This window comes from Mucilaginibacter pedocola, from assembly GCF_002013915.1.
Classification (GTDB): domain Bacteria; phylum Bacteroidota; class Bacteroidia; order Sphingobacteriales; family Sphingobacteriaceae; genus Mucilaginibacter; species Mucilaginibacter pedocola.
The window spans coordinates 230685-287405 of the sequence record NZ_MBTF01000036.1 but is presented as its reverse complement, the minus strand read 5'-3'; the positions used below and the strand labels follow the sequence as shown (position 1 = coordinate 287405).

Here is a 56721-nt window from a genome sequence, read left to right as displayed (position 1 = left end):
AAGCGATGAGAAGATACCTTAGAAAAATTCCTTGGGGCTAATTTCCAATGCTTCAGCAAGCGCGAGGATTGTCATGAGCTTAGGGTTGGTTTTCCCTAACTCGATTCTGCTCACTGCTATCCTTTCCAAATCTGCGATGTTGGCTAATTGCTCGATTGTAAGACCTTTGCTTTTCCTTTGCTCGCGCAATTTTTGCCCGAAATGAAGCAGTTTCCTATGAGCATCATCTATCATTCTCAAAAATGATGTGATAGAGAAAATAATTGCGAGTACCATAGTACTCGTTTTGGTATTGTTTCGTATATTTGAGTATTAACAATTAATACTTACACTATGGCAAACACTACTGAAAACGACATCCTGTTTGATGATGTTGCGACATTGGCATCAGCTCTTGAAGATGGTTACACTGTAAACCAATCTGCAAAAACAGATTGCGATTGTTCAAGCTAAACTTGATGAGCAATGAAACCGGGCTTAATTCCACAAAAGGCACCAGGACTGCTTTGTAAGCTAATAGGTGCAGATCATGCCTATGCTGTAAATTGTTCGTATCCGAATTCTTTTCGGGTACTGAACAAAGCCCAATACACCATTCTAGATGCCATTAACGGAACGGATACCATTAATGAAATTTCCGGTCGATTGGAGATACAAGAGGCGGTACTTGAACGTTTCTTTACCTTACTTAGCAAAACTGAACTTGTCAGATTCGACAACGGCTTTAGCGTACCTCAACGACCTGAAAAGCCTCAAACGTTAAATTTCTGGATACATACAACAAACGCCTGCAACCTGGGCTGCAATTACTGCTATATTTCCACGCTAAACACTGGCAAAGGAATGATGGCAATTGTAAGAAACCAATTGATCTACAAATTGGTTGAAGCTGCAACGAAGCACAATATCAAGAATATCAAATTACGCCTGGCCGGTGGTGAACCGTTAAGCCAATTCAACTCGTGGAAATTATTTACTCCTGAGGCTGTTGAAGCTTTAGCACAAGTTGGTTGTAAACTTGAGATCGCATTTATCACTAATCTAACTCTCCTAAACGCAGAGATCATATCGTTTGCCAAACAATACAAAATTAGCTTTGGCGTATCCTTGGACGGCGTAGCAGAGGTCCACGACGCTACCCGACAGTTCAGGTCGGGATCGGGTACGTTTGAGATAGTCGATGGTAATTTACGTACGCTAATTGCAGAAGGCATAGCGGTAAGCGTGAATACTGTCGTCAATAATTTTAACCTGGTTGGGTTGCCTGAACTCACAAGGTACTTAATCGAATTGAATATACCATTTCGCTACTCAATCGTAAAAGGCGAAGCGATACATGGCGAATTGTTAGAAGATAACCTGTTAGCTTCTTATGCTATTATGCAGGAAGCAATTAACGAGGGGTGGCAGTTTTCTAAGCGCTACCAATTCTGTGATTTAAAGCCAAATGACCTGGGCTTTCAAACCTGTGCTTCGGGTTTCTCGGGCGGTGCGATCTATGTTGACGGCTCGTTTAAGTACTGCCATGTTCAATTTGGCAAAGAGGCTAAGACAGAAATATCAATCTTCAGTGAGGGCTTAGACCTTGTAGAAATGATTGAATCAGGAGAACACTTGGAGGATAAAAAATCGGAAGACTGTAAACAGTGCCGTTATCGTGCAGTTTGTACCAGCGGCTGCCCTGTTTATCGTATTAAAGATAAAGACCCTCAGTGCTCGCTATACCACCGCTTCATACCAAAGTATTACGAACTGCAAGCTAAGGAGCGATTGCACCTATTGCAAAAATGTGCAATATTACCATCGTAAAATACAAACTTTTCAGGATGGTGTTTCTTGGACATTTTAGATTCTTCCTCTATCGTAATTTCCGTTAGTGCATTATTGGCAACGTTTTATCAAGCATATCAACAACGTGTTCATAACGTAAAGTCCGTCAAGCCTTTGCCTCAAATTGATTGCACGGATCGGGGTAGAATATTATTTGTGCGCGTTCAAAATAATGGTGTTGGTCCCTTGATAATTCAAAAGTTAACATTCTACAAAAACGGTCAAGCATATTACAACATACAGGATAGTTTGGAAATAAACCCAAAGTCATACGATGGTATTCCAATTACTCCCACTACCCATAAAGTCTTAATACCTGGTAGATATTTGGATGTATTTTCAAAAGAATTTGATGAAAGCTACACGGATGAACAAATGATATTTTACCGTAAACAATTATCATTACTGCACTTAAAAGTCGAGGGCAGGGATGTTTACGACAACCGTGTCGTTATTGAGAGAAACTTACATTGGTTTGCGCGGCATATTAAAAATGATTGAACTAGGTTTCCAATAAAATTTAATACTTAACTTACAGCTTCTATTACTGGTGGCGTCCGCCACTATTGTGATAAGGTTTAGGTTAAAGCCCCCAAGCAGCGAGTGTTAGGGGGCTTTGTTTGATGAATAGTTAGTGCGAATAGCGCTGATTGACGGCAAGACAATAGCGAATATTATTTAGAACAGTAAAATATTATTAGCGGGCTTGTTTTCGTATTATTAATTCTTTATCTTTAGAGCATAACCTAAACACCATGAGCAATATACATTCTTGTTTTAAAGGCACCTATTCTGATTGTGCATCTTTTTTAAAACTTCCCGATTTAATATTTCAAATCACTTTCTCGGGTTTTAAGTAAATTAATTTCTAATCTGGAAATAGCATCTTGTTATGCGAATACAACATGTCTCGACGGGGCAAAATGGGAGGAATGTACGTAATTATTCAAATAGTAATATAAAGATGAGCTCATCAAAAGAAACCGAAGGTCAAACAGAAAAAGACCAAAGCCAACGTTCAAAAAAGCGCAACAAATTATTGGATTTTCTAGGAATTCCTTCTAAAGATGGGTGGATAGAATTCCTGAGATTACTGTTTAAAATGAGATTTTTGTTCGTGGTATATTTATTAGTTCTCGCGTTATATCTCTGGATTTTTAAAGGTCATAAAGACTACTGGCTTTCCGCGTTATCAAATTACTTTGGAGAAGGTTTTGGGGTTTCTTTTTCTGCTTCTGCTTTTGAAGATTTAATGATGTTTATGTTTCTGACATTAGCAATCTCAATTATCTCGATTAAACTTTCCACCAAAAATCCCGAGGATCACGAATTTGACAGTAGAATTAAAGCAATAATGAATAGCCAACACGTTAAAAATAATTTCCACGTATTTGATTTTTTGAAGGGGAAAATTTCGATATTATTAGCTTACAATAAAGCGGTACATTACGATGTCCACATTATTGATTATTTTGAAGAAACACGCATCTTTCACATTATTGTAAAACGTATACAGGTTATGACGAACATGTGCAAGGACAGGGATTTCGAATCCCCTAATCGAGCTATAACAATCTTGCCGGATAAGGTCGTAAATGGAAGTTTTGGCAAAGTCATATCTTTGAAAAAAATTGATCCATCCGATTTTCAACACACACTTGAAACTAAGATAACTGCTACAGATAACTATCAATTGGTGGATGGGTTAAATCCTATAAATTTTAATTATTTAATCAATCAAGATTCCGAGTTAGGCATTGAGCTAACTTATGAGGTATATGCAGCTGAGACGGACATCGACAAATTAGAGAATTGGTCATATTGCGAAGTCTCTAGATTTACTTCCTCTCTAAATTTTACCATTCATAATCAATTAAAAGGAGAAAACATAAATCTCAAAGTTCAAAAAATGTCATCAGAAGGATTGGCTGGCCCTATAATAGATTATGTAATAAGTCCAGGAAATCCTTATAATTCTAAAGAAAAACATCTATTGCCAAATGAAAAAATACTGTATTATACTGAAGTATCAAAAACCCTTTTATTAGAAAAATAGTTTAAAACTAAACGATTCCGATTAAAAATTGTCAACATACAAAGGAGGATAAAATGTCAAAAATTAATTGTGGAACTGGCTCATCAGGCTAATGTTAATAATTTAAAGTTGTGAATTACTGATTTATCTAATTACTTTTGCAAGCTAAAATAATAGAATATGACATATCTAAAATTGGACGGAACTGGGAGCACTGGCTATAAGAAAAGAGCACTATAATAGTGCTCTTTTCAGTAAATGACTGCCGTTATAGATGGCAGAAGATACCCGCCACCCTTGAACTTTTCTCTAAAGCATCAGGATACCTATGCACTTGTCGCATTATGCTATCGCATCAGGATTTGTCATTTGGAACAAATTGCAGTTATTCTTGAAACTCAATTTCGTTAATTCGTCCACAAGCAAGATACTAAGCAGTTGCGCCCAACTTGATAACATTGTTCCCATAGCTTCGAATCGGATTTGTATTTTATTTGATAATCTTCTGGGAACCATTCTATTGCGCTAACTTTTTCAGGCTGTGCCTCCAATTGGCCTTTATAAAAATAGTCGCCCGCTACCGTCCAAGCCGGCACTTTTGATTCTTTAGGAAGATAGGTGAATGGGAAATCTTTTGAATATAATTTCCAGCAGACCGTCGCATCTTTCATGAATATAACCATTGCTGGATATTCACCCAAAGTCACGTACCTTATAAAGGTAGCGAGCAAAGAGGTCCCAAAATATCCTGCTACGTCATGGATTAAGTTTGTACTTAATTTTTGCCGAACGACTTTAGCTTTAAATAATTCCTCAGGCATTAAAAACTCGGATGCAAAAGTATTTGCCTCTTGTTCATGTATTCCTTTTTTATACCATTCAGACAATGTAAGTTCCGTGTCGGAAAATAGCGCTGAAATATTTTTGTGAAGTAGGAAATGCCCGATTTCATGTGTCAAAATGAAGTTTCTCCTTTCATAGCGTGTGATGGCACTGTTAATTGTAATTATCGCGGTTTTTCCTTTGATTAAAATACGACCATCAGAACCTTCTATGGGTGCATCTTTTACAAGAATACCTAGTGAGCTAGCAATCTCGTCTACGGTAAAATCTTTAGGATTCGTCCATCCCAAGTATTCATGCAAAGCCCTTGCCGCGCTGGCCGGATTACTGTGAGGGACTATCATCGATTTTGTCTTTAATCAATTCAATTAATTGCAATAATTCCTGGTCGGCTAAAATGTTTGCTTCGTCTTGTTTGGTTAGCTCTTGAAACCGGTTGAATAAAGGAATTAATTTAGATTGCTCTAGCGGGGGCAACAACTTTTCCAGTTCCTCAATTCCTTTTTCTTTTAATTTCCTAAGCATCTCCACCGCATTCTCAAAGCGTGACTTGTTTTGGTTAGCCTTTATTTTTGCAGAAAGTTGTTTAATCTTAAGCAAGTGCTTTTCTAATTGAGGCTCTGAGCTTTTTAAATCTTCTAAAACTTCCTCATCGGGGCGATGATAGTTTATCTCCATCATCAGGCCATAAAGATTGCTTAGGATTTGTTTTGCATTTGGGGGTGCCATATCATTTATTTGACTGCTGAGTCTTAATTCGTCTTATTAGTTTTTCCCTTAGTTTATCCAATTGCCGGACACCAATATTTAATAGATCTGCCAACTCTGATCTCTTCTTACCTTCTTTCAGGCCTTCGACCATAAACTCTAATTGTTCATCGCCGGCTACCGCATTTTCTATCATTAATAATCGGTTTTCCATGTCTTGGTGTTCCTCATCATCGATAGGTGGTGCGGCAAGATCGTAAAACTCCTGTTCGACATCGGTATAGACCACTTTAAACGCATTTGCTTTAGCCGATGTTGCTTTTTCAATTTCTTTGCTTATATAACTATCAGCAATTCGAATCATCTGCTGACCCAAGGTGTGTTCATCTTTCCATTCCCAAGCACCGGTCAAAAGTTTTTCGTAAGAAATCCCCAAATAATAATCCACAGGGTCTTCTCCTAGGTTGGCCGAAGTGTGCACACCTGATAGTGTTTTTTGCCGCAATCTCCATCTTATATGTTCTCTACATTTAGCTAACGCTGCCTTCCATCCAACTTGACTGACGAGTTGGATTTTTTGATGATTAGCGATGAAATACTTGCCAGTTTCCATGATAATAATAACCGGGAAAATATTTTTTTACACCGGTGGTGGGATTTTTAAAGGTTTCGGTTATTGTAATTATGAAGCCCAGGTTTAGGTGCTGGATTTCAAAGGCAATATAAAAAAATATCATGGCAATTATTATTACATACGACATTCCATCGAAACATGTGGAATTTAAAAAAGCAATGTTTAAACTAGGATATGAAGATCAGATACCAGGCACAATAAATTGTGAGGTGATTTATTTCCCCAATACTACTCTTTATCACGCCACGAAAAGTGCCGAGGCGGCTAGAGAAGACGCTAAGATTACATGCAAAGGGCTAACGGTAAAATTAGAGCGTTGTATTTCCACTGAATGGACAAATTGGGCAGCAATCTGCGGGGAACCGTTTAAATAAATTATGGAGGGCGCAGAAAAGAAAAAATTCCGTATTCTATCCATAGATGGTGGCGGGATTAGAGGTATGATACCCGCCAAGGTATTATTTGAGTTAGAAAATGAATTGAAAAGTGAAAATCCTGAAAAGAAGCTTTATGAGTATTTCGACTTAATATGCGGTACATCGACAGGCGCTATCTTAGCGATTGCTATTGCATTGGGCATACCCGCTGCTGATTTGGTGGATTTCTATAAGAAACACGCTAAAGCCATTTTTCCGAAATGGTATTTCAAAATAGTTCCTAGTCGAGCTCGCGCATTTTTAACATCAATTTACAGTAATAAGGCACTGCATAAGATACTCGAAGATGTTTATACAAAAGCAAACGGTGGCAAAACGCCTTTGATGGCAGATTTAAAAACTCGTGTCTGCATCCCCACCTTTAATGGAAACGACGGACAGATTAATGTTTTGAAGACGAAGCATCATAAAGACTATAAACGTGACTACAAGTTGCCTGCCCATGAGGTAGCGATGTCGAGCGCTTCTGCACCGGTGTACTTCCCACCCCACACATTTAGTTTTTCCAATGAACATGGCAATGGAAAAAATGTCAACATGATCGATGGAGGCATTTTTGCCAATAATCCAGCTTTGATTGGAGTCTTAGAAGCCACTGAAAAGCTTGAATATAATTTCTCAGAAGTTAGTTTGTTGTCGTTAGGGACCGGCAAAGGAAAGCACGTTATTAAAACGGGTTGGAGACCGAAAGATCTTTGGTATTGGCTATTTCCTAAACCTCGTTTGCTCGATGTTATTCTCGATAGCCAAGCACAGATTACAGAAGAGTATCTCAACTTCCTTAAACGCCTTACCGAAAAGACGGCCAAGGGTTTCGATTATTTGAGGGTACAATATGATATGGGGGGCGATATAATCGACTTGAATGCGTCTGGCAAAAAAGACCTTGAAAGGCTCGAAGCAATCGGTGATGAACTTGCAAAAAGGAATTTGGTAAGTATTGTTAATTTTTTAAAATCTACATAATATGGCGAACTGTCACGACTTGTTTTTAGGTTATCACGAAGATATCTCTATCGGATCAAGTAAAAAAAACCGAATGATTACTTCAAAAGAGGGCTTGAGGAAGAGGATTCGTAAATGGTTTAAAGATAACCATCCAGATTATGAGCCCAAGTTTTTTATACAGGGTTCACATAAGATGAAATCAGGCATACGTACGAAGGATGATATATGCGACTTAGACGATGGTATATATTTTTTTAGAAAGCCGGATGTCACTTCAACAACTCTGCAAAATTGGGTGTGGGATGCAGTTGATGGTTATACGGACACTGATCCAGAGCATCGAAAAAAATGTATTCGATCTATTTTCGCCGGAGACTATGAAATCGATCATCCAATCTATTACAAAGTAGAAGGCGAAGATTATCAGATTGCCGTAAAGAGTAACGGATTTGAGGCTAGTGATCCAAAGGCGATGGTGGAGTGGTTTGAAGGCAAGAAGGACAAGTCGGGCAAACTTATTAGGGACGTAAAGTATTTAAAAGGGTGGTGTGATGAGCGCAGGCACAGGATGCCAAGTGGCTTGGCTATGACCATCCTGGCTGGTAATGCCAAAGATAAGATCGTTTTAAATGATCGAGACGATATTACTCTACGAGATATCCTCAAAGAAATAAAAAAGGAGTTGGATCGTGATTTTAAGTGCATCGTTCCCGCCAAGCCCAACGATGACTTATTTGCAGATTATGATGAAACCCGTAAGAGTAATTTTTTGAATGCTTTAAAAGATTTCATAAATGATGCTGATGCGGCTCTTAAAGAAGAAAATCAATTGACAGCAAGCAAGCTTTGGAAAAAACACTTAGGAAGTCGTTTCCCTGAAGGCAAAGACGAAAAACAACAGAGTAACCGAACCGCGAATGCTGTCGTGGCCGGAGCAGCAACATCAACTCCATGGGCTTGTGAATGATAGTTATTCCCAATTCGAGAAAGAGGCTTTAGCCTTGGTTTCTAACTTCCCATCCTTTATTTTTTCAAAGAATGGGGAGGGTGTGCCGCAGCTGGCCGGTACTCTGTTTTTGAACGATGAGCAAGGACAACAAATCGATTCTTACGAGATAAGAATTGTTTGCCCGGATGATTATCCCCTAAGTTTTCCATACGTTTATGAAACAAATGGACGAATACCGGTTAACGTCGACTGGCATGTTTACGCTGATGGGCATGCTTGTATATGTTCTGTCCCGGAGGAAATTATTGCCTGTTCCAATGGCATAACCTTGGAATGGTTCTTCCACCAGCAAATCATCCCTTATTTTTTTAACCAAAAGCATAGGGAAATGCATGGTTATTTTCTCAATGAACGAGTTCACGGAATAGAAGGAAACCAGGCTTATTTTCGAGATCTTTTCAAAACTAACAACTTGAACGAGATTTCTAATTTAATCCGTTACATCGTAAATAATGTAGAGCCGAATAGGGTGAGTGATTGCTTTTGCGGAAGCGGAAATAAATATCGAAGATGCCATCGAAACGCATTTCGAATTTTTAAACCTTTGCCAGTAAAAATTGTAGCACAGCTGTTATTGTATATTGAGAATGCATAGCGTTCGTTGCGTTAGAGGTATTGTTAAATAGAAATACAAAACTTTACCAGTAGAAACATTTTACCAAAAAAATATGTCAGCTATTCAAATATCGTTTGCCAGCCTGTTTATTTCATTGATTAGCCTGATGGTAGCCATCGTCTTAGCCTGGATCAGAGTTGTCGAATATAGGCGTGACAATAGAAGCCTACAAGTAAGCTATACAATGTCGTATTATCCCGATGAATGGAATATCATTTACCTGACCAACATCTCATCAAAACCCATACTTATTGATTATTGGGATGTTGTTTGGGTTAAAAGACAAGGACTGTTTAGATATAAATACGAAGGGGTTTTATCACGCAATAACGAAGACTTGCATGTAAATCTACCGCCTCATTCCAGGAAGCAATTTGATTTTAAGGATCAGTATGAATTCGATTGGAATTCTCATAAGCACGAAGGAGAGGCTTTATTTCTCGAGTTGCGTATTTCAGGAAAGAAGAAACCGTTGTATCTTTTCGTTTATAAGCCAAATTAATGCTGTAGTGTTTTTTGACTCATATTTTCAATTGTATCTTACTCATCCAATTTAACGCATGTTCTAAAGAGGCACCTGTTCCATATTTGGTTCGCCCTTTAAAAGCATGCCCCATTAAGTCCGTTTGAATGCGATCTGGGCAATCTGAATTAGTAAGTCGGTCTTGGAAACTATGCCGCAATGAATACAAGCTATGGCGATCAGAGGGCAACAACTCATTTTCACGTAGATATTTGCCAATAGCAGAACTCGCTTTATCAGGATTTTCAACTAAAGCAGAAAAACCTTGAGGATAAGCTTTAAAAGCATCTAACGCATAACCAACTAATGGAATTACTCGTTCCCGATGAACAGTTTTTAACTTATCCTTGTCATGAGAGGTAATCGCCACATGAGGGATTTCATGATCTAAAAAAATGTTTTCAGGCCGAATAGCGACTTGCTCATCAATATGGGCGCCTGTTTCTGCAAATACCCATATCATTTTTTGGTAGTGATCGGATAAATCTTTGAGGCTTTCCGGGTTAAGCAAAATATTTCGAATGTGATCTGTCGAAAATGGCAGACGCTCTTTATGATTTTTGCCTCTGAAGAACACGTCCTCGAATAAGTGTTGGCGGTCGATTTTAATTTTTAGGTTTTTACAAACCGTTTCAACAATACTTTTTACATGCTGCATGTTTTTGTTGGCGGTGCCCTTGCTTAAGTGTTCCGCAGCTATTCGGTCAATCCACCAATCTTTAAGGTCGAGCATATCCTGGCGATCCAACTTTTGAACTGGCTTATCGGTCACTACATTTACAAAGTTGTTCATGGCAAGAATTCGCGGGTTCTCCCACTTCTTATACTGGCGGTCTGATTTATCTAATTTAACTTCACGTTTTAGCTCGATATATTTTTCCAATAATTGTGAGAGCATTATTTCAGGTTCGGGAACCATTCCTAGCACCGCTTCAGCTTGGCTCGGATTTATTTTTCCATCAAAGACAAATAATAACCTGTCAACCAGTTTGGAGATTTCTCCAACAACCAATTCGAGTTTATCGACGTATTGGAAGCCTAAAACTTCGGAACGTTTGGCAACTTGGGCAAAATCGTTATGATTGGGCTCTTTACCTGTGGCTAAAAGGCTTTTCCAATACTCTAAAAGGCGGGTGTTCTCTAACCCTGCAAGACGAACAGCTTCTTTCTTGCATTTCGTTTTGAGTGAAATTCGGATATTTAGGCGGGAGTCAAAGGCTTTAAATTCAGCTGGTACACGGCGGTTAAAGTACCAGATATTCTGACGGCAGATCAGGTTGAGCATGGCTAATGTGTTCCCTTGTGCGTGACAAGTTTTCGAAACTTGCAGGGGAAACTAGCTGTGCTTTGCCTGGACGCGCGGAATTTTCTCAATTTATCAACGATAAACCGAGAAATCCGACGAACTTTTTTGGGTAAAAATGGCGGTGACAGAGACAGCGTTTCCTATAAGTTTTAAAAACTATTTGATTGATGTTATTGCGAAATATTTTCGCAAATTGAGAAGAGTGTGTGACAGCCTGTGTGACATCTCATATAAATTCTAACATCAAGCAATGTACAAAGTCAATAGAAATAGATTTTGACTTGCTTAATCTTTAAACATGATTTTTAACTACTGAAAAATTTGTTTTAAAACCCCGAGGAAAAGAATGAAGCCATCCCCCCAATATTATTACAGACAGATATTGATGTTTTTATACCTGTTACCTTTCGCTAAATACACTGGTAGTACGGCATCATTATTAAGCATTATCATCGACGGTAATGAAAATCCCATTGTATTCGACTAAATGCTGATAACTTCTTTTTTTGCTGCTTTTAAGGCAAGTGATTTTAAATCTAACTGCTTTTGAGCATTGATGATCTCTTTATGGATACGCTCAAAGAAGATTAAATACTCGTCCCCGAGTTTTTCAACGATTTTGGCAGCAGCAAAACGTGCCATCTGTAATCTCTCTATATCCAACATTTAAAACACCTCCATAAAAAGTTGTTCTATCATACTAAAAAAGAGAATTAGGGATATATTTCATATTATCAACGCTACAAATCCTTGCCACTTCTAGGTTCTCGCGACAGCATGTGCTAGAGTTTTTAGTCCACCTTTTTTATCACACTCTAGTAAAAGGTTTGTTATCGCATCAAATAAAGGCAAATAGGAGTCTCCTAAGCTTTCGACAATTTTCGCAGAGGCAAAATGTGCTTTTTTTACAATCTCGACATCGTAAACCTTTATTTTCCCTAAAACGATTATGGGCAAAATATCTAATAAATATTCAATAATTAGATGGTGCTTATTTCTCTCTGCATCCCCCATCGAGCTCATTTCGAGCCTCTTATTTCTTTTAGATTCGATTTCGTGATTTTTCCCATTTAAAATAGGATTAAAATGTTGTGCAAATCCTTGTTCTATATATTGCTGAAATTTGAGATTATTTGAATCTCCAGCACTAACATCAGCATCCACTTCGTCAAATTGATAATGTAAAGCTTGAAAAATTGCTTTAGGACCTTTGTTTATGTCAATGATTGTTTTCATATAATTAGGTTATATTTTGAATAATGATTTGATTTCCTAAACGGACAAACATATGTCGCCAATGGTATTGACATAAGTTAATTGTGATTTTGATTTTTTTTGCGATAATCTCTATGAGTACTTATCTATCATTTATAAGGCTTTGGAGTAGTATTTTGTTCGAATTGTCGTAACGAAATTGTTCTAACAAGCGTAAAGCAAAGATTTATGCAGTGTTTTATGTCTGAATTCAGAAAATAACAACAGAACTATTGGCGCAAATAAGTTTGTATTGATTATATGAATTGATAGCTAGAAGACAAATGCTTATCTAAACCGAATAAAAAACAGAAAATTAAATTAGTCTTTTAGGTAAATACAAGATTTGAGGAAGTCGTTCTGGATTAACACTAACAAGGTTTTAATACCTGATGGGATGTTTTGTTTTAGATGCTCTACAATCAATTTTGTTACTAAAAACTGCTCAAATTAAATACTGACAATAATAATTTCGATTAATAGCACGACTAACCTGATAGCGATTTATTAAATAATACTACATCGGTATGTGTACCCACCTGTTACCGTTGACGAAACTATGTTTCGTTTGACAACGAGGAGTCGATGCCGCTATCTCATGCCCGCGTTTAACAACGCCAAAACATTTTTACAACAGAAAGCATGAGATGAATAACAAACACGATCCGTTCTTAAATCGTAAGGAAGCCGCTCGGCACACAAAACTTTCTCCGCACTCATTTAAAACCTGGGATTCAAGAAAGACCTACGATCTAAAGCCTGAAATGCGCGGCGGCAGAGTGGTTTATCGTCGATCCGTCTTGGATGCCTTTCTGGAACAGCGCTTAATCAAACACGCAAAGCGATAAAATAACTGATGACATTCAAATAACTAAGGAACGCCCAATGAACATTGAGCAGGCGAAAGCCATTGCTATTGCCGATATTTTGGCAAAACTCGAATTGAAACCAACACGGGAAAATGAAACCGATGCAACCTATTATTCACCATTTCGAAATGAAAAAACGCCGAGTTTTCACTTAAATAAAATTGAAAACGTTTGGTTCGATCACGGGGAAGGTGAAGGCGGGAATGCGTTTCAATTGGTTATATCCATCCTAAAATATGGCGGCTACAGCCATCAAGCTACTGATGCCTTACGCTGGATAAAAAATACAAATCTCGACCCATTACAAATAACACCAAGAGACCGAGTTAAAGGAAAAAAGAGCAACTGGAAACTAATAGATACGAGGCGGTTGGAAAATGTCGCCTTGTTACAATATTTAGTGGCACGCGGAATAGACGTTGAAATTGCGCCTAAATACCTCAAAGAAATTTACGTTCAAAACGTCGTCACCAATACGAAAATATTTGCGGTTGGATTTCAAAATGAGGACGGTGGTTATGAGTTACGCAATAAGTTTTTTAAAAGTTGCGTATCACCAAAAACCATTTCCTTTATTCGTTCAGATAAGCCAAAACCGGACGGTGTGATGCTATTTGAGGGATTTATGGATTTCCTTACTTACGCAACTATTCACGAAGGTAAATTAGAACACGACGTAATCGTACTTAATTCTGTGGCATGTGTAGATCACGCTATCCGTTATATCAAAAATTACGGGTACAAATACGCTTACACATGGATGGACAATGACAAGGCTGGAATGAAAGCCAATCAACGGCTTGCCGAATTTATAGCATCGGAACCTGGATTAAAGTTAAAGGTCAACAACCACCTCTATAACGGATTTAAGGATTTAAATGAGTGCCATATGCACTCATCGAATTTACCGCCATTGGAGCTGCGATGAAGAATAAACTCAAAAATATTCCATTTAATGTAGCAGAAATTGAACTGGTTTATAAAAATCAGGTTGATCCTAAAATGAGGCCTATTGTTACTTCCTCAAAGAATGCCCACGCTGTCTTTCGCGCCGTTTGGGATGATAACCGTATTGATCTGGTCGAGGAGTTTAAAATTATCTTGCTCGCTCAAAACAATACGGTTATTGGCGTTTCCAATATCGCTACAGGAAGCACAACTCAGTGTTTAGCCGACCCTAAAATTGTGTTCGGCATCTGCCTGAAAAGCAATGCTGCGGGAATATGCTTAGCTCATAATCATCCATCTGGTAACACAGCAGCAAGCCCTTCTGATATTAGCCTTACTCATAAGTTTTGTGAAGGTGCCCGAATATTTGGGATCAAAGTATGGGATCATATCATCATCACGAGACATGGCTATTCATCAATGAATGATGACGCACTAATGCCAAACTTCGACTAACAAAACTAAAATCAACTCGAACCAAAGGATTTACGATGGTAAATAACCATGATTGCAAGATCAGGGTAGTAGAACTTTTTGCCGGTGTTGGAGGCTTCCGGATTGGATTAGAGGGATGGGATGGTTTGTCGCCATTAAGCGGCTACCATGAAATCATCAAAAACGATTTTGACGTTGTGTGGAGCAATCAATGGGAACCATCTACTAAAATCCAACATGCTTCAAAAATCTATGAGGCGAATTTTGGAAAAGAAGGCCACAGCAATGCAGATATCAAAACCATTAGTACTGCTGAAATCCCAGACCATGACCTATTAGTTGGCGGGTTTCCTTGCCAGGACTATTCTATCGCCAATCACGCAAGCCAGTTCACGGGGATAAAAGGCAAGAAAGGTTCCTTGTGGTGGGAGATACACCGCATCCTTAAAGACAAGTCCAAGGTTGGAACGCCGGTGAAGTATGTTGTGCTCGAAAATGTTGACCGAATATTAGGTACTCCAATTGATCGCAAGGGTCACGACTTTGCGACTATTTTGGCAAGCCTTTCTGACCTTGGTTACGCGGTGGAATGGCGGGTTATCAATGCCGCAGATTACGGCATGCCTCAAAAACGTCGACGCCTCTTCATGATCGGCTACCATCATAGCACGCCCATATTCGAAAAAGTCAAATCCACTTTCACATGCGGCAAATGGCTCGCCCACAATGGTGTATTTGCTAAAGCTTTCCCTGCAACAACACGAGGTTAAAATGCGCCAATTCAAAATTGAAGGCCCGCTTAGTGATATTGAGATCCCCCATTTAAAGAAAACCGAAAAGCTACTTTATAACGCTGGTGTCATGATTGACAGGCAAGTGATAACCCAACGGCTTTACCCAGCATTTATTGGCGCCTGTAAAACACTGGGTGACATTCTTGTTCCTGCACTTTCGGTTGATAAAGCCTTTTTTCTTGATGAAGATATTGTTCCACGATGGCGCTTCTTAAAGGCTTCCAAATCGGTCGAAAAGCGCTCAAAGAAAACGGGAGAGGCTTATACTTACAAATGCGGCGGAATGCCTTTTCCTGATGCACTTGATAAGCCGGCCCGCACCATGATTACGGGAGAGGGCGGTAGCTCTGCATCGCGGTTTACGCACGTCATTCAAACCGAAGATGGAAGGTTCCGGCGACTAATGCCGGTCGAACTCGAACGCCTGAATATGTTCCCCGATGATTTCACCGCTGAAGCCAGTAATGCAAAACGCGGATTTTTCATGGGCAATGCACTTGTCGTCGGTGTCGTTGAAAAGATTGCACGCCATTTATCAGAAGCAATATTTGACGTGTCGTAATCCGTCATCAATTCCATGCCTTTACTGATGGATCGAGCCAATGGTTTTGCATGGAGATTAACCGAAGGCGCTCTCGTCACCAACTATTATTTTCCTCTGCCCTTTCAGGGCATTCACTCGCCCATCCAAAATAACAGCCGGTTTGTTCGCTAAACCTCCGGTTGTCCATCTCCTGCAACCATTAACTCCAACAGAAAAGGCTATCAAATGAAACTTTTTACAAACGACGAGTATAAGCAATTAGTCGAAAACGGCAGCAACTTTAACGAAGCAAGCGACGATAAACCGGTAGTTAAACTATTTGTAACGAACACCCGTTGCTGCTGGCTAATCTCTGAGATCAATCCGGAATACCCGGAGATGGCGTTCGGACTTTGCGACCTGGGCATGGGCTTTCCGGAACTTGGTTATGTTGATCTGAATGAACTGCAGCAAGTGCAAGGGTTCTTTCGCGTCCTATGCCGTGATGAAAGCTTTGAGGGGAAATATCCGATCAGCGTTTATGCTGAAGCAGCAAGGACGGTCCGATACATTACTACTGATGAAACTTCTCTACGTAATGCAGCTCTCAAACTGAAAAACTCCTAAACCTAGGCCCGGCGCATCGTCGGGCTTTTCTTTCTCTCAACTATCATAAAGGATAAGAAAATGACATCCATAGTCAACGAAACAAAATCATCTACAAAGTACAAAGACATCTATCAAACAGTGACTGACACGATTATCGAACAACTGGAAAATGGTGTGATACCATGGCAGCAATCATGGTCAGAAAGTGGTTACACGCCGCCATTGAATTTGCCATCCAATCAGGTTACGGGCAATTATTATCGGGGTATCAATATCGTGTTGCTTTGGTCTGCTGCAATAAAAAATAAATTTCCAACTTCCGAATGGGCAAGCTTCAAGCAGTGGCAAAGTAAGAATGAATTTGTCCGCAAAGGCGAGAAGGGAAACCTCGTCGTTTACTATGATACCATCGAAAAAGAAAAAGACGGTGAGGTCGAGAAGATACCATTCCTGAAAGCATCTTATGTTTTCAATCGCTGTCAACTGTCCAGTTATGAACAGCCAAAAGCCGAAGAACAAATCTTCAATCCTTACCTCATTGAGCAAATCAATGAAGTAGATACATTCCTAGAGAATACAAAAGCTATCATCGAAACCCATGACGGAGGTGCCTGCTACAAAATCCAGGACGATAAGATTTTGGTGCCATTTCCCGAGAGCTTTCATCCTACAGCCACATGCTCGGCAACGGAAGGGTTTTATTCAACTGTTTTGCATGAACTTGTACACTGGTCAGGTGCCAAGCATCGCCTTGACCGAACGAAAGGCAAAAAGTTCGGCGATCAAAACTATGCGGTTGAAGAATTGGTCGCAGAATTTGGCGCAGCATTTCTTTGTGCTGGGTTCGGAATTAACACAGTCGAGAAGGGCGACCATGCCGGGTATATCGATCACTGGCTTAAAGTACTAAAGGAGAATAACCGCTTTCTCATTACTGCAGCAAGTGAAGCTTCTAAGGCTACTGATTACCTGCGTGACCTTCAACCTGAATAAGCAATCGCCGCCCGGCAAATCGATCGGGCGGCTTTTCTTTCTATGTTCAGTTTTGTATTGGTGTTCGACTTTTAGGAAATGAACGGCAGTAGTGCTTTGGAAGCTGTAGCCCTGCTTTCTGCTCATACCCTGCAGGCCTTAGCCATAGGCCGGTATCCGCGCCAATCAGGTTTAGAAAAGTTGGCTTGTGCAACGTCAATTTATAAGTTCTGCTATCTGCTTTTCGCTTCTGTCACCGTAATTTTTTTGATAAAAGTTTTAGTGTCTGAAATTGCCGCGTACCTTTCTTCAAGGCACTCGATTATACGATTGCGCTGGTCGAATAATTCAAAATATAAAGCTTGTAAACCGTTTCCTTCAATTTTTACAATATGCGTTGTAAACGTCATGTATATCGCGTTTTCGGTAGGCAGGAATTGCAATCGTACTAAATAGGCGTAATTGAAAGCCTCGCAATTGCCTGATGGCCACAGGAACCCAATATTACGGTTATAGCCTGTATTGGGATATAACTTATCATCTGGAGACAATTGTGGCTGCCCCGGTTGGTTCTCAAGAATCTGGTCGTATTTCAGTTTAAAGTCTTGGCTCATAGTCCTCGTAATAGCGGTTGTGATCCTTACTCAATAACTCTTTTTCGTTTTCCTTATGCTGATATGCCCGCTGTTTATCTAATTCCTGAATCGCTATATGCTCATGATGAATTGGCTCATCGCCCACCAATTCCATTGCTGATTTACGGTCGCCAAGTTGGGCTGCGTTTTCAAGCAACTTATCTTTATCATCGGTGTAGATGGTTACATTTTCTTTTCCGCGAGAAACTGATACATAGAATTGCTTGGCGTTTGTTGCGCTGAAAGTGTCGGCAGGCTGTGAGATCAGCACCACGTCCACCGTTTTACCCTGGGATAAATGGCTGGTACTGCAATAATCGTGGTCGATATGTCCGAAATCCTTGCTTATCCGATAAGTAGCTTTACTTTGGTTATTTCGTAAATGAACATCGCCATTCTTAGAGACTTTAACAACGTTCATCGTTTGCCCGTTGTTCAAACGCGTGTCATCGATATCAAAGCCACCTTGTGTAATCTTGATTTGGTCGCCTTTCGCCAGCAAAATTTCGTTGGATCGGTAAACGTTAAACGAACTTGCCTTTTCGAGGGGCAGTTGCTTTTGCTCCCCGGATTCATTTTCCATGGTGACCAAGTTGTCTTTCACTTCTTTTAATTGCCATACGCTCCCCCGCTTAATCTTTGGTACATTTTGGCTGAATTGTATAACCTGGCCCGGCTCATATTTTCGCCAGTCGGCTTTTTGCGCATCTGTGAAGTTTAAGTTTTCCAGCTTCTTCGCAGCTATCTCGCGTTTGCCAATAAGCCCCGCTTTCTGTAATTCTGCGCGTATCTCTTTGCTGACAGCCTGCCCCTGTTTGCGTGTTGGTGAAACAACTAACGCCGTTTTTTTCTTTTTTACAGCCGCCATATAATCCTCAACAAGTTCTTTGTTGGGTTTTAATGGGTCGATGCTTTTTATCGCCCCCATATTATCCAATTTGTCAAAAGCACTTTCAACATCGCCCTTGGACAGATCTTCAACCGCTGCCAAATACTGAGCGTTGCTTCTCTGCCGATATATTTTACTTACCTCGGCAGTTGGTATATTGCCTATCGTATTAACAACCCTAAGCGCATCACCACGCAACACAGCGGTATGCTGCCTTGTATCGCCAACAAGTACCAACCGGCAATTTTGCTTATCAGCTACATTCAGTAACGAAACCATATCCTTCGTACCTAATTGCCCCGCTTCGTCAACGATCAGGACTTGGTTTTTGAGTTTTTCCTGGTGCTCGGTATCGGCAAGAAGTTTTGCTACTGTGTCTGAGTCATTGAACCCCTCTGCGGGTAATTGCTCTCGCGCGGTCTTAGCCATCGGCGTAACAATAAATGTTTTCTTGCCAGCGGCTTGGACAAGCTTGTCAAGTTCTAACAAGGAGGTAGTTTTACCCGCACCTGCAACTCCCCTGATGATACTTGTTTGGTCGGTTGACGTTAGGACATGCGCTATCGCTTCGCCTTGCTCGCCGTCGTAGCGGATCTCGGGGCGTTCGGAGTATAGTGGTTTGAACCGATTGGTTCCCTTGCGGGCAAGCTGCACCATTTCACGTTCTTCGGCTAACACTTCTTTAGTGGTGTAGTAGCCCAAATGCCCTTGCTGTACATGGATAAGCCTTTGGTCTTGGGATATTGCGTTTTCTATTGCTTCTATCCCGATATGCCGCTCACCAATGCTATGCTTGACCGTGTTGGCCAATAAACGGCGCTCTTGCATGACTGATGCACGTTCAAATGAATGCTCGAGTGCAAAGTCCACGCATTCTTTAACATGTAGGCGTTCCTCTTTTCTATTTGGGCTATAACGGATGGCTTGCTCTTTTTCACCGTCAGCGTAACTGATTTGTTGACCGATCTGTTCATTCCAAGCCTTTTTTAATTCCGCCATTGACAACCCGCTTTGTTTTTTACCGCGTGTTTTAGCGCCGATCTCGCTCAATAGAGCAGGGTCGGAGATGTTATGCTCTTTAGCATATTGCCCGATCTCATTAGTGCGCTTCGACATATAATCGATAGCGCTTTTTGGCACGCCAGCAATCTCAAATGCGTAATCGGTTACCCGGATATCGTAACCAAGGTCTATCAGATTATCAGATAACCGCTTATGAAAGCGCGCCTGGTAGTAAGGCATATCCCGTTTAATTTCCCGGAATTGGGCAGCCTTGATACGTTTTTCAATTGGATCATATGTACTATTGAAAATATATGCATGCTGATGCAAATGGCAGTCTGGTAGCTCACCTTCAACCGGGCGGGATGTTTGGTGGGTAAATTGCGCGATAATTAATTCCCCCGTTTTACGGTTTTCATCCTTACCTCCTTTCCGTACCCGCGTCATACTGTCCGCTTCGATTTCTTTTAAAGTACGGTTAACCGCGTCCTCAAAAGCCTCAAGGATATGATCGTCGTTTGAAAGAGCATGTATTATAGATACGGATTTGGGGCAATGAAAATTTACATCATATCCCGTTGTACGTTCCTCTTTTGTACGGGGCGTTAAGTTGCCACCCGTCGCTGGGTTAATGTTGTCGCATAATTCGTAGAACACATCTTTGGAAGCTGCGCCTGTTATTCCAAGGCGATCAGCAAGCAGCCCTGAAAACTTACCGGGCAACTCCTGGTCATTGATGTAGTAATCGGATTTGCTCAGCGCATCATTAAAATACATTTTGGCATGAGCAGCCGATTTGCTTTGTATCATCCTTATCATAGCAGTGAGGATAATTCAGGGCGTATGCCCACCTACGATATTTTTCAAAAAATCAACCACAGTGAATGATGGTTAATTAATCCTTCTCAAATTCATCATACCCGTTGAGTGATTCCAATTCCTGCGCCCTATCTAATTCAGGCAACCTTTCAGTTTGGCTATATTCATTTTTTAACAAATCAATATTCCTCTCATACTTATCTTGCCAGTAATTAGAGTTCTCGTAGGTTTTGCCCGACGAGTACACATCCGATCTCACTTGCTGATAAGCCTCATCACTTAATGTCTTGTCAACGATATTTTGAATTTCCATTGAATGCTCAAACCCGCTTTCAAATGTTTGCAATTCAACATCTCGTTTCAGCCCCTCAACAAGATTGCTTTTTTCTTCCTGCAGGTTGACCAGGCGTTTCTCATTTACCGGATTGCCTTCTAGTTTTTCCATTTCAGCATTTATCAAAAACACATGCTCTTGCGCTCGAGTTACAACGCCGTTCATGTATTCATATTCGACGGGCATCGGTCCGTTACTTTTCTTATTCATAATTGTGCTTTATTAAAATCTCATCGAAGAATTTTTCCGCTTGCTGTACCAAAGGGCTCGTAAACAAAATCCTCTAAATATTCGTGGATGGAATCCACATCATATAGGATAATCTTCTTCTCGGGTTGGCTGTAGCGGATATGGCCTTCGTCGCGCATTTTCTGCAAGGTCGCTTTGCTTTTGATCCGAAGCATTTTCATTGCTTCCATGCCGGATATCCACTTATCTTCTTTGGGGCTTTGCGTTAGTTTGAACCTTTCTATTACTTCTTTGATCAGCTCAAAAAATGCTGCACTTTCCATGCAGATGATTTCAATTTTATCCTTTTCCATACCTGTAATACTTATGGGTTAATAGATTGGGTTAGAGATAAAGCAGTGCCAGGGAAGATGAACTAATAAATTAGTTCCAAGGTTGGTTTTATCCATCAGACATCTTCCCGAAGCACAGCTTTGGAGGGTTAATAGGCCTGCAAAATCTCGGTTTGGCGTTGCACAGCTTCGAAAATTTTTTGACGCAGATCGACGCTTTCAGGGAAGTCGCAGAACATTTCGAAACCGCGGGTTTTCTCGGGGCCCCTTCCTTTTACAATAACGTTGGCAAGTTCCTCTTGGCGGATGATATCGTCAATGGTGTCCATCATGGATTCATCGGCTAAATAGATGGCGCCGAAGTAACATAACGAATACATGATGCTGCAAACCAACAGGACGCCACCAATAGGTTGTTTGAAAATGATAAGCCCTAAGCCGATGAAAAAGAAAATACCAGGCTCTATCAACGTAATAACCATTTTGGTCGTTACAGGCTTGCCGAACAATATCAGATTCTCCAATATCGGGTTCCTGTCACCGCTATAGTCAGAAACCTTGGCGAAATCATAAACTCCCGGTTCATGGGTGACCTCATGCTGCCTTTTAACACAGGCATAGGCGAATAGCGCCATAAAGCCGAACCAGCTCGCATAGTGCAACAAGTAATCAAGAAACCCTTTAAAGGAATCGACGGTGCCAAATCCAACGGCGATTGGATAGATCAACATCGGAATCCCAATGGTTAATGCGGAGATACTTTTAAAGTATCTGTAGCCAAAATTCTTGCGCAGGTGAACTTCCAAAAGTAAGCGCGGAAAGCTGGAGATACCGAAGAAGAATACCAAGACATACCTTTTTAAAACGTTCATGCGGCCAAAGGTGGAGACCATTAATGGATGTGTTTTCATTGTGTTTGTTTGTTAAATTGTTATTGATTAGAAGAATTGTTTGAAATTGATGATGGAGTAGTTTTTGTTGCGGTGTATCGGGTCACCTTGCTTATAAATGATGGCCTCAACGTTATAATTCGATGAAGCACCTCCGACTTTTAGCGTTGTGAACTTTTCGGGCCTGAAAACCTTTTGCAGCTTCAAACTGAGGTTTTGGCCGGAAGTAAAGTTGTTTTGGCTGATGGAAATATTCATCGAAGGATCGGGCATGTAGTCTTCTCCGACGAGATCTGAAGCCCATTTATTTGTTTCTATGCAAGTGCAACTGTGGAAGATCTTACAGGACAAATTGGCGAGCATACTGGCGACGCGATACTTGCCTTTTTCGCCTCCCATGGCCGCATAGTAGTTCGGTAAGTTTTGGCTAATGAACACTGTTGCCACGCGGCTGGACCTAGCTGTCGCTAAAAAGTCGCTATCATGCTCATGAACGGTATTCTGCGCTTCATCCGACCAAAGGAAGACGGGTAGGGAATAATCATCGACTACCCGTTTTTCTACAGCTCTTTGCCAAATGTATTTGAATTGGGTTTGGCAGAGCCGACCAACGCGGTGGTACTTTTTTATCGGCAGGCACAAAAGGATTATCTTTCCTTCAAAACAGTCCTCCGGCTTGAAGGTAGATTCGCCTTTCGAGAATAGGCTATATACCGGCTCTCTCAAAAAACTGTATAAGAACCCTGAGAAAATATACTCAACCAGTGAGCGTGTTTTGGGCGATAAAAACCGAAAGCTATTCCAGAAATACTCAGTGATATAATTGAACTGCCTTGCATCTGGAACAGCGTCATATAATGCTTCTTCATACGCAGATTGGTTAGCGAACTGATTATTACCTTCCGCCGTTCTTTTTTGCTTCCAGGTTGCTACCTTTTTGTCGATAGACAGTTTCGCCAGCTTGTATGCCTGCCGGAACGCGCTTTGGGAATTTGGCTCAATGGCATCATTCAGAGTTTCGTTAGGCCGGGGCAGGGACTGCACAATGTTATAGAGGTCATCTATCGTCACCTTGCCGAAAGCGATAAGGCAAAGGTCGACCATCATCGACATCAAAGTCGTCAGGGCGTTTTCCCAAAAACTATCATCACTACGCACTTGCCGATCTTCTTCAGCGCGTATCACCGTGTTTAATACCTCCACGATGTTATCAGTAATAGCCCGCTCTCCGTCCTTTTCTTGGCTGATGTACTTTAGGGCGTTGAAGCGGTGTCTTCCGCCTGGCTCGACGATGATCAAATCCTTCTCCCTTCCAGTGTGGATGCAATATTTTACCCAATCCCTGCGGTCTGATGGCTTTACGGTGAGCACTAGCCCACCCATGCCGGCCTTAAGGTACTTAAGCGCAAAGTTCGCTGCCGACCCTGTACTCTTTCCCGAGCCTGTATTACCCGTAATACTTAGGCCAGACACAGCATCACGGATGGTAAAACAGGATTGTGAATCGCCGAAATTCATTAACGGCGTGTCCAAATCAATGTATTGTCTCGTTTCCATTGAAAAATAGCTATCCTTTACGGCCCTTAGTTTAGGTCCGTTCCGGGTTAATAAATCTGTTTTTTGCGGTTTAAAACCGTCCCCGCTGGCCAGCCGAGGCGGTTAATTTAATGAGCGTTCCTCGTCAGGCATTGGCTCATTTAGCTTTGTTGCGGAAAGATGTATTAGACATGCCGCTACCGTTCCAGGTTTGCTTGTCGGTATTCCATGTAACGGAACCGCCATCCGAGGCTTTTGCAGAGTGGCTGCCATTGATCCATTTGTTTGAATCTAGCTGCGACTTGCTGTAACCGGCACTACTTAAAATCTTTTCCTGGTCTTTTGTAAATCCCATGATCTTAATGTTTAAAGGATTAGTCGTTTGTTATAGCGGTCTTCTATTCCGCTGCCGCTTTTGAAAGGTTGAGGCGTTTTCCTTATTTCTTTAATTCCCGTCGCGTTGAGGGTCATAGGGCTGTGGCAATGTTTCTGGATCGGGGCTTTCAAAGGAGCCAAATTGGGCTTTAAAGGCATCCCCATCTTCAGAAAGAGTAAAACGGGATTTTGATGAAAAATCCGTGTTTTCAAGGGTTATGCTTCTGCTGCCGCTACGTACCAGCCCAAATAAGGCGGATAGCTTTTTGAAATTGATTTTTGTTTTCATGATTTTTCTATGGTTTAAATCTTGACTAATCTATAAGTTATGTATATAGTGACCTTGTGAGGCATTAGATGGAACATGAAAGAATTAAGTTCAAAAAGAAAACTTTTCTTGGTAATCAAGGAGAGTTCATTAATGACGAAAACTTCCAAATATTTGCTGAAAAACACGGTGCAGAACAAGCTATGGTTTACCTGCAAGCGCTTAATGATTTTACGAGACAGCTCGAAGTAATACTTGGTGGTGGCTTTTGTAGAAACGGCATAACAACTTCCGGAAAAAAACTTCAAAAAAGAATTGAAAATCTTGTGGAACATAATATCGATTTTATGAGGTCGCATATTGATAATTACAATGATTTGATTAATTTACCTGAACCTAAATAACACTGCAATTGTAGAGCATTTATCGAACTACAAATGGCTACAACCAACTACATGTAATCACTTTTAGCAGTTTGTAGGTAAACCGAGGGTGTAAACTTAAACTTGCGTTAACTGTGAAAATCCATAAAGAAGTATTTTCTAACCTGAGAAACGATCTCATTATTTATATTAGAGATTATAAATTAGACCCTGAGGACTGGATTGTAGATGGGAAGCCTTTAACGATAAATAGCAGAAAATGGTGGTTAAATAAGATCGTTTTAGCAAATGAGCAAAAAGTATACGTGGGGTTGACCATATATGGCCAATACACTTCTCAAATCTCACTTTACGAAAGAATATCTGATGAAGTTTTCGGTAAATTACCTAAGAACGCTTCGAAATTTGCTAAAATTTCCGGAACTAGTTTAATGGCGATAATGGCTGGTCTTCGCGTGTTATTGAACTCAGCAAATGAAAGCAACACGCTAGACTATTATAAAGGAAATCCAGAAAAACTTGAAAAAGAGGTAACAATATTATTAGACGAATATGTTACATTAAAAAACTATAATCATTTAGTTCCTTTACTCGACTATGATCACATCGAAGACGATTACACCGAGATACATTTAGGAAACACAGCCGAAGCATCTCAAATCTCGACGACTATTGAATTTAATACTATTACGGAGCAGACAATATTTTTGAATCTAATTCCCAATCTTCATGAAGAAGTTATTGGCAGAGAAGAGGATTTAGAAAAATTACAAATCTTACTAAACGAATCTAAAAGAATTGTTTTGGTAAATGGTTTAGGTGGGATAGGCAAGTCAACATTCGCAAAAGAATATCTCCATAAAAATAAACACTTGTATAGCCACATTGCCTGGGTGAATGTAATTGCCCCAGAAGCAGATAACCTAGATGTGGAAAAAGAAAGTTTTGCATCGGCTTTTGCTTATGATACAGTGCTTCTTGAACAAGGATTGGATTTGCAGTTTTCCAACGACACAAAGGTTATTGATAAGTACCGAACGATTATGTATGCACTTCGTCAGTTAAAAGGACGAAACTTATTAGTGATAGATAATGCAGGCGAAAATATAAATTACTATCGGGAAACACTGCCAACACCACCCGGCTGGCATATTTTGATTACAAGCCGAACGAATCTTCTAGATTTTGAGTCTTTTTTTTTGGGCACTTTATCTGAGACGAACGCTATTATACTCTTTTCTAGATGGTATAATGAAGAGTCCGATGATCAAATAAAAAGCTTATTAGAAGTTGTAGGATACCACACGTTAATGATTGAACTACTCGCGAAAACACTCCGATCATCCGTGGGACTCTTAAATATCAATACTCTTATCGAGAAACTCGATTCTAAAGATTTAAGTGACGAAATATTACAAGATAAAGTATCGACTACGCATAATCCTCAAGAGGATATAATAATTAATCATTTATTAATCGCTTTTAAAATTGCAAATTTAAATGGAGATGAAATCAGTGTGTTAAAATGCTTTTATTTCTTGCCACCTGAATTTTATAGCATTCCAAAAATCCTTGATTATTTCAAAAAACAAAATGACTATCCATTCATAAATGCAATTAAGAGCTTATATCACAAGGGCTGGCTGCAATTTGATGGCAAAGCATTTCAAATGCATCGGTTGATTCAACTTGTGATTTACTATGTTCTAAATCCAGAAATACAAGTTGCTCAACCTTATATAGAAACGCTCTGTAATAGTATCAATGCGAGTGAACATTTTGAAAGTGCAACTTCAACCTTTATTTCTAATGCATCTTTTCTTATTAAACAACTCCCATCTGGGCATAACAATAATTCTGAATTAGCTTGGCTTAATTATTTTCTATCAATCTCATATCAATGGACTGGCCAATACACAGTTTCCGAGTCATATAACCAGTGCGCTATTGATTACTTTGAAAGTGAATCAGATATCGGCGAAAACTTTAGTTATCTGGCCATTTGCTATAAAAATAAGGCGATTATATTAAGACAATTTGGATGGAAAGCTGAAAGCTTAGAATACATCAATAAATCTTTAGCTATTTGGGAAAGTGAAAACCAACAAATGGACCAAAATAAAGCATTTATTCATTTTGACCTGTTGGATTTCGCTAGTACTTTTTACTATGAATGCAATCAAATTACAGATGCTGAACAATGTTTAAATAAATGCTACAAAATTGGAGCACAATTGTATGATTTTGACAATAATAAGTATTTAAATATTTTTTTAACAGCACTCAACAGAATGGCTGGATTTTACTTTGTACAGGAAAGGTATGAAGAAGGAAAAGTTTGTGTAGATCAAGTGATTTCTAAATTATCTGAAGTAGACGAGGTAACGATAGAGCAAGAAGAGATATTATCTGGGGCATTACGGCATTCAGCAAAACTTGAATATCAGCTCTCTAAAAGGATTGACGATGTAATTGAAAAATTCGAAAAATCCATTAGTATTTATAAAAATTTAATTGAATTAAGTGAAGATTACGATCCGAGTGACCTTGGGCGCGCATATTCCGATTATGCTTTCGTATTGAATCAAGCAGGAAAATTTGAGTTAGCAGAATCGCAGTATAGGCAGAGTTTAGCTATTCATAAAAAAATGTATGAAATGGACCAGCGTGGTTACAAATTTGATTACGCTGATGTTCTTTGTCAGCTAGCAATAACTCTCGCTTATCAAAGAAAGGATGGTTTAGAACATTTATATCACGCTCAAAAGCTCTTAAAAGAATTACTTGAGGACGGCCAAGATGTTAATTTACAATACTATCATAATTTTGATCAAATTGGTTTGATTTATTACAACTTAAGAAATCATTCTTTAGCCGTAAACTACTTTGAAATGAGCAACAAGTTTTATAGCTTGAATATTGGCAACTCAAATCCTAAAGCAAATTATACCCATAAACTATTGAGAAATCTCAAATGTTTAGCAATATCTTACTACACATTACAAAAGCTGGACTTGGCAGTTGATAAACAGGCTGATCATTATAACTTGTGTTTAGATTTATTCGAACAGTCAATGATAGATGACAAGTCGTTGATTGATTCTGCGATCCAACTTGCAATTTGCTATTTTAATGCTAGTGATTTTGAACGTACAAATGATACATTCAAAAATCTTTTTTTCTTTATACACAAATACACTGAAATTAGGTCTACCGATAGCGCATACGTTGAGAGTTCCAGTTTACTTACTCAACTTTTGGGTATCCCTTTTGATGTGTGGTTTAAACAGACTATCATACCTCTATTTTAATCAATTAGCTTATTTGGAACTGTTTCGTAATTTCTGTTTTAAGTAACGCACTATGTAGTGAAAATTTTCTTCAACCATATGAAAAGGTAATAAAACCCATAGGCCATGAAATAAGATGCACTTCCCACTATTACTGTCCAAGTAATTGCATCGTGCTTGTCATGATACTGTTTATAAACCCAAATTAGTCCGATTGCATATAAAGCTAGACATAATAGCCCAACGGCATTTTTTTTAACCTGCTCAATCTTAGCCTCATCTGCTTCAGGAATTAGTTTGACACCTTTCTGCAGGATACTAAAATTTAGCTTGGGTGTCTTTCCTTCGAAATTTTCAATTAGAAAATTTATGGTTACCGACGATTTTCTATTTAGAACCGGTAATGATAATTTCCGATTTAAGAGAAAGTATCTAATCCTTCTGTTTAAATCGTCGGGGGTTACATGTCCTTCGAACTCTCTCAATTTCAAATCCTCATCTAATTCTTTTAACGTCTTGTTAAACTCCTTTTCAAAATTATCTTCATGACGAATTGCATTACCCGCCTCATAGTGACCGTCATGCCCCAAAAACTGATTTGAGTTATCTACCCATACATCTAAGTTTAGTGGAACTTGAGCATCACTCCTTGTTGTGTTTTTAATAATCAAAGTAACAAAACTAAGGTGCTTTAAATCTCTACCATTGTGAGAGACATTGATGTTGCCCCAGTAATCACTTTTAATTTCCGATCCCAAAGTTTGATATGTGGTTGTATAAGTTAAATTTAACGTACGATTTTTAAACCTTTCTATAACCATGGCGGACAGAAAAGCTAAAGTTGCTGTAACTAAATTTGAGGTTGGATTAAAAAAAGCTCCTGTATCTGGACTGCTCATTTGATCGGAAAAAATATCTTCTAAGATAAAAGAAGATATTATGATTTAAAAGAAACAGACCCAGATAATAGCTAAATTTGTTAGTAACAAAATACAGTGATATGAAATTTACAATCAAGCCCTACAAGGTAAAGGCGTTTTTCGATGACGTTAATCAGATATGCGATAAGTACGGAATTTGGTATCCTAACAGTATACAGATCAATCATGACGAGGGGATGGATATTGTTGAGTTTGGAGATGTATTTATTGCACGCCTATCTGTAGACCAATTGAACGAAATTAAGTCTCTGGCTGCAACACATTAGCAACCGTTAACAAAAATCAAAAAGATTATAGAATTAGCCCTGCATTTCTTACCTTTGCGCTCCGTGTGACGAAAGGCGCACCGTTAACAAAACCGTTAACAAGATATGTGACTGAAAAATAGCGGATGCGGCAAAAGCGATAAAAAGCTGACTTTCAGTTAGAAAAACCACCCGGCGGGGTAGCTCAGATGGTTAGAGCGTAGGATTCATAACCCTAAGGTCGGCAGTTCGATCCTGCTCCCCGCTACTTAATTACCAGGCAGTTACGATAAATCGTAGCTGCCTTTGTTTTTTCTGTTAAAACAATGTTTAAACAAGCTGCTTTTCAATCTTAAGGCGACCAGCCTTTATCGCTACTTCGTGCAGCGATTTGTTGATTAAATATACGCAAAATCGATTGTAAATGACACAAAGGACTTAACAAAGTTTTCTCTTAAAAACTTAATCCATTAAGTCATCTGCCGTATTAACTCGCAAGGTAAACACCATGTTTTTGTCTTATTTCTCGCAGATCCCAAAGGTATCGTCACGACTTTTCATTCACTAACAATTTGTGTATATTTGATTAGTCACTCGACTTTAACCTAACCGCCATCCAATGTTATTAAAAACTGTATCTATAAGAAACTATCGCCGTTTAAAAGAAGCGAAAATTGATTTTGAAGACCAAACGACTATTTTTGTTGGCGCAAACAATAGTGGTAAAACTTCAGCGACCCACGTCTTTCAATCCTTCCTAGGGAGTAAGCCCGACTTTTCAATTTATGATTTTAGCGCCGATGCTTGGCAAAAATTTGATGATATTGGCAAATCGGAAGATCTAGAAAATGGAATTCTAAATATTCCAACCATTGAGCTTGATATTTGGCTTAAAATCGATAGTGCAGATATTGATTTTGTAATTGACTTGCTTCCAACTCTGGATTGGACCGGAACCCTGGTTGGTATCAGGATTGTTTACGGTCCTAAAGATCCGAAATCACTCCTGCAAAATTTCATGAAGGCGCTAACTAATTCAAACGCTAAAAAACAGGAACATTATCATCCTTGGCCGATATCATTAACTGATTACCTAAAGAAAACACTTAAAAGCGAGTATGATAACGAATACTACGTTTTAGATATTCAACAATTTGATGCTGAATACAACCAAAAGGAAGGTTATCAACCCCGCAAATTGGTAAATAATAGTGAACGGAACGCTTCAAAAATTATTAGTTCTTTGATAAGGGTTGACTTTTTGAATGCTCAAAGACACTTGTCTGATAAAAACTCCACGGGTAGAGCCGAGGATTTATCCAAACGCCTCACCCGCTTTTACGATAGAAATCTTGAAAAACAAGAAGACGATATAACAGCATTAAAGACCCTATCTGATTCCGAAGCACAACTTACAAGTCATTTATCAAATGTATTTAAGCCAACATTAGAAAGCTTGAATAAACTCGGTTATCCAGGATTTAGCAATCCTCAATTAGTGATTAAAGCCTCGATGAATTTTGAAAGCGTTAGCCAAAGCGCTAAACTTCATTATTCTTTGAGTGGTGTAGAATTACCCGATCAATACAACGGACTTGGGTTTAAAAATCTAATATACATGGTTCTTGAAGTTTTAGATTTTCATGAGCGTTGGATAGAAAATGAAGACAATAGAACGCCATTGCATCTAATCCTTATAGAAGAACCGGAGGCACATTTACACAGCCAGTTGCAACAGGTTTTTATTAGTCAAATATGGAATATTATAAAGAACTCGAAGTCCAATAAGGATGGATATAATACACAACTTACTATAACAACCCATTCGCCTCATATAATTTATGGAAGTGGCTTCACGCCTATCCGTTATTTCCACCGCAATGTAGATAGCTCTGAAAATCCTGTGACCAAGGTTTTAAATCTTTCACGTTTTTATGACGATTGCGATACGGATTCAAGAGATTTTTTAGTCAGATATATGAAGCTAACACATTGCGACCTATTTTTTGCTGATGCAGCAGTGTTGGTTGAAGGTAATGTTGAACGTCTCCTATTGCCATTAATGATCGAGAAATGCGCTATAGAATTGCAGTCGAAATATCTCAGTATAATCGAGGTAGGTGGTGCCTTTACTTACAAGTTCAAAAAGTTAATAGAATTTCTTGGGCTACCTACCTTGATTATAACCGATATAGACAGCGTAATTGCAAAACAAGTTGAAGCAGAAGACGAGGTTTTAGGAGACGACGAGGATGAAGAGGAAAATAAAACGCCTAGGAAGTCTGCCTGCATGGTTGACGAACCAGATGCCGAAACATCCAATCAAACACTAATCCAATGGTTACCTAAAAAAGTTCTCATCCTTGATCTTCTGAATGCGACACCAGAGCAAAGAACTCAAGGAAAGACTGAAAGTACCTCGGCTATAATTCATGTTTGCTATCAAGACAGAATAGATGTTCAATGGGAAAAAATGACGACGGCATTAGTTGGTAGAACATTAGAAGAATCATTCGCATTGCAGAATCTTTCTTGGGTCCAAAACGAAAAACAGAAACATTTAAATCTTAGAGTAGTACTCAAAACACGAAAACTTAATTTAGCTGAGATACATAATAAAATTTACCGGCGAATAATCTCAAACTACTTTAACAAAACAGAATTTGCACTCGGCATTTTAATGGCTAATCCTGATGAGTGGTGCGTGCCACAATATATCCAAAACGGTTTGAAATGGTTAAACGACATACTCGAACAAACAGATTCAACGATTATTAAATCTGCGGTAGAGGCCGTTGAAACAGATTTAATAGAGGCATTGCCAGTCGAAATAATAGATGAGCAAAAAGTAAATCCGACTCCAAATCAAAACCTAATCCAAAACGAAAAAATAGATGGCCAGCAGGATCAATAAGCCCGACACGAACGCGGATTTAGAATTACGGCAGTGTTTAAATAAAAAGCAAAGCTTTGTGATGGTAGCTGGCGCTGGATCAGGGAAAACTACATCTTTAATAAAATCGCTACAATACATCAAAACTGAATTCGGAAAACAATTAATAGCGAAACGTCAAAAGGTCGCCTGCATTACCTACACCACTGGTGCAGAAAAAGAAATCATTTCAGATATTGGGGATGACGAAATGTTTCATGTTTCTACGATACACAGCTTTTTATGGGAGTTAATTAGACCCTTCCAGACCGATATAAAAATTTGGGTTGAAAAGAAAATTGAAGAAAAGCTTTTAGAGTTAAAAATTGCGCCGGAAAGCTGGACAAATAGAACGCGTCCCACAACAAAGCAAAAACATGCTTTAGATTTGGAAAAGTCATTAAAATCTAAGCAAAACATCGCTGCTGTACAGGTGTTTAATTATGGCACCGGTTCAGATTATGAAAGGGGTATTTTAGGGCACAATGATATCATAAAAATGGTTCCGGAATTAATTGAACTGAAACCATTGCTGCGAAAAATAATAGTAAAAAAATTCCCTTTTTTCTTCGTTGATGAAAGTCAAGATACCCTACCTATTGTGGTTAATGCTTTACTTACATTAAATAACGAGTCTCCACATGATTTTTGTTTAGGATTTTTTGGAGATGCGATGCAAAAGATTTATACCCAAGGTATTGGTGAAATTCCTATTGATAAAGAGTGGGTGAAAATTATTAAACCGGAAAATTTCAGATGCCCAACTGAAGTGTTAGACGTAATCAACAATATCAGGCGCCCAGGTGACGGGTTAGAACAAACAGGAGGTCGTCGATTTCTCAAAGATGGAGTTACAGAATTCGTTAAAGGCACCGCTCGAATATTTATATTTCCAACTGACGAAAAAAGAGAGTCTTATATAGATAAAGCAAGGCAATTTGTTGCTGATAATAATAACGATAAGTTGTGGCTGAGCGATGAGAAAGACGCGAATCTTAAAGTCTTAGTTATTGAACATCGTATGGCCGCAAAAAGACTGGGATTCGATGAGCTTTACTCAATCTTTAAAGATGGAACCTCCGACAGTATTGGATCGAGTTTTACGGAGGGCAAACACTGGGCACTCCAACCATTCCTGAAATTCATTATCCCATTAGTAAAAGCATTTGAGAATGAGGAAGATTTAGAGATAATGGATTTACTAAGATTTTTTTGCCCGCTTGTGCAAAAGGAGCATTTGAGTAAAAATAAACCACAAGCTGGAAAATTGTTGCTAGAATTAAAAGAACAAATCAGCATCCTTTATACATTGATGAAGAGCGATGGCGTCACAATCAAAGAGATTCTTCAATACGTCGACAACAAACAACTAGTGACCTTAGACGAAAGACTCCGTTCAAGTTTACATTCAGAAATATCATTAACTGATGACGGCGAAGAAGATGAAGAAATCTTAAAAGTCGTTATGGAGAAGTATTTTTCATGTTCAACAAAGCAACTTTGGGGATATCAAAAATACATTAACGAAGAATCCCCTTTTTCAACTCAACATAGTATTAAGGGAGCTGAGTTTGAACGCGTGATAGTTATATTAGATGATGAAGAAGGTGCAAAAACTAAGACAATATCGTATGAAAAGCTATTGGGATTAAAGGACCCTTCCCCAACAGATCTAGAGAATATTGAAGGAGGGCTTGATTCTGTGTTTGGCAGAACCAGACGTTTGCTTTATGTATGCTGCTCACGTGCGTTACAAGATTTAGTAGTTCTATTGTTCATTAACGACGTAGAAAACGCTTTTGAAAATGTGAAAAAATCCCAATTCTTTTCAGACGATCAAATCTTTACACTTAGCAGAATGAAGTGAAGATACAGTTAGTTAAACTAAAAGTTATAATTATACATCTTGATGGCACAAATATTGCACTTTGATTCCTTATTTATAATTTATAAATTTGGTTCCCATTTTTATAAAAAAATTACGCGGAACTAAATACGGTAAAATTTTAACAAGTGCCATTTTGTTCACAATGTTAAAAAGTTGAAAAAAAAGCTTTTTGGTTAAAAATTAATTCATCAATTTTAGTAACACATAGTTGCACTCATATAAAATATTGAATGCCAAGAAAACAAAAAACTTCTGTTAACACCAGAAGGCAACGTTTAAAAGACCTAAACTCAAATCAGAAGATTACCCCTTCTGATAAACTTATCACTCTAGCCGATAAGCATCTCATTAGTGATAAGCATATCGTGTCGTCTATTTATGCCAAAATTTTAAGCCATTCCAAGACGCTAAATACAATATCATCGCTGAAAAATATCGTTAATTTAAGGAGGCATAATAGTTTTAATCTCTTCTATTATAAAGGGTTTAAGAACAAGATGATTAACCAAAAGACATTATCAGGTATACCATCCTTTCATTCAGAAACACGAAAGTTACTTATTGATATTCTTAGAAAAGCTGGATATTATGATAATTTAACTAATCCTCAATCTTACCAACGAAGGTTTGCCTTAATGAAACATCCTGTTGAGGAAACGTCACTTGAAGTTTGCGAACCGTTAGAAGAATTTGAGATTCTAAATAGGTATTCTATAATTTCTAAATTTTTATCAAACGGTTTTGACGGTTTGATAAAATCGCCACTTGATGAGCAGATAATTCAGGAATTTAGCTCATTATCAGTCGCCGAGCAGGAATGTGAATTTAAGAAGCTTAAAAAGGCTGTTTTTGACTTCGCAGGTTAAATTGTTTTGTAAAGTATCCTGTAAGAGTCAGATTCTTTTTTTAAATCGAACCTGCCTTCCCAAGAAAACCCGTCTATATTCCATACTGCTTTGGCACGTTTTGCCTGGGTACTCTTGCCGTAAATTTCGTGAATAGCATTTATATCAGAACAGTCTTTATCATGCATAAGATTTTGAAATCGTTGCTTCCTACTGCTTAGATACATAACGAACCCATATCTTCCCCAAACCTTATACCCATTCATAAAGTCAATTTTTGCGCTATCATAAATTGTCCTTACAGGTTTGTCGCTTCTTTCAGCGATAAGTTCAATGGTAGAAAAATTGAGCTTTATGGCACTTTCTACTTGTTCCTTAATGCAATATTCCATTATGTACTGCTTCGCTCCGGACGATACAATAAGCAAATTTTCAATTCTCATTGAAAAAAGCGATATCCTCATATAAAAATGAGTGAAATACTTACTAGTAACCTTAATATTAAAATCGTCATATACGTATGGAGGCTTACCAAAGAATGCTTGTATTCTGAAGCCGGGATCATCATCAAACATTAAGTTAAGAGCTTTAATTCCAGTCAATTGTTTAAGATCTTCTTCTGTCCAGAGACGTCCTTTGTACCAAAAACTAAGCATTAAATATTATAAATTTATGATCGGGTTAGGCTTCAGTTTATATTGATTGCTAATATTATGATTTTTATCCTTGTTGGCAAATTCCAACGCGGAAATTTGATTGAGACTAAGCTTTTTCATTATAGATTTTTTGCAATCAGCAATGTGTTATCTATATTTGGCTAAACCTACAACCGACGCAATGGAAGTCATCTGCCTGGAAGAACCCGCCTTTTTCGCCCTTATCGATAAGGTGGTGGAACGAATAAGAGAAAAACAGCCTGTAAAAGAAGATAAATGGATTTCCGGCACTGAAGCGATGTCGCTGCTACGCATCAAAAGTAAAACTACTCTACAGAAAATGCGCGACGAAGGCAAAATCCGTTTTACTCAACCGGAAAAGAAAATTGTCCTATACGACCGAGATTCAATTAACGATTACCTCGAAGATTTCACCTACGAAACTTTTAAATAATGGAAGAAGAAAAGGAACCTTCAGCTGAATACCTAAGAGATTTTAACGATGGTTATTTAATGGCAGAAAATCATCCAGAAGTTGCAGACTTACTATCGAACATTAAAAGTGAGAGCACGCGCATTTCTGCGATGAAATCGGGAATCGCAACTTCAACAGAGCAAAAACTGCCAAGCCGGTATCCGTCCTGGATCAAATCACCGGGGCCAAGTCGCACAGATAAATCTGAACCGACATCACCCAATAAAAACCAAGAGCGGGATAGATAGCTTTTTTTTCACTCGCATTTCTCATCTCTCGTCATTCGTAGGTGCCGAAGGACCTTCTGGCGAACGTTCCGATTTAGAGGCGCCTGAATTATCATCTTTTTCCGTTGTTGGATTATTGGCGCTCTCTTGTTCTAACGCATAGGTTGATTTGTTATCTAACGTTTGCTGCCGAGAGGGGGCTTCAAGCTTCTCCGGCTCTTTTCCTTCCTTCGTTATCTTCGATTGGTCTTTGTCTGCATCCTCTTGCCCTTTAGAGTAATTAGACTTTTGCAAGGCGTTTTCTGAACGGCTTAAGTTCGCATTGACAGGTATTATAATATTAATATTTTGTCTTTCGACGCTTCGGTTATTCACATCCATTTGAGTAGCTGTTTGATACCTGGTGTTTGCTAAAGCTCTTTCCGACCTTGACGGAGATGATGCACTTTGTTGACTTTCTTTTCCCTCATCGGTTCGCTGGGCAGAAATCCTTTTCTCGTTAAAATCCGTCTGCTTATTCTCAAATGCTTCAGTATTCTTTGCGGCTTTGTTATAAACACCATCCTTTAGAGCATTTTTAGCGAAAGCCCGCGCCTGATCGTTATCTGCTTTGTCGGCATGGGTTAATTCCCTGTCAAAATCAGAATTTAGTTTTGCCTCGATATCGGCTTTTTCGCCCTGGAAACGAGCATACTCGGAACCCCTTCTTCCAGCTTCGCTTTGTTTAATAGTACCAAACGGTCTTGGAGCATCGGCATCTATTCTATCGCCGGAAAGAGCATCGATCTTTGCATCAACATCTCTTAGCTTTTGCTGTGCTTCTTTTGTGTAGTTTTCAAGATACTCATAACCCTGTGGCAGGGTTGGCTCTTTGCTTTCTTTTTCTTCCATAAGGCTTAGGTTTTATTTGACAATAATCAATTTCTTATGCTAAGATATCAAATAATTAACAGGTTGGAGTTCGAATGATCGAAGACGATAAATATCGCCAGCGTATTATAGATAGTGACTTTGGTGGCGATGCAGAAAAATATGAGCAGTCGATAATTCAAGAAAATCGCTACGTTGTTTCATGGCGGGAACTTACCGAAACAGCGGAAGTACATCCTGAAATGTCAAAATACGCGCATGCTGCTATTCGGGTAATGCTGGGATACCTTCCCCATCAAGAATGTTTACTAAAATTTGAGCCGGCAATTCGCGCCGTCGCTTATTTAGCGAAAATGGGGTCGATTGAAGATAATGGCGCACTCTATGCAACCTTAGAGGATCATATCAAGCCAATCCGAAACGCAGATATGGTGCCGATAGCTTATCGCCATCTGGATGAAAAGAAGCTTAAATATTACTATGATACATTCCATCCGTACGGCCAAATTATTCGAGACAGGCTTACTTACCTGCTTGGAAACGAACCGAGACTAGAGCAATCATTGGACGTTGAACTAAATATGAGAGAGCATATTAAATCGGATTTAAATGCGTTCAGCGGCAAAGTTGCTGCAGCGGATATGAAAGCTCTCGTGGCAATAAGATATAAAGAAATACTTTTAAATGAAGGGCTGGATGCTGCCAATAATTCACCTTTGATCGGAAGATTTTTGCGCGCAAGCTTCGAACGCGAAGAGGCAGAAAAAAATATTTAAAGCATATTATTTTTTTAATAAAAATAATATATTGCGATAACCTTTAACCCTTATCGCAAGTGAACAATTTCGACTTGGATCAAACCATTCTTGACTTAGGAAACAGTGCAACTAACCCTTATTGGACCATACGTAACGCCGTTGAGGGCGTGCAAATTTTTGGAGGCATCGGGTCAGGCAAGACCTCTGGTTCCGGAAAAAAATTAGCAGAAAAATACCTTAAAGCAAATTTTGGCGGACTAGTGCTGACCGTAAAACCCGATGAAAAAAAAGAATGGATAAAATATTGCAATGATGCAGGACGCTTAAATGATCTAATAATTGTGGAACCAGGTGGCGACCGTTTCTTCAATTTTCTCGAATACGAAACAAAGTTTAGTGCGAGTCAAAGTGCTATTACCGATAATATAGTACAGGTGTTGAAGACGGTAATTCGCGCCGGTGAAGAAAAAGACGCAGGAAAAAGTGACGATGCCTTTTGGGAAAATGCTCTCGACTTACTGATTTTTAATGTTATTGATCTTTGCAAGTTAGCGTATGGGGAACTTTCGGTACAGCATATGTACGACATTGTTCAGACCATTCCCAGGGAAAATGAAAAGCTGTTACCGGAAAGTGAGATAGGAAAATTCAAAGCGTTCCAAAAGGCGATATACCTCGCCCACAAAAAAGTAAAAAAACTGATCGATGCATGGGATAAGACTTTAACAAAAGAGCAGCAAGATGGGTTTGATCTTGACCCACAAGCCTATGAAAAAGAGATGACCATAAGGGTTCCTGAATCCAGGTTATATTTCTTCCTTGACCAGTTCTTTATGGATGGCTTTAAAAACTTAAGCGAAAAAACACGCTCGATAATTGACTTCAGCTTTTCTGGATTTCTGTTTCGTTTACTCCGCGAACCCGTTTATTCACTCTTCTGTCGCTATAATTCTAACTTCACGCCTGATGATAGCTTAAAAGGGAAAATTATCCTGCTGAATTTACCGGTAAAGCTTTACCACAAAATCGGGCGCGATTGCCAAATCATGTTCAAATATATATGGCAGCGGCGTATGGAACAGCGCGACGTGAATCAGAATGATCGCCCTGTATTCTTGTGGGCAGATGAAGCACAGAATTTTTTACATGAACACGATGCAGATTTTCAGGCAACAGCACGAAGCAGTCGTGTAGCAACCGTTTATATCTCACAGAACCTGCCCAACTATTATGCATCAATGGGTGGAGAAAAATCTGCATACAAGGTTAAAAGCTTTCTTGGAACCTTAAATACTAAAATATTCCATGCCAACGCTGACATCGAAACCAATGAATACGCCTCCAAGCTTATTGGCGAGGACTTTATCGTAGATAAAACCGAAAGTATAAACTACAACGATACTCCGAGTTTTGGCAGCTCCACCCGTAAGCAGCTTATGCGCCTGGTTCGCCCTGAAGCATTCATTCAGTTGAAAACTGGAAGCCCGAGAAATAATCACGCTGTTGAATGCATACTTCATCGCCAGGGAGATGCTATACAAAACGGCTATAGTTTTAAACTACTCACTTTTCGTCAGAAACAATAAACACAAAATAACACCTAAACATCATGAGAACAAATTACTATTACCGCGAGGTATTCGGCCGCAAAAATCCAGTAAAAGAATTTTTAGTAACCTTTTTTATCAGCATATCTTCCGGTCCGAGATTGCTTTTGGAAGTATTTATCAGGAAGAACTTTGGCGAGCGATATTTCTCGTTTACGATCAGCATTATCAACACTTTCGTCCTACTCTTTATCCCCTTCATTCTCGATAGTATTAAAAATACTTTTCGCGGGGGTTTTGGCTATGGCGGAGAAAGCTCAGGGTTTTGGCATGTAATCGGCACGAACATTTTATGGTATTTATTTCTTGCCGCCTTCATGTATTTCAGCTGGCTTAGGCGAAAAGAAATTAAACGTTCCAGGTCAAGTTTTGACTTTGGTAAATTCAGTAAATATAGCGGAGATATAGACAAGCGATTTAAAGATGTTCAGATCACAGGTCGCCCGGCTACAATCCGCGAGATTGAAACGATGCTTGAACCTCTTCCGTTTTTTGTTATCGGTTTTGTGCTAATGCTAATTGGTCAGAGCTTGGGGATACTCCTTTTTATCTGTAGCATAATTTATGCCCTAAGTAACAGAGGTGCTTACTATATAGGCGACAATGCCATGCTAGATATAATCGACAAGGTAATCATCAATGAAAATTTGAAAGAGTTTTTTGTGAATGGTAAAGAGTCTAATGAGGCGGCTGGCTTCAGATCCTATAGTCATAGACCCTCCAATCCTGACGACGGTCAAAAGGCTTACGAGGCTGGATTTGACGATTTTGAGGAGGTTAAATAATCGCCTAAGCTGTGCTTAGGGAAGATGTCTGATGGTTTTTTATTTACATAGACCGCTTTGTCTAAGAACACAGCTCCGACAGTACGGTCTCAATAAAATTTAAAGTATGAAAACTCTACAAGAACTTGGAAGAGTAATATTGTTTGCGGTTGTATTTACTTTGCTTTGGCATGCCAAAATCTATTTTTATAATCCCCGAGTGGCTATCGTTAGTGCATTTATTATACAACCCAAAGAAGGCTATACCTGGAATGAATCAAGAGACAACAGTGAACATTTTCTTTGGGAAAATACGGAAGCAATTGGACACCAGGAAGGAAAAACCCGTATGCAAACGCAGTAGCATCTCTTATAGAAAATACTTGGGTCCCCTTGCCCGGATATGAATTCACAGATACTGCAACGTTAACCACCGTTTGGACACCAGGACTTAAACATCCGTCCTTTAACGTGGTATCCGGGAACGATGAAGGAACTTGGAATGCGATGGCTGGATACCGGCGCCTGACAGAGAACGGAAATGATGACCTTAGGGCCGTTTGGGTTCAGGGATTGTTACATCCAACCGAAAAAGTCATCTCTAGTTCTACTGAAGGTAGCTGGACCCCATTTCCAGGCTATAAACTAATCGACGATAATAGCCTTGCTGTAACATGGGATACTGAAGGAAGAGGTTATAATGATCTACACATTTTTTCTTCCAGTTCCCCGGACGATTATATAGCTTATCCGGGATACGAATTCGTTGATGACGGGAATAACCTTCAGACACAATGGAAAATGGGGTTACAAAATTATCTGCACCCAGAGCAGGTATCAGGGGTGAACGAGGGAGAATGGCTTACCGATCCCAACTATACTCCTCCCGATAACAGGGCGTCGGGGTTTTGGCAATCTTTCTTCTCGCTTGTAGGCGCAGCTGTTAATAATAAGATTGAGGAAAAGGTCGGCGAAAACCCATTGTCCGGCGCAGTTGATGATGGATTAAAAAGATCGTTTTTTAATGGCGTTGGTAAAATGATCACTAATGATAATGACGATCCTTATAATGGGGTAAAGCCAAGCAAAAAACATATCAATTGGTAGTTTAATTATCATTAATATGTACCAATATCCAGCGGAAGAAAATTGAAACCGACTATTCTTAGGCAATGATAAGAATGATCCAAAGTACATCTGCCGGTCAAGCTAAAGCATACTTTGCTGAAGCGTTGCTAAAGGCTGATTATTATATCAACGACCAGGAATTACAAGGCCGGTTCGAAGGCAAGCTTTCGGATCGGTTAGGTATAGCGGGAGTGGCAGAAAAGCAGGCATTCTTTGACCTTTGCGAGAACATTCATCCTGTTACTAGCAAACCGCTCACGCCTCGAACCAAAGAAGAACGTACAGTTGGATATGATATCAATTTCCACGCACCAAAATCTGTATCCATCGTTCATGCACTTTCCAAAGACGAACATATACTGAAAGCTTTCGAAAAATCTGTACGCGAAACGATGGGGGAAATTGAATCAGACAGCATGACGCGAGTGCGCAAAAAGAAAACTTACGAGGACCGCAAAACAGGCGAATTGATCTACGCTTCATTTACCCATCAAACGGCACGGCCAGTCGAGGGATTTGTCCCTGATCCGCATTTGCACTCACACTGTTTCGTATTTAATGCAACGTGGGACAAAGATGAGCAGCGCATAAAAGCTGCGCAATTTCGGGAAATAAACCGCGACATGCCTTACTACCAAGCCCGCTTTCAAAAAAGGCTGGCAGATGAATTGATTGATTTGGGTTATGATGTGCGCCGGACGAATAAGGCATTTGAGATAGTCGGCGTTCCACAAATAGCTATTAACTTGTTCAGCAAAAGAACCGATGAAATCGGTCGGGTTGCTAAAGAAAGAGGAATTTCTGACCCAAAAGCATTGGGCGAGCTCGGAGCCAAAACAAGGGCAAGTAAACAAAAGGGCATGAGCATGGATGAGTTGCAAGCATCTTGGCGCATGCAATTAAGAGAGCATGAAAATGGCGAAGGCAACACTACCGACCCTATAATCCGGCACAACCCTGAAAAAATTAAAAAGCAACTATATGGGCCTCAAGATTGTATCGATCATGCACTAAAGCATCATTTCGAACGCGCCTCTGTGGCACCTGAAAGACGCTTACTTGAGGCGGCTTGTAAACATAGTATTGGCGAAAGGCAGGTTTCATTAAAGGATGTTGAGTTAGCCTTCGAAAAAGATCAGCGTATTATCCATGTAAAGGAAAATAACCGCAACGTTTGTACAATGACAGGTGTACTCGCTGAAGAGCGCGACATGGTGCAACTTGCCAGAAAAGGGCAAAATAAATTTCGCCCTTTGTACGACAAAACGCCTCCAATTAATTTGAAAGGCCCCCAGGGCGCAGCCATTGAATATTTACTGACCAGCCCTCATCAGGTTTCGTTGGTGCGAGGCGTCGCCGGTGCCGGCAAAACTACAATGATGCGCGAGCTTACCGACCATATCAAGAACACAGGAAAAGAAGTTTCAGTGCTTGCGCCTACCGCAGAAGCTTCCCGAGGTGTATTGGCAGCAGAGGGATTTGATGATGCCACGACAGTGGCTGGTTTCTTAAAGGATAAGCAGAGGCAGGAGAATTTATACAATAACGTACTAATCGTCGATGAAGCCGGATTACTTGGAACGACAGATACTTTGTCCTTATTAAAAGTGGCAGACAGTCAAAACGCCCGAATAATTTTCGTCGGCGATACCCGGCAGCACACGAGTGTTGTCCGAGGTGATGCGATGCGTATTTTAAACACGGTAGCAAATATTAAAGCCGCAGAAGTTAATCAAATACGCCGGCAGCAGGATAAAGCTTATCGGGAAGCAGTTGAGGATCTATCAAAAGGAAATGTTGCAGATGCCTTCGATAAACTTGCGGAAATGAACGCTATAAAAACTATTGACCCGCTAAAACCTAATGAGCAAATCGCAGATGATTACGTGGCAGCTATCAGGCAAAAAAAAACAGCTCTTATCGTATCTCCCACACATAAGGAAAAAGATAATGTAACCACAGAAGTCAGGCAACGCCTGCTCGATGCAAACCTGCTTGGCAAAAAGGAGCTTATCGTTACTAAATTGAATAACGCAAACTTTACCGAAGCTGAAAAAGGAGACTGGAGAAATTACAAGGACAGCGATAAAATAAAGTTTAATCAAAACGTGCCTAAAATTTCGAGAGGTAGTTTATGGTCGATCTCTTCTGTTAATGACGGTCAGGTTTCTTTGTTAAACGAGACAGGCGAAACCCACCAATTACCGTTGGAAAGGGCAAAAGCTTTTGATGTTTTTATAGAGCAGCCTATTTCATTGAGAAAAGGCGATAAGGTACGAATAACGCGAAACGGATTTGACCTTGAAAACAAACGGATGAATAACGGCCAGTCCCTCGAAGTTAAGAATGTTTCCAAATCAGGAAAGATATCACTTGCAGGTGCCGACGGTAAATCCTCGTATACGCTTAATGAGAACTTTGGGCATTTAGATCATGCTTATTGTACAACATCCCATTCGTCACAGGGCAAAACGGTAGACAAAGTATTTATCGCCCAACCCTCTTCTACTTTCACAGCAACTGATGCAAAACAATTTTATGTTTCTGTTTCAAGAGGGAAGGAAAGCGTTTCCATCTATACGGATGATTGTGATGAGCTTCTTTTGAACGCCTCCCGTTTGGGTGAGCGGCAGTCAGCAATGGAATTGGTGGATAATACTAAAAACCGCCATACCGAGCATATTTTTAATAACCAGCGTAACGCCGTTCGCGAAACTAACAGAACAGATCTGGCTCAAGAAAACGAACGGCCAACAAGAAATATAGATAGAAATTATGAACCGTGATTTTAAATCGAAGTTCGGGGAGATGCAGGAGAACCAATCTCAGGCATTGGGCCATAACGAAAACGATAAGCTATACGCAACACCAGGTAATAACAGGCATATCGCATTTGGGTGGCCAGATGGCAGGTTACGTTCTCTTAATTATGCCTACTTAGTTAGTTCCGAACATATTCCTGAGGAAGGTTTAATTCAACTAGAATTTACAACACATAAGATAACGCTGAAAGGTTACAATCTCGAGCAGCTTTACTTCCAAATTTTTGACCAGGTAAGCCGTATAATATTATGTGTGGATAAGAGATACACGGAACTGGACAATTCAAAATCAGTAGTCAACGAGATAATTTGTGCTGCAACTTAGTTTTTCCTACTTCCAGCTACAGGTATTCATTCATAAACCTGATTGGCGCGGATACCGGCCCGTGGCTAAGGCCTGTGCAGTATGAGCAAAAAGCAGGGCTACTGTTTCCGAAGCACTACTACCATTCATTTCCTAATTATAGATTTGATGTTTCCGCACCGCACATTTCGAGAAATTCCAAAACAATCGTCTGTGCTTTTGCGCACCTTGCTTTTACAATTTCCTTAAATTCGCCTTCAGAATTTAGACAGGTTGTAAGCAGCTTTTCACTAGCATCTTGAATAAGATCTTGGGCGATATATACATCATCGATCATGAATCTATTTGAAGCGATTTCCTTGAAAGGATCATATTTTACATTGGCCATATACGCGTGCATAGGAACAAGGTCGTATGCTTCTTGAACCTTGCTTAACCAGTAGAGTTCCTCCTCATCCAATACTAATATAAGGCTAATGTGCATTTTAAACCTTCACGCAAAGTATCAAACTGAAGCCTATAATATTGGGTCTTGAGAAGCTGTCAATATAAAAGCTGCCTGAACTATTTCTAGATATTTTCGCGATGCTAACAAAATACGACTACTCCGTTTCGCACTCTCAAAGCTAGTACTATGCTATCTAATTTGATAACTGTTTTCAATCTATAGCAAAGATTGTATTTTAAAAGATACTACATGTTTAACATTATATACATAGAATTAATAATGAGCCATTTAAAAACACAAACCGAACCTCAAAAATATTGATTAGAATACATAAAGAGACAGCCCTACAGCATTTTTGTCACCAGTTGAACATTAATATTAAAAATGGTTAGATTGGAATCAAGCTTGCACTCTCTAAAGAAAAATAAACAAAATGATAACCCTCAAAAACAGGCCGGGTCTAACTCCAAGAGAGTTAAACGAGAGTGACATGAGAAACCATTGCCCAGATATCCTGGAAACGGAAGAAGGGGACTTTATTGTGATTGGAAAGGAAGTGGCAGCCAATGAAATTGATCTGTCTAAGTTCGGCGCATCATTGGATGATAATGAAAAAATCATCTTGATCCCACGCATAACATTATTTTCGGCCATCAATGGATTAAAGGAAAACCACGAGATATGAAATATCTAAGTCCAAAGGAGTTCGACGCCAAATTCGATGAGCTTTATAGTAACATCAAAAGCTCATTTTTAAAGCTTGAGACCCGTGAAGAATATAACGAGTATGATGAAACAGAGTGGAACTCGGTTCCGCCGATTAGGATACACGATATTATAATGAAGGCTCAAGAGGCTTTGATGAAATTCAAAGACGAAGATAAAGAGCTTGTAGAACGAGGAGTTGTTTTAAAGAGAGTGAGAGTTTTGCGTTACCCACTCAATAAATATTGTTTGCGGCAATTCAGTTCATATCGCATATCGCAAGACAATGGTGAAAAGATTTATATAATGGATAATGAAAAAAAACTAGATGAGATAAGTGAAGGACAAATCAGGGATTTTGTCATTTTCGATGAGCAAGCGGTATTATTGCATCAATACGAGGATAATAACTTCGTTGGGGGTACTCTGTTCGAAACCGAATCCGAAGTTGAGCCATTCTTGAAAACTTTCCAAGGTCTTGAACAGGAAAGCATTCCTTTTAATCAATATTTGAAATATATGAATTTGCAAATTCCAAATCTAGCTTGAGATGCTTTTTATCGATGAATTGAACCATTTCCTTTCCGTTCATCACATAGACTTTTTCAAGGATATTATTCTTCCCGGAATAACTTTGGATAAAGTGATTGCGCTAACAGCACTTATTTACGCGATACGTAGTTACATCGCCAATTCCAAGCTTGCAAGGATCAACTTTTCTTATCAAATCAACAATGCCCATCGTGATATTTGGTCGAAAACATATAACGATACCGGGCTAAAGGAGGTAACAAATCCAAACGCAGATATAACCAACATTACAAAAGAACAAAGAAGGTTTGTTGTATTTATTCTTTTAAACAATGAGATTTCTTATGATGCCTTCATAAAAGGAATTCACGACTATACCCTAGCTTCACAAAAGGACACCGGAGACTTTTTTAATCTGCCTATTCCAGATGCTGTTTGGTCTGTAGCGAAAGAATATTACGAGCCAGAATTCGTAACTTTCATAGATGGGACGAAATCGCTGGCAAAACTGAAAAATTTCAAGCCAAAATCGTTGCGGCAAAAGATATTTTATCGATTAAGATCCAAAGTGCGAAAAATACTTTTAAAATTGGGCAATCGACTTAAATAATTTGTTGAATGAATACCTTCGTGAAAGGCAAAGAACAAGGACCAAAAAAATCATCGAGTATCCCATATTTTGCAAGAAGGCTGCAAACATGCAGCCTTCTCTTCTTCGATTAGATTGATAACGTTTTCAGATAATCTACCGCTTTAGAAGCTTCACTTGCCGCTGTAACTAAGTATCTGTTATTTTCCTTTAAAACTTTCAACCAATGATCGATATATGCAGCATGATCTCCCTTTTCTACGGTAGCAATACCAAACCCGGCGCAAAGGAATGCTGCACCGAACTCGGCAACTAATTCTTCGACAGCATAATTCTGATCGCCGAACTTTTTACCCTTTGTGCGGTCTAACCGATGCTTCGCGCCCGACCAATGGACAAGTTCGTGTAAAACAGTTGAATAAAATCCTTCTGTTGCCGAACAAGTTGCAGTTGCATGGAAGCTTTCAGGATAGGGAACTAAAATCTTGTCTTCTTGAATTTTGTAGCAAGCCCCGCCGTCATGAGTTTCGATTATTGCTTTGGTATTTTCCAAGAATGTATCGACTTCATCAATCTGCTCAATAATTCCTGGCGTGAAAGTCAGTTCTTCTCCTTTTGATGCCTCGTAGCTTGAGAGTTGTGAGCGGTTAAAAACATAAGAAGCTTTTAAAAACGGAATTTTTTCGATCTCGCCGTCTTTTTCCTTTTCGAAGGTATCGTAGAAAACGACAATGTTCCCTTTTTCGCCTTTTCGGACAAACTCATTTTTGTTTTGCCATTGTTTAAAGCTTGCCCATTCGGAAGTTGGAAACTTATTTTTTATGGCGGCCGACCAAAGCAGTACGATATTAATACCACGATAGTAATTGCCTGTAACCTGGTTGGATGGCAAATTTAAAGGTGCAGTGAAACCATTTTCTGCCCAGGATTGCTGCCACGGTGTTATACCTTTTTCCAGTTGTTCGATAATCGTATCGGTCACTGTTTGATAGACGTCTTTGAATGTGGTAGACGGTTTATTTTCATCGATCGTAGTTGTCATTGTGTTATCCTTTCTAATGGATGGAAAGAAAAGCCCGACGCCGCGCCGGGCTTAGCGTTAGGAAATTTTTAGTTTGATCGCTGCTTCTTTGAGGGAGGCTTCATCAGTAACTATGCGCTGAGCGTTCCTTGCAGCTTCTGCGTAGACACTGATAGGATATGCCCCTTCAAAATTTTCATCACGGCAGAGGACACGAAAGAAACCACGCGCTTGCCGAAGTTCATTCAAATCGACAAAGCCGAGTTCCGGAAAGCCCATGCCCAGGTCACAAAGTCCAAAGGCTATTTCGGGGTATTCCGGGTTGATCTCACTAATAAGCCAGCAACAATTAGTATTGGTCATGAAAAGTTTGACTACCGGCTTGTCATCGCTTGCTTCATTAAAGTTCCTGCCGTTTTCAAGCAGCTGGTCGTATTCGTCTTCAAAAAATAAGGTCATTTGATTGCCTTTCTTGTTGGAGTTAATGGTTGCAGGAGATGGACAACCGGAGGTTTAGCGAACAAACCGGCTGTTATTTTGGATGGGCGAGTGAATGCCCTGAAAGGGCAGAGGAAAATAATAGTTGGTGACGAGAGCGCCTTCGGTTAATCTCCATGCAAAACCATTGGCTCAATTCATCAAGAAAGGCTAAGTCAATTTTGGCGCTAAAAATGTTTAGAATATTGCTGCTGATAAACGACAAGAGATCTTCTTAACGACATAGACAAAAACATTGCTACCTATGAAAAAATACATTTTGCATTTTTGGCTTTAGTGGTTAGAGCATATTTGAGCCTTTGGGCTTGAGTGTTACATGCGCCACGTCCCTTCTCACCTCTGAAGTTAAAGATAACTCTTGGTTTTTCTGAACCGGCGAAATTGCTATTTAAATAGATATGCTTCCATTGAGCGGCCTTCCTGTATCTCAGTTAAAAGAAAAGCCTGCCAGCCAATGCTGGCAGGCTTAGTTTCTAACGCCCCATCTCGTAATCAGCGATACGTAGCTTTTTAGGATCTACGGTTATGTGCCCTGCCTTCTGTGCGGCATGGAAATAAACGTTTAATGGATAGCTCCCTTCGAAAGAAAGGTCTTTGAGTAAAAGCATTTCTTTTGTTTGATAAGCGCGCAATACATCAAGTTTGATATAGCCTAAGCCAACGTCCCCCATTCCCCAATCGCAGAGTGCGAAAGCCGTATCGTCATTATCTCCTGTAAGAAAGCAGATAAGAAAATTACATTTTGTTCTAAAAAAGCGTAACCGCATGACGGGATATAAAAATTCTTCCGGAGTATCGTTTTTTGCGTTGTCGATAAGCCGGTCGTATTCTTGTTGAGTAAAGCGGTACATTTGGTTTTTTGCTTTTTTAATCAGAAGTTTTCCTTGTGCCATTTTTGGTAGCCTTTCCTGTTGGAGTTAATGGTTGCAGGAGATGGACAACCGAAGGTTAAGCGAACAAACCAGCTGTTATTTTGGATGGGCGAGTGAATGCCCTGAAAGGGCAGAGGAAAATAATAGTTGGTGTCGAGAGCGCCTTCGGTTAATCTCCTTGCAAAACCATTGGCTCAATTCACCAGGAAAGGCTCGTTCAAATTTGACTTTAGGTAAGGTTCGAGATAACCGCAGATAACTGACGAGCTATTTTTTCGACCACACCTATGACAAGCGCATTGCCCATGAAAAATCCACGTTTTGCGTTGCTGGCTGTTGCTGTGAAATTATCGGGGAACATATTTAAGCGTTCAAGTTCTATGGGGGTTAAGCGCCTCATCTTGCCGTCTTCGGTTTGGATGACGTGCGTAAATCGCGATGCAGAACTGCCGCCTTCCCCGGTAATCATGGTACGGGCTGGTTTATCGAGCGCATCAGGAAACGGCATTCCTCCGCATTTGTAAGTATAAAGCTCGCCCGTCTTTTTGGCGCGTTTTTCCACTGATTTTGAAGCTTTCAAAAAACGCCACCTTGGGATAATAGCTTCGTCGAGAAAAAAAGACTTATCAACCGAACTTGGCGGAACGAGAATATCCCCAAGCGTTTTACAGATGCCTTGGTAAAGTGGGTACAATCGCAGGGTTGTAACTTGTCTATCAAGCATTACACCAGCATTGTATAGCAGCTTTTCACTTTTCTTTATTGCGGGGATGGCAATTGCGGAAATCGGGCCTTCGATTTTGAATTGGCGCATTTTAACCTCGTGTTGTTGCAGGGAAAGCGTTTGCTAAAACACCGTCTTCAATTAGCCACTTATTGCACTTGAAACCGGATTTGATTTTAGCGAATATTGGGGATGTCCGATGGTAGCCGATCATGAAAAGACGACGGCGTTTTTGGGGCATGCCGTAGTCGGCGGCATTGACTACCCGCCATTCCACCGCATAGCCGAGGTCGGAAAGGCTTGCTAAAATAGTAGCGAAATCGTGCCCCTTGCGATCAATTGGCGTTGCCAATATACGGTCGACGTTTTCCAGCAAAATATATTTTACAGGCGCATCCGCTTCACTTTTTTCTCTAAGGATGCGGTGAATTTCCCACCATAAAGATCCTTTTTTCCCTTTTATCCCGGTGAATTGGCTGGCGTGATTTGCTATGGAGTAGTCCTGGCAAGGAAACCCACCAACTAAAAGGTCATGGTCTGGGATTTCAGCAGTACTAATGGTTTTAATATCAGCATTGCTGTGCCCTTCTTTTCCGAAGTTTTCTTCATAGATTTTTGAAGCATGTTGGACTTTAGTAGATGGTTCCCATTGATTACTCCATACTACTTCAAAATCGCTTTTGATGAGTTCGCGATAGCCGCTTAACGGCGACGAACCATTCCATCCCTCCAATCCGAGCCGGAAGCCTCCAACACCGGCGAATAATTCAACTGTTTTGATTTTTTGGTGCGCTTCATTTTTGTTCAAAAATTACCTCATTGTTAAAAGTTGATTTAGAAAAACCGGTATTAATTGAACGACGGCATCAGTCCGTCATCCTCTAATGAGGTATAACCGTGCCTGGTCAGGATGAGGTGATCCAAAACCTTGATGTCTAATAGCCTTGCCGCTTCGCAGAATTTTGCGGTTAGCTGTAAATCAGTTTCGCTGGGGCATGGATTACCCGAAGGATGGTTATGCGCCAGGCATATCGCTGATGCATTACTTTTCAGGCAAATCGCGAATACAATCTTAGGATCAGCTAAACATTGCGTAGTGCTGCCTTTGGCAACATGAGAAAGGCCAATAACCGTGTTATTCGCAGCTAAAAGAATGATTTTAAATTCCTCTACGAGATCGATGAGGTTTTCATCCCAGGCCAGGCGAAAAACATCATGCGCGGCCTGAGAACTTGCAACCTTTAGCCTGTCCTTAGCGGGAATTTTGTTTTTGTAAACAAGTTCAACTTCGGTCACGTCAAAGTTTATGTGGTGATTTGTTGATAACATCGCCACCACCTATAAGCTCAAATTGAGGTTGTCCATGTGCCAGGCATTTAGATCCTTGCATGGCTTGTAAACCTCGTTCATTGGCTTGTGCAAAAGCCCCTGCTCGTTTTTAAAGAATGCGGCTAGTTCGGCTGTAGCCTTGGTGCCCGCAACGTCATTATCCATCCATGTATAAGCAAATGAATATCCGTAACCTTTGATGTATGACAGGGCTTGGGCGACACAGCTTGTGGAGTTTAAGATAATGGCATCATCGTCCTGCCTACCTTCACTAATGGTTAAGTAAGTTAGATAGTCGATAAAGCCCTCAAATAAATGCACACCATCAGGCTTTATAGTCTGGCCCCTAATAAAGGAGATGGTTTTTGGCGCGACGCAACTTTTTAAGAAAGGGTTGCGCAACTCATAACCACCATCTTCGTTTCTGAAACCAAGAGCATACATCCGAGATTTATTTTCTACGTGCTCTACTTCGACCTTTTTTAAATGTTGTTTGGCCAGAGGCAATGAAATACCACGTTTCTGCAAATACCGGCTAAGTGCTAAATCCTGCAGTTCGACTGCTTTCAATAATTTCCACTTAGGCTTCTCGGCTTTTACTTTTGCCGGTGGGTTAGGTTTGAATGGCATTGGTGCCATATTGGAAAGCCAACGAAGTGCATCCGGCACTGTTGAGTCCTCACCATGCTTACGCAAGTAAGTGCAAACAAACTCAACTGTATCGCCCCCTTTACCGTCTCCAAAATCAAACCAAACATTTTTTGAATTATTGATGTGGAAGCTGGCGGTTTTCTCTTCACGGAATGGTGAGAAATACCAAGCTTCTTTTTCATCCTGTTTATTAGGAAAGGAATTAATCCTTTCCAGAATTGTAGACATGGGAATGCATTTCGCATGTTCGATGTTCATGGCGATCTCCGAATTAATTAGATTGTGTGTGTGTATGTTATTTTGCTGGCTTGCGGATAAGGCTTTGTTCTAAAAACCTGTCCAGGTCAGAACGACGATAGCGTACTGATTTGCCGATTTTGATAGGATGTAATTCGTAACGTTTGGTACAGTCCCAAACAGCTAAAGTCCCGGGTGAAAAATTAATGTACCGTGCCGCTTCTTTTCTATTGAGAAGTGGCTCTAAGTTTTCTGGCATTCCAATTCCTTCTTGATAAGTTTTATTCGCTGTTGGGATCGCGAGACTTCTACTCGAAATTTCGCGCGAGCGTATCAAAAACGAATTTCATTAATAACGAATAATGATTTTCTCTTCCTCAACATACAAGTGTATTATTAATACACGTCCATTTAGATGGTAGTTTATTTGCCCGCTTTAAAACAATAGGTGGTTCCACCAAAAAAACGTAGCCAGTAGGGTAATAGTACATCGTGATTATTTCTGTTTAACAATTGTTATTCATCTAAGAAAATAGAACAGTTTTTGTAGTCGATATTTTAAATTGGGATCAAAAGGAGTGTCCAATGACCAATATTGATGAAATTAAGGAAGTATATCTTACGGCAGCGAAGATTGTTGCAATATTTGGTGACGTTTACTTGCCAATTTTCGAACGTATACATCAAGAGTTGAAGTTGCTGGAACAGAAGCATGAACTCCAATCCGTTGCACTTGAGCTTGCCAAAGAAATATGACGCTGGGTAAAATGTTATAAAGTAGCAATACAATATCAAAAAAGTAAGATTAAATAGTCAATAACCCTGTCGCTTGATTAAACAACGTTATAGCGGTGATTGAGCATTGACAAAAAAAATGGAGAGCTTAAGATCTCGCCATGCTTAGCTCTGTTACCAGGCTTATATACTCCTTGATTGCGGTCGTAATGATTTTCAGTCTTACGGTGCCTCATATTTGCATGGCCAACCAAGATACTCATTCATCAAAAGTGATTGTTGCCCAAGCTATAAAAACATTGACGACTGGTTCAAGCAATCATTCCGAAACAGTAAAATTCATCGATCATTGCTGTGTGGCGAACCATTGTTGCATAAAAATGATTGCTGCTCCAGAACTGGCTTTTAACATCGTTACCAGTAAAGAAACCGATTATATTTTACTGCACGCAGTTAATTACGCTGACCATTCAACGGACGGTTTAAAGCGCCCTCCCAAACAACTCGTCTAATCACAACCTGATTTGTCAGGTGCATCGGCTTTTCAGCTAACTATGTTTAAACGAGGAATTCTATTATGAAAAAATTCTGGGCGATCTGTGCCTGCATGTGGGCAATTTGCATTAACCCTGCCTTTGCCGAACCATTAACGTTAAAGACAGCGATCAACCTATCTTTGGAACAATCCCCTACAATTCAAGGCGCTGAAGCAACTGTTTTAGCAGCTAAAGGGGAACGCCGACAGGCTGGATCGCTGCCAAATCCTGTATTAGGGGTAGATGTCGAAAACGTTGGCGGCAGCGGCGTTTACAACGGCGCAGACTCTGCCGAGATAACTTTTGGCGTTTCCCAATTGATCCAGATCGGCGGCAAACGGTCGGCACGGATTGCCATTGCTGAATCCGGACAGGATATTGCAGCTTATGATCGCCTTGCAACGCGTTTTGATTTGATGCGCGATGTTAAAGTCGCTTTTGCCAATGCGGTTGCCGCACAGGAACAGGCTGTCATTGCGCAACAGCAAGTCGAATTGGCTAAAGATGTTTTGGCTACGGTGACAAAGCGTGTCGATGCAGCTGCTGAACCTGTTATCCAAAAAAACAAAGCAAGAGTTTCTCTTGCCAATGCACAGGTTGCTTATGAGCGCGCAAAACGCCAGAAGGAAGCAGCGGTCAAAAGTCTTGCGACTTACTGGGCTGGCATGCCGATGACAAGCCAATTATCTGCGAAAGAATTTTATAAAATCGTAGAGCCGAAATTGGCTGGCAATATTGAAGATATTCTGCTTGCGACCGTTGACCACAAGCGTCAGGCGGCTGCGGTAAATCAGGCAAAATCACAAGTCGATCTTGAAAAAGCCAATGCCATACCAGATCCAAGTTTTAGCGTCGGGGTGCGTGATTTGCGCCAAAATAATGATCAAGCGCTTGTGGCTGGCCTCTCTATCCCGCTACCAGTTTTCAATATGAATGGCGGCAATATTGCCAAGGCGCGACAGTTGGCTGTCAAAGCGGATATGGATCGTCAAGGATGGCTGCTCGGCAAACAGGACAGCTTTAATGAATACGCGCAAGGGCTGGAAAGTGCTTACGTTACAGCATCAACCATCAAAAATAATATCCTGCCTGAAGCGCAGGAAGCTTTTGCGCAGGCGAAGCGCGGCTACAACGCAGGGAAGTTCGCGTATCTCGAAGTCCTTGATGCCCAGCGCACATTGGCAGAAACAAAACTTTCCTATGTACAAGCCTTGCAGCAATACCAAATCAATGCCGCCCAAATCGAGCGCCTGACAGCGCAAGCGGATGGCATGCAACCGGAGAAGAAAAATGCGGAATAAACTATTAGTCATTGCCTTACTGGCGGGGGTTGCAGGAGGCGTAGGTGCCTATAAATCCTTTGCAAGCGGGGATCACAAAGCCGAAGAAGCGGTTTCTGCAAACGGGGCTGAAGCAGGCCATGGGGAAGAACAGGCTGACCAAACCAAGATCAGCAAGGAATCCGCCGATGCAATGAAGATCGAGCTTGCAGTTGCCGGACCAGCTACGGTTCACCGGACGATTGGCCTGACAGGCAAAGTTACGCTAAACCAAAACCGTCTGGCACAAGTTCGCGCGCGCTTTCCAGGCATTGTCCGTGATGTGAAAAAAGGTCTCGGTGATACCGTCAAGAAAGGCGAAACGCTTGCAACCGTCGAAAGCAATGAAAGCCTTCAGGTTTATCCGGTTACTTCTCCGCTGGATGGTGTTGTGCTGGGACGTAATACCAATATCGGTGACGTGGCAGAAACTGAATCGATGTTTGTTGTTGCTGACCTTTCGGAACTCTGGGCAGAATTTTTTATCTTTTCCCGTGATGTTGAACACATCAAGCCGGGTCAGAAGATTGATATCAAGAGCCTGACCGATGAAACCAGCGCTGAGGCGATTTTGACAAACATCTTGCCGACAGCAGAAAGTTCAAGCCAGACCGTTATCGCGCGCGTGACAATCGAAAACCCTGACAATAAATGGCGTGCAGGCATGACCGTGCGCGGCGATGTTGTTTTAAGCGAAAATGAAGTGCCCGTAGCTGTCAAGACAACCGCGATCCAGCGTCAAGAAGGTAGCAATGTTGTCTATGTACAAAAAGGCGATGCCTATGCCATGCGAAAGATTGAAACTGGTCAAAGTGATCGTGAGTGGACAGAAGTTTTAAGCGGTCTTGAGCCGGGTGAAACGTATGTGTCAGCAAACAGTTTCATTATCAAAGCAGATATCGGCAAATCCGAAGCCGAACATGAGGACTAATCAAATGAACGTAACCTATACTTCCAATACCATCAGCAAGCCAGCTAAGCGATTAAAATCGCGCATGAAGCACAAGCGCCTTTTGATATTGCTGTCATTGCCTCTGTTTCTTTTCAGTTCGACCTGGCTTCCGGAAAGTTCGCCATTGCATGAAGCCATGCAGTGGGCAGGATATTTTCTCATTATTCTGGGCGTGGCAGTCAGAATCTATTGCTCGCTGTATATCGGCGGGCGGAAAGATAGCGATATCATTACCCATGGGCCATTTTCGGTTGTGAGAAACCCGTTATATGTTGGATCATTTATCGCAGTAATCGGCATCGGCTTGCAAACAGCCAGTCTAATCCTTGTTGGCGTAATGATCTTGGGGTTTTTGCTGTATTACCCTTATGTAGTCAAAGCTGAAGAAGGTTATCTTGAACAAAAGTTCGGCAAAAAATATAGAAGCTACAAGGCCATTGTTCCCAGATGGGTTCCTAATCTTTCCCTGTGGAAGTCGCCTGAGGAAATAATGATCAAGCCGTATTTTGTTTTCCGCACCATTACTGACTCGTTTGGTTTTTTCTTGGCCTTGCCGATTTTGGAAACGCTCCATTACATGCATCAGACAGGCCAGCTGAAAACGTTTCTGTATCTCTTTTAGGATGTAAGAAAAATGATTGAAAGAATTTTAGGATTTTCCCTTTGCAATCGGATTTTGGTTGCCCTTCTGACGGCTGCCATCGCAGGCATTGGGATTTACTCCTTGAAAGGCTTGGCGATTGACGCTGTGCCGGACATTACTAACAACCAGGTACAAATCAACACTGTGGCTGCAGCATTTTCTCCTATGGAAGTAGAAAAGCAAGTGACGTTTCCTGTTGAAACGGCATTGGCGGGCATCCCCGGCCTTGAAAGC

At 40.2% G+C, this 56721-nt stretch carries 64 protein-coding genes and 1 tRNA gene (1 of these 65 cut by a window edge); 38 read left to right on the top strand and 27 right to left on the bottom strand.

Annotated elements, in window-relative coordinates; all coding sequences use genetic code 11:
• Positions 1-18 precede the first annotated feature (18 nt).
• Positions 19-276 carry a helix-turn-helix domain-containing protein gene (locus tag BC343_RS25930; RefSeq protein ID WP_202909867.1) on the bottom strand — a complete coding sequence of 86 codons (258 nt, stop codon included), beginning with the start codon at positions 274-276 and terminating at the stop codon, positions 19-21.
• 189 nt (positions 277-465) lie between these two features.
• Here BC343_RS25930 and BC343_RS25925 point away from each other — a divergent pair, with 189 nt between their 5' ends.
• The 3 genes from BC343_RS25925 (at position 466) to BC343_RS25915 (ending at position 3886) form a co-directional block, all read left to right on the top strand.
• Positions 466-1809, top strand: coding sequence for a radical SAM/SPASM domain-containing protein (locus BC343_RS25925; protein WP_078350716.1), 1344 nt, complete (start codon positions 466-468; stop codon positions 1807-1809).
• Between the two features lie 27 nt (positions 1810-1836).
• Positions 1837-2331, top strand: coding sequence for a hypothetical protein (locus BC343_RS25920; RefSeq protein ID WP_238381871.1), 495 nt, complete (start codon positions 1837-1839; stop codon positions 2329-2331).
• A 463-nt stretch (positions 2332-2794) separates the two neighbouring features.
• Positions 2795-3886 carry a hypothetical protein gene (locus BC343_RS25915; protein ID WP_078350715.1) on the top strand — a complete coding sequence of 364 codons (1092 nt, stop codon included), beginning with the start codon at positions 2795-2797 and terminating at the stop codon, positions 3884-3886.
• 386 nt (positions 3887-4272) lie between these two features.
• Here BC343_RS25915 and BC343_RS25910 read toward each other — a convergent pair whose 3' ends face one another.
• From BC343_RS25910 to BC343_RS25900, 3 genes are read right to left on the bottom strand one after another with little or no spacing between them, the layout of a single operon-like run.
• On the bottom strand, positions 4273-5052 hold the full coding sequence (locus BC343_RS25910; RefSeq protein ID WP_078350714.1) for an ImmA/IrrE family metallo-endopeptidase: 780 nt from the start codon (positions 5050-5052) through the stop codon (positions 4273-4275).
• The gene (locus BC343_RS25905; protein WP_078350713.1) at positions 5033-5437 is read right to left on the bottom strand and encodes a hypothetical protein; all 405 of its coding nucleotides are present in this window, start codon (positions 5435-5437) and stop codon (positions 5033-5035) included. Before BC343_RS25905 ends, BC343_RS25910 begins: the two co-directional genes overlap by 20 nt.
• Before the next feature lies 1 nt (position 5438).
• Positions 5439-6029, bottom strand: a complete 591-nt coding sequence (locus BC343_RS25900; protein ID WP_078350712.1) for a hypothetical protein — start codon at positions 6027-6029, stop codon at positions 5439-5441.
• A gap of 122 nt (positions 6030-6151) precedes the next feature.
• Between BC343_RS25900 and BC343_RS25895 the strand changes: the two genes are divergently transcribed.
• The 5 genes from BC343_RS25895 (at position 6152) to BC343_RS25875 (ending at position 9562) form a co-directional block, all read left to right on the top strand.
• Positions 6152-6424: a hypothetical protein gene (locus BC343_RS25895; RefSeq protein ID WP_078350711.1), complete on the top strand. Its 273-nt coding sequence runs from the start codon at positions 6152-6154 to the stop codon at positions 6422-6424.
• A gap of 3 nt (positions 6425-6427) precedes the next feature.
• Complete coding sequence (locus BC343_RS25890) at positions 6428-7453, top strand: CBASS cGAMP-activated phospholipase (protein ID WP_078350710.1); 1026 nt, start codon at positions 6428-6430, stop codon at positions 7451-7453.
• Position 7454: 1 nt separating this feature from the next.
• On the top strand, positions 7455-8402 hold the full coding sequence (locus BC343_RS25885) for a CBASS cGAMP synthase (RefSeq protein WP_078350709.1): 948 nt from the start codon (positions 7455-7457) through the stop codon (positions 8400-8402).
• The gene (locus tag BC343_RS25880; RefSeq protein WP_162276947.1) at positions 8395-9039 is read left to right on the top strand and encodes an SEC-C metal-binding domain-containing protein; all 645 of its coding nucleotides are present in this window, start codon (positions 8395-8397) and stop codon (positions 9037-9039) included. The genes BC343_RS25885 and BC343_RS25880 overlap by 8 nt, the downstream gene beginning before the upstream one ends.
• A gap of 73 nt (positions 9040-9112) precedes the next feature.
• Positions 9113-9562, top strand: a complete 450-nt coding sequence (locus tag BC343_RS25875) for a hypothetical protein (protein ID WP_078350707.1) — start codon at positions 9113-9115, stop codon at positions 9560-9562.
• A gap of 19 nt (positions 9563-9581) precedes the next feature.
• Here the strand turns inward: BC343_RS25875 and BC343_RS25870 are convergent, their stop codons facing one another.
• From BC343_RS25870 to BC343_RS25860, 3 genes are all read right to left on the bottom strand, one after another.
• Entirely contained in the window at positions 9582-10868 is a 1287-nt protein-coding gene (locus BC343_RS25870; RefSeq protein ID WP_078350706.1) for a DUF6538 domain-containing protein, read from the bottom strand.
• A 504-nt stretch (positions 10869-11372) separates the two neighbouring features.
• Positions 11373-11531 carry a hypothetical protein gene (locus BC343_RS31135; protein WP_156088774.1) on the bottom strand — a complete coding sequence of 53 codons (159 nt, stop codon included), beginning with the start codon at positions 11529-11531 and terminating at the stop codon, positions 11373-11375.
• A gap of 117 nt (positions 11532-11648) precedes the next feature.
• On the bottom strand, positions 11649-12125 hold the full coding sequence (locus tag BC343_RS25860; protein WP_078350704.1) for a hypothetical protein: 477 nt from the start codon (positions 12123-12125) through the stop codon (positions 11649-11651).
• A 903-nt stretch (positions 12126-13028) separates the two neighbouring features.
• On the opposite strand from BC343_RS25860, the gene BC343_RS25850 reads away from it, so the two are divergent.
• The 6 genes from BC343_RS25850 (at position 13029) to BC343_RS25830 (ending at position 17314) form a co-directional block, all read left to right on the top strand.
• Entirely contained in the window at positions 13029-13940 is a 912-nt protein-coding gene (locus BC343_RS25850) for a toprim domain-containing protein (RefSeq protein ID WP_078350702.1), read from the top strand.
• Positions 13937-14416, top strand: a complete 480-nt coding sequence (locus tag BC343_RS25845) for a JAB domain-containing protein (protein ID WP_078350701.1) — start codon at positions 13937-13939, stop codon at positions 14414-14416. The genes BC343_RS25850 and BC343_RS25845 overlap by 4 nt, the downstream gene beginning before the upstream one ends.
• 35 nt (positions 14417-14451) lie before the next feature.
• Positions 14452-15165, top strand: a complete 714-nt coding sequence (locus BC343_RS31470) for a DNA cytosine methyltransferase (RefSeq protein WP_202909866.1) — start codon at positions 14452-14454, stop codon at positions 15163-15165.
• A 1-nt stretch (position 15166) separates the two neighbouring features.
• The gene (locus BC343_RS31465) at positions 15167-15751 is read left to right on the top strand and encodes a DNA cytosine methyltransferase (RefSeq protein ID WP_202909865.1); all 585 of its coding nucleotides are present in this window, start codon (positions 15167-15169) and stop codon (positions 15749-15751) included.
• 207 nt (positions 15752-15958) lie between these two features.
• Positions 15959-16339 carry a DUF2958 domain-containing protein gene (locus BC343_RS25835; RefSeq protein WP_143822355.1) on the top strand — a complete coding sequence of 127 codons (381 nt, stop codon included), beginning with the start codon at positions 15959-15961 and terminating at the stop codon, positions 16337-16339.
• A 60-nt stretch (positions 16340-16399) separates the two neighbouring features.
• Entirely contained in the window at positions 16400-17314 is a 915-nt protein-coding gene (locus tag BC343_RS25830) for an ArdC family protein (protein WP_078350700.1), read from the top strand.
• 212 nt (positions 17315-17526) lie between these two features.
• On the opposite strand, the gene BC343_RS25825 is transcribed toward BC343_RS25830, so the two are convergent.
• The 8 genes from BC343_RS25825 to BC343_RS25790 form a co-directional block, all read right to left on the bottom strand.
• Entirely contained in the window at positions 17527-17907 is a 381-nt protein-coding gene (locus BC343_RS25825; protein ID WP_078350699.1) for a hypothetical protein, read from the bottom strand.
• Positions 17891-20638, bottom strand: coding sequence for a MobF family relaxase (mobF, locus tag BC343_RS25820; protein ID WP_078350698.1), 2748 nt, complete (start codon positions 20636-20638; stop codon positions 17891-17893). Before mobF (BC343_RS25820) ends, BC343_RS25825 begins: the two co-directional genes overlap by 17 nt.
• A 76-nt stretch (positions 20639-20714) precedes the next feature.
• Positions 20715-21182 (bottom strand): hypothetical protein, encoded by a 468-nt coding sequence (locus BC343_RS25815; protein ID WP_078350697.1) that lies wholly within the window; start codon positions 21180-21182, stop codon positions 20715-20717.
• A 20-nt stretch (positions 21183-21202) separates the two neighbouring features.
• The gene (locus BC343_RS25810) at positions 21203-21514 is read right to left on the bottom strand and encodes a helix-turn-helix domain-containing protein (RefSeq protein ID WP_238381870.1); all 312 of its coding nucleotides are present in this window, start codon (positions 21512-21514) and stop codon (positions 21203-21205) included.
• A 128-nt stretch (positions 21515-21642) separates the two neighbouring features.
• Positions 21643-22404 (bottom strand): hypothetical protein, encoded by a 762-nt coding sequence (locus BC343_RS25805; RefSeq protein WP_143822354.1) that lies wholly within the window; start codon positions 22402-22404, stop codon positions 21643-21645.
• A gap of 27 nt (positions 22405-22431) precedes the next feature.
• The gene (locus tag BC343_RS25800) at positions 22432-23940 is read right to left on the bottom strand and encodes a type IV secretory system conjugative DNA transfer family protein (RefSeq protein ID WP_078350695.1); all 1509 of its coding nucleotides are present in this window, start codon (positions 23938-23940) and stop codon (positions 22432-22434) included.
• A 136-nt stretch (positions 23941-24076) separates the two neighbouring features.
• Entirely contained in the window at positions 24077-24274 is a 198-nt protein-coding gene (locus BC343_RS25795) for a hypothetical protein (protein WP_078350694.1), read from the bottom strand.
• A gap of 90 nt (positions 24275-24364) precedes the next feature.
• On the bottom strand, positions 24365-24583 hold the full coding sequence (locus BC343_RS25790) for a hypothetical protein (RefSeq protein WP_078350693.1): 219 nt from the start codon (positions 24581-24583) through the stop codon (positions 24365-24367).
• Between the two features lie 68 nt (positions 24584-24651).
• On the opposite strand from BC343_RS25790, the gene BC343_RS25785 reads away from it, so the two are divergent.
• Entirely contained in the window at positions 24652-24966 is a 315-nt protein-coding gene (locus BC343_RS25785; protein WP_078350692.1) for a hypothetical protein, read from the top strand.
• Positions 24967-25079: 113 nt separating this feature from the next.
• A complete protein-coding gene (locus BC343_RS25780; protein ID WP_078350691.1) occupies positions 25080-28256 on the top strand; it encodes a tetratricopeptide repeat protein in 3177 nt (1058 codons plus the stop codon).
• A 50-nt stretch (positions 28257-28306) separates the two neighbouring features.
• Here BC343_RS25780 and BC343_RS25775 read toward each other — a convergent pair whose 3' ends face one another.
• Complete coding sequence (locus tag BC343_RS25775; protein ID WP_143822353.1) at positions 28307-29134, bottom strand: hypothetical protein; 828 nt, start codon at positions 29132-29134, stop codon at positions 28307-28309.
• A gap of 101 nt (positions 29135-29235) precedes the next feature.
• Here BC343_RS25775 and BC343_RS25770 point away from each other — a divergent pair, with 101 nt between their 5' ends.
• From BC343_RS25770 to BC343_RS25750, 5 genes are all read left to right on the top strand, one after another.
• The gene (locus BC343_RS25770) at positions 29236-29442 is read left to right on the top strand and encodes a hypothetical protein (protein ID WP_078350689.1); all 207 of its coding nucleotides are present in this window, start codon (positions 29236-29238) and stop codon (positions 29440-29442) included.
• 173 nt (positions 29443-29615) lie between these two features.
• Positions 29616-29689, top strand: a tRNA-Met gene (locus BC343_RS25765).
• Positions 29690-30040: 351 nt separating this feature from the next.
• Entirely contained in the window at positions 30041-32335 is a 2295-nt protein-coding gene (locus tag BC343_RS25760) for an ATP-dependent nuclease (protein ID WP_078350688.1), read from the top strand.
• Positions 32316-34220 carry a UvrD-helicase domain-containing protein gene (locus BC343_RS25755; RefSeq protein ID WP_078350687.1) on the top strand — a complete coding sequence of 635 codons (1905 nt, stop codon included), beginning with the start codon at positions 32316-32318 and terminating at the stop codon, positions 34218-34220. Before BC343_RS25760 ends, BC343_RS25755 begins: the two co-directional genes overlap by 20 nt.
• Positions 34221-34471: 251 nt before the next feature.
• Positions 34472-35107, top strand: coding sequence for a hypothetical protein (locus tag BC343_RS25750; protein WP_078350686.1), 636 nt, complete (start codon positions 34472-34474; stop codon positions 35105-35107).
• Here the strand turns inward: BC343_RS25750 and BC343_RS25745 are convergent.
• Positions 35104-35742 carry a hypothetical protein gene (locus BC343_RS25745; protein ID WP_078350685.1) on the bottom strand — a complete coding sequence of 213 codons (639 nt, stop codon included), beginning with the start codon at positions 35740-35742 and terminating at the stop codon, positions 35104-35106. The two genes, BC343_RS25750 and BC343_RS25745, sit on opposite strands and share 4 nt — an antisense overlap.
• Before the next feature lie 181 nt (positions 35743-35923).
• Here BC343_RS25745 and BC343_RS25740 point away from each other — a divergent pair, with 181 nt between their 5' ends.
• On the top strand, positions 35924-36196 hold the full coding sequence (locus tag BC343_RS25740) for a helix-turn-helix domain-containing protein (RefSeq protein ID WP_078350809.1): 273 nt from the start codon (positions 35924-35926) through the stop codon (positions 36194-36196).
• Positions 36196-36465: a hypothetical protein gene (locus BC343_RS25735; protein WP_078350684.1), complete on the top strand. Its 270-nt coding sequence runs from the start codon at positions 36196-36198 to the stop codon at positions 36463-36465. Before BC343_RS25740 ends, BC343_RS25735 begins: the two co-directional genes overlap by 1 nt.
• 21 nt (positions 36466-36486) lie before the next feature.
• Here BC343_RS25735 and BC343_RS25730 read toward each other — a convergent pair whose 3' ends face one another.
• Complete coding sequence (locus BC343_RS25730) at positions 36487-37335, bottom strand: hypothetical protein (RefSeq protein WP_078350683.1); 849 nt, start codon at positions 37333-37335, stop codon at positions 36487-36489.
• 74 nt (positions 37336-37409) lie between these two features.
• Here BC343_RS25730 and BC343_RS25725 point away from each other — a divergent pair, with 74 nt between their 5' ends.
• The 6 genes from BC343_RS25725 (at position 37410) to mobF (BC343_RS25700) (ending at position 44357) form a co-directional block, all read left to right on the top strand.
• A complete protein-coding gene (locus tag BC343_RS25725; protein WP_078350682.1) occupies positions 37410-38090 on the top strand; it encodes a hypothetical protein in 681 nt (226 codons plus the stop codon).
• Between the two features lie 59 nt (positions 38091-38149).
• Positions 38150-39658, top strand: coding sequence for a type IV secretory system conjugative DNA transfer family protein (locus BC343_RS25720; protein WP_078350681.1), 1509 nt, complete (start codon positions 38150-38152; stop codon positions 39656-39658).
• Positions 39659-39681: 23 nt separating this feature from the next.
• The gene (locus BC343_RS25715) at positions 39682-40464 is read left to right on the top strand and encodes a hypothetical protein (protein ID WP_143822352.1); all 783 of its coding nucleotides are present in this window, start codon (positions 39682-39684) and stop codon (positions 40462-40464) included.
• A gap of 106 nt (positions 40465-40570) precedes the next feature.
• A complete protein-coding gene (locus BC343_RS25710; RefSeq protein ID WP_078350679.1) occupies positions 40571-40807 on the top strand; it encodes a hypothetical protein in 237 nt (78 codons plus the stop codon).
• A 29-nt stretch (positions 40808-40836) separates the two neighbouring features.
• Positions 40837-41550, top strand: a complete 714-nt coding sequence (locus BC343_RS25705; RefSeq protein WP_143822351.1) for a hypothetical protein — start codon at positions 40837-40839, stop codon at positions 41548-41550.
• A gap of 65 nt (positions 41551-41615) precedes the next feature.
• Entirely contained in the window at positions 41616-44357 is a 2742-nt protein-coding gene (gene mobF / locus BC343_RS25700; protein ID WP_078350677.1) for a MobF family relaxase, read from the top strand.
• A 497-nt stretch (positions 44358-44854) separates the two neighbouring features.
• Here mobF (BC343_RS25700) and BC343_RS25690 read toward each other — a convergent pair whose 3' ends face one another.
• Positions 44855-45157, bottom strand: a complete 303-nt coding sequence (locus BC343_RS25690; RefSeq protein WP_143822350.1) for a hypothetical protein — start codon at positions 45155-45157, stop codon at positions 44855-44857.
• 421 nt (positions 45158-45578) lie between these two features.
• Here BC343_RS25690 and BC343_RS25685 point away from each other — a divergent pair, with 421 nt between their 5' ends.
• Genes BC343_RS25685 through BC343_RS25675 form a run of 3 tightly spaced genes read left to right on the top strand, consistent with a single transcriptional unit; the run spans position 45579 to position 46991 of the window.
• Positions 45579-45830 carry a hypothetical protein gene (locus BC343_RS25685; protein WP_078350674.1) on the top strand — a complete coding sequence of 84 codons (252 nt, stop codon included), beginning with the start codon at positions 45579-45581 and terminating at the stop codon, positions 45828-45830.
• Positions 45827-46399: a DUF6879 family protein gene (locus tag BC343_RS25680; RefSeq protein WP_078350673.1), complete on the top strand. Its 573-nt coding sequence runs from the start codon at positions 45827-45829 to the stop codon at positions 46397-46399. Before BC343_RS25685 ends, BC343_RS25680 begins: the two co-directional genes overlap by 4 nt.
• Position 46400: 1 nt before the next feature.
• Positions 46401-46991 carry a hypothetical protein gene (locus tag BC343_RS25675; RefSeq protein WP_078350672.1) on the top strand — a complete coding sequence of 197 codons (591 nt, stop codon included), beginning with the start codon at positions 46401-46403 and terminating at the stop codon, positions 46989-46991.
• A 109-nt stretch (positions 46992-47100) separates the two neighbouring features.
• Here the strand turns inward: BC343_RS25675 and BC343_RS25670 are convergent, their stop codons facing one another.
• The 8 genes from BC343_RS25670 to BC343_RS25640 all read right to left on the bottom strand — a co-directional run bounded on the left by BC343_RS25670 (position 47101) and on the right by BC343_RS25640 (position 52561).
• Positions 47101-48012 carry an ArdC family protein gene (locus BC343_RS25670; RefSeq protein ID WP_078350671.1) on the bottom strand — a complete coding sequence of 304 codons (912 nt, stop codon included), beginning with the start codon at positions 48010-48012 and terminating at the stop codon, positions 47101-47103.
• 57 nt (positions 48013-48069) lie between these two features.
• Entirely contained in the window at positions 48070-48450 is a 381-nt protein-coding gene (locus BC343_RS25665; RefSeq protein ID WP_078350670.1) for a DUF2958 domain-containing protein, read from the bottom strand.
• 512 nt (positions 48451-48962) lie between these two features.
• Positions 48963-49382, bottom strand: a complete 420-nt coding sequence (locus BC343_RS25660) for a DUF2958 domain-containing protein (RefSeq protein ID WP_078350669.1) — start codon at positions 49380-49382, stop codon at positions 48963-48965.
• Positions 49383-49590: 208 nt separating this feature from the next.
• Positions 49591-50175: a DNA cytosine methyltransferase gene (locus tag BC343_RS31460; RefSeq protein WP_202909864.1), complete on the bottom strand. Its 585-nt coding sequence runs from the start codon at positions 50173-50175 to the stop codon at positions 49591-49593.
• Position 50176: 1 nt separating this feature from the next.
• Complete coding sequence (locus BC343_RS31455; RefSeq protein ID WP_202909863.1) at positions 50177-50893, bottom strand: DNA cytosine methyltransferase; 717 nt, start codon at positions 50891-50893, stop codon at positions 50177-50179.
• Positions 50894-50934: 41 nt separating this feature from the next.
• Positions 50935-51381, bottom strand: a complete 447-nt coding sequence (locus BC343_RS25650) for a JAB domain-containing protein (RefSeq protein WP_202909862.1) — start codon at positions 51379-51381, stop codon at positions 50935-50937.
• Positions 51382-51423: 42 nt separating this feature from the next.
• Positions 51424-52323 (bottom strand): toprim domain-containing protein, encoded by a 900-nt coding sequence (locus BC343_RS25645; protein WP_078350667.1) that lies wholly within the window; start codon positions 52321-52323, stop codon positions 51424-51426.
• A 37-nt stretch (positions 52324-52360) separates the two neighbouring features.
• Positions 52361-52561 (bottom strand): helix-turn-helix domain-containing protein, encoded by a 201-nt coding sequence (locus tag BC343_RS25640; RefSeq protein ID WP_078350666.1) that lies wholly within the window; start codon positions 52559-52561, stop codon positions 52361-52363.
• 326 nt (positions 52562-52887) lie between these two features.
• On the opposite strand from BC343_RS25640, the gene BC343_RS31130 reads away from it, so the two are divergent.
• The 6 genes from BC343_RS31130 to BC343_RS25615 all read left to right on the top strand — a co-directional run.
• Entirely contained in the window at positions 52888-53058 is a 171-nt protein-coding gene (locus BC343_RS31130; protein WP_156088773.1) for a hypothetical protein, read from the top strand.
• A gap of 221 nt (positions 53059-53279) precedes the next feature.
• Positions 53280-53549 (top strand): hypothetical protein, encoded by a 270-nt coding sequence (locus BC343_RS25635; protein ID WP_078350665.1) that lies wholly within the window; start codon positions 53280-53282, stop codon positions 53547-53549.
• 65 nt (positions 53550-53614) lie between these two features.
• A complete protein-coding gene (locus BC343_RS25630; protein ID WP_078350664.1) occupies positions 53615-54874 on the top strand; it encodes a TolC family protein in 1260 nt (419 codons plus the stop codon).
• The gene (locus tag BC343_RS25625; RefSeq protein ID WP_162276946.1) at positions 54864-55823 is read left to right on the top strand and encodes an efflux RND transporter periplasmic adaptor subunit; all 960 of its coding nucleotides are present in this window, start codon (positions 54864-54866) and stop codon (positions 55821-55823) included. Before BC343_RS25630 ends, BC343_RS25625 begins: the two co-directional genes overlap by 11 nt.
• A gap of 4 nt (positions 55824-55827) precedes the next feature.
• On the top strand, positions 55828-56466 hold the full coding sequence (locus tag BC343_RS25620) for a methyltransferase family protein (protein ID WP_162276945.1): 639 nt from the start codon (positions 55828-55830) through the stop codon (positions 56464-56466).
• Positions 56467-56478: 12 nt separating this feature from the next.
• Positions 56479-56721, top strand: partial view of an efflux RND transporter permease subunit gene (locus BC343_RS25615; protein WP_078350661.1) — the 5' end (the start) only. The gene runs 2988 nt beyond the window's last position; only the first 243 of its 3231 coding nucleotides appear in the window; it begins with the start codon at positions 56479-56481; its stop codon lies off the right edge, out of view.

What these genes read in the sequence shown, in the direction of transcription:
- BC343_RS25930 (WP_202909867.1), bottom strand. Translation starts at nt 276, where the DNA reads ATGGTACTCGCAATTATTTTCTCTATCACATCATTTTTGAGAATGATA.
- BC343_RS25925 (WP_078350716.1), top strand. Translation starts at nt 466, where the DNA reads ATGAAACCGGGCTTAATTCCACAAAAGGCACCAGGACTGCTTTGTAAG.
- BC343_RS25915 (WP_078350715.1), top strand. Translation starts at nt 2,795, where the DNA reads ATGAGCTCATCAAAAGAAACCGAAGGTCAAACAGAAAAAGACCAAAGC.
- BC343_RS25910 (WP_078350714.1), bottom strand. Translation starts at nt 5,052, where the DNA reads ATGATAGTCCCTCACAGTAATCCGGCCAGCGCGGCAAGGGCTTTGCAT.
- BC343_RS25905 (WP_078350713.1), bottom strand. Translation starts at nt 5,437, where the DNA reads ATGGCACCCCCAAATGCAAAACAAATCCTAAGCAATCTTTATGGCCTG.
- BC343_RS25900 (WP_078350712.1), bottom strand. Translation starts at nt 6,029, where the DNA reads ATGGAAACTGGCAAGTATTTCATCGCTAATCATCAAAAAATCCAACTC.
- BC343_RS25895 (WP_078350711.1), top strand. Translation starts at nt 6,152, where the DNA reads ATGGCAATTATTATTACATACGACATTCCATCGAAACATGTGGAATTT.
- BC343_RS25890 (WP_078350710.1), top strand. Translation starts at nt 6,428, where the DNA reads ATGGAGGGCGCAGAAAAGAAAAAATTCCGTATTCTATCCATAGATGGT.
- BC343_RS25885 (WP_078350709.1), top strand. Translation starts at nt 7,455, where the DNA reads ATGGCGAACTGTCACGACTTGTTTTTAGGTTATCACGAAGATATCTCT.
- BC343_RS25875 (WP_078350707.1), top strand. Translation starts at nt 9,113, where the DNA reads ATGTCAGCTATTCAAATATCGTTTGCCAGCCTGTTTATTTCATTGATT.
- BC343_RS25870 (WP_078350706.1), bottom strand. Translation starts at nt 10,868, where the DNA reads ATGCTCAACCTGATCTGCCGTCAGAATATCTGGTACTTTAACCGCCGT.
- BC343_RS31135 (WP_156088774.1), bottom strand. Translation starts at nt 11,531, where the DNA reads ATGGCACGTTTTGCTGCTGCCAAAATCGTTGAAAAACTCGGGGACGAG.
- BC343_RS25860 (WP_078350704.1), bottom strand. Translation starts at nt 12,125, where the DNA reads ATGAAAACAATCATTGACATAAACAAAGGTCCTAAAGCAATTTTTCAA.
- BC343_RS25850 (WP_078350702.1), top strand. Translation starts at nt 13,029, where the DNA reads ATGAACATTGAGCAGGCGAAAGCCATTGCTATTGCCGATATTTTGGCA.
- BC343_RS25845 (WP_078350701.1), top strand. Translation starts at nt 13,937, where the DNA reads ATGAAGAATAAACTCAAAAATATTCCATTTAATGTAGCAGAAATTGAA.
- BC343_RS31470 (WP_202909866.1), top strand. Translation starts at nt 14,452, where the DNA reads ATGGTAAATAACCATGATTGCAAGATCAGGGTAGTAGAACTTTTTGCC.
- BC343_RS31465 (WP_202909865.1), top strand. Translation starts at nt 15,167, where the DNA reads ATGCGCCAATTCAAAATTGAAGGCCCGCTTAGTGATATTGAGATCCCC.
- BC343_RS25835 (WP_143822355.1), top strand. Translation starts at nt 15,959, where the DNA reads ATGAAACTTTTTACAAACGACGAGTATAAGCAATTAGTCGAAAACGGC.
- BC343_RS25830 (WP_078350700.1), top strand. Translation starts at nt 16,400, where the DNA reads ATGACATCCATAGTCAACGAAACAAAATCATCTACAAAGTACAAAGAC.
- BC343_RS25825 (WP_078350699.1), bottom strand. Translation starts at nt 17,907, where the DNA reads ATGAGCCAAGACTTTAAACTGAAATACGACCAGATTCTTGAGAACCAA.
- mobF (WP_078350698.1), bottom strand. Translation starts at nt 20,638, where the DNA reads ATGATAAGGATGATACAAAGCAAATCGGCTGCTCATGCCAAAATGTAT.
- BC343_RS25815 (WP_078350697.1), bottom strand. Translation starts at nt 21,182, where the DNA reads ATGAATAAGAAAAGTAACGGACCGATGCCCGTCGAATATGAATACATG.
- BC343_RS25810 (WP_238381870.1), bottom strand. Translation starts at nt 21,514, where the DNA reads ATGGAAAAGGATAAAATTGAAATCATCTGCATGGAAAGTGCAGCATTT.
- BC343_RS25805 (WP_143822354.1), bottom strand. Translation starts at nt 22,404, where the DNA reads ATGAAAACACATCCATTAATGGTCTCCACCTTTGGCCGCATGAACGTT.
- BC343_RS25800 (WP_078350695.1), bottom strand. Translation starts at nt 23,940, where the DNA reads ATGGAAACGAGACAATACATTGATTTGGACACGCCGTTAATGAATTTC.
- BC343_RS25795 (WP_078350694.1), bottom strand. Translation starts at nt 24,274, where the DNA reads ATGGGATTTACAAAAGACCAGGAAAAGATTTTAAGTAGTGCCGGTTAC.
- BC343_RS25790 (WP_078350693.1), bottom strand. Translation starts at nt 24,583, where the DNA reads ATGAAAACAAAAATCAATTTCAAAAAGCTATCCGCCTTATTTGGGCTG.
- BC343_RS25785 (WP_078350692.1), top strand. Translation starts at nt 24,652, where the DNA reads ATGGAACATGAAAGAATTAAGTTCAAAAAGAAAACTTTTCTTGGTAAT.
- BC343_RS25775 (WP_143822353.1), bottom strand. Translation starts at nt 29,134, where the DNA reads ATGAGCAGTCCAGATACAGGAGCTTTTTTTAATCCAACCTCAAATTTA.
- BC343_RS25770 (WP_078350689.1), top strand. Translation starts at nt 29,236, where the DNA reads ATGAAATTTACAATCAAGCCCTACAAGGTAAAGGCGTTTTTCGATGAC.
- BC343_RS25760 (WP_078350688.1), top strand. Translation starts at nt 30,041, where the DNA reads ATGTTATTAAAAACTGTATCTATAAGAAACTATCGCCGTTTAAAAGAA.
- BC343_RS25755 (WP_078350687.1), top strand. Translation starts at nt 32,316, where the DNA reads ATGGCCAGCAGGATCAATAAGCCCGACACGAACGCGGATTTAGAATTA.
- BC343_RS25750 (WP_078350686.1), top strand. Translation starts at nt 34,472, where the DNA reads ATGCCAAGAAAACAAAAAACTTCTGTTAACACCAGAAGGCAACGTTTA.
- BC343_RS25745 (WP_078350685.1), bottom strand. Translation starts at nt 35,742, where the DNA reads ATGCTTAGTTTTTGGTACAAAGGACGTCTCTGGACAGAAGAAGATCTT.
- BC343_RS25740 (WP_078350809.1), top strand. Translation starts at nt 35,924, where the DNA reads ATGGAAGTCATCTGCCTGGAAGAACCCGCCTTTTTCGCCCTTATCGAT.
- BC343_RS25735 (WP_078350684.1), top strand. Translation starts at nt 36,196, where the DNA reads ATGGAAGAAGAAAAGGAACCTTCAGCTGAATACCTAAGAGATTTTAAC.
- BC343_RS25730 (WP_078350683.1), bottom strand. Translation starts at nt 37,335, where the DNA reads ATGGAAGAAAAAGAAAGCAAAGAGCCAACCCTGCCACAGGGTTATGAG.
- BC343_RS25725 (WP_078350682.1), top strand. Translation starts at nt 37,410, where the DNA reads ATGATCGAAGACGATAAATATCGCCAGCGTATTATAGATAGTGACTTT.
- BC343_RS25715 (WP_143822352.1), top strand. Translation starts at nt 39,682, where the DNA reads ATGAGAACAAATTACTATTACCGCGAGGTATTCGGCCGCAAAAATCCA.
- BC343_RS25710 (WP_078350679.1), top strand. Translation starts at nt 40,571, where the DNA reads ATGAAAACTCTACAAGAACTTGGAAGAGTAATATTGTTTGCGGTTGTA.
- mobF (WP_078350677.1), top strand. Translation starts at nt 41,616, where the DNA reads ATGATAAGAATGATCCAAAGTACATCTGCCGGTCAAGCTAAAGCATAC.
- BC343_RS25685 (WP_078350674.1), top strand. Translation starts at nt 45,579, where the DNA reads ATGATAACCCTCAAAAACAGGCCGGGTCTAACTCCAAGAGAGTTAAAC.
- BC343_RS25680 (WP_078350673.1), top strand. Translation starts at nt 45,827, where the DNA reads ATGAAATATCTAAGTCCAAAGGAGTTCGACGCCAAATTCGATGAGCTT.
- BC343_RS25675 (WP_078350672.1), top strand. Translation starts at nt 46,401, where the DNA reads ATGCTTTTTATCGATGAATTGAACCATTTCCTTTCCGTTCATCACATA.
- BC343_RS25670 (WP_078350671.1), bottom strand. Translation starts at nt 48,012, where the DNA reads ATGACAACTACGATCGATGAAAATAAACCGTCTACCACATTCAAAGAC.
- BC343_RS25665 (WP_078350670.1), bottom strand. Translation starts at nt 48,450, where the DNA reads ATGACCTTATTTTTTGAAGACGAATACGACCAGCTGCTTGAAAACGGC.
- BC343_RS25660 (WP_078350669.1), bottom strand. Translation starts at nt 49,382, where the DNA reads ATGGCACAAGGAAAACTTCTGATTAAAAAAGCAAAAAACCAAATGTAC.
- BC343_RS31460 (WP_202909864.1), bottom strand. Translation starts at nt 50,175, where the DNA reads ATGCGCCAATTCAAAATCGAAGGCCCGATTTCCGCAATTGCCATCCCC.
- BC343_RS25645 (WP_078350667.1), bottom strand. Translation starts at nt 52,323, where the DNA reads ATGAACATCGAACATGCGAAATGCATTCCCATGTCTACAATTCTGGAA.
- BC343_RS25640 (WP_078350666.1), bottom strand. Translation starts at nt 52,561, where the DNA reads ATGCCAGAAAACTTAGAGCCACTTCTCAATAGAAAAGAAGCGGCACGG.
- BC343_RS31130 (WP_156088773.1), top strand. Translation starts at nt 52,888, where the DNA reads ATGACCAATATTGATGAAATTAAGGAAGTATATCTTACGGCAGCGAAG.
- BC343_RS25635 (WP_078350665.1), top strand. Translation starts at nt 53,280, where the DNA reads ATGGCCAACCAAGATACTCATTCATCAAAAGTGATTGTTGCCCAAGCT.
- BC343_RS25630 (WP_078350664.1), top strand. Translation starts at nt 53,615, where the DNA reads ATGAAAAAATTCTGGGCGATCTGTGCCTGCATGTGGGCAATTTGCATT.
- BC343_RS25625 (WP_162276946.1), top strand. Translation starts at nt 54,864, where the DNA reads ATGCGGAATAAACTATTAGTCATTGCCTTACTGGCGGGGGTTGCAGGA.
- BC343_RS25620 (WP_162276945.1), top strand. Translation starts at nt 55,828, where the DNA reads ATGAACGTAACCTATACTTCCAATACCATCAGCAAGCCAGCTAAGCGA.